48 protein-coding genes (2 of these 48 cut by a window edge) are annotated in these 57671 nt (G+C 51.7%); 37 read left to right on the top strand and 11 right to left on the bottom strand.

From position 1 onward, the window contains the following. The 3 genes from HH215_RS17565 to HH215_RS17555 all read left to right on the top strand — a co-directional run. Window positions 1-5375, top strand: the 3' portion of a protein-coding gene (locus HH215_RS17565) for an S-layer homology domain-containing protein (RefSeq protein WP_169281094.1). It extends 514 nt beyond the left edge of the window; the window shows 5375 of its 5889 coding nt (coding positions 515-5889); its start codon lies beyond the left edge, outside the window; it ends in the stop codon at window positions 5373-5375. A gap of 459 nt (window positions 5376-5834) precedes the next feature. Then, window positions 5835-6044, top strand: coding sequence for a chemotaxis protein CheW (locus HH215_RS17560; protein WP_169281093.1), 210 nt, complete (start codon window positions 5835-5837; stop codon window positions 6042-6044). A gap of 89 nt (window positions 6045-6133) precedes the next feature. Then, a complete protein-coding gene (locus HH215_RS17555; protein WP_169281092.1) occupies window positions 6134-7153 on the top strand; it encodes a globin-coupled sensor protein in 1020 nt (339 codons plus the stop codon). Window positions 7154-7212: 59 nt separating this feature from the next. Here HH215_RS17555 and HH215_RS17550 read toward each other — a convergent pair whose 3' ends face one another. Next, entirely contained in the window at window positions 7213-7824 is a 612-nt protein-coding gene (locus HH215_RS17550; RefSeq protein WP_169281091.1) for a superoxide dismutase, read from the bottom strand. Window positions 7825-8185: 361 nt separating this feature from the next. Between HH215_RS17550 and HH215_RS17545 the strand changes: the two genes are divergently transcribed. The 7 genes from HH215_RS17545 to folE all read left to right on the top strand — a co-directional run bounded on the left by HH215_RS17545 (window position 8186) and on the right by folE (window position 13465). After that, window positions 8186-8608, top strand: a complete 423-nt coding sequence (locus HH215_RS17545; protein WP_169281090.1) for a GNAT family N-acetyltransferase — start codon at window positions 8186-8188, stop codon at window positions 8606-8608. A 187-nt stretch (window positions 8609-8795) separates the two neighbouring features. Then, window positions 8796-9305 (top strand): DUF402 domain-containing protein, encoded by a 510-nt coding sequence (locus HH215_RS17540; protein ID WP_254450520.1) that lies wholly within the window; start codon window positions 8796-8798, stop codon window positions 9303-9305. After that, window positions 9302-9940 carry a signal peptidase I gene (gene lepB / locus HH215_RS17535; protein ID WP_169281088.1) on the top strand — a complete coding sequence of 213 codons (639 nt, stop codon included), beginning with the start codon at window positions 9302-9304 and terminating at the stop codon, window positions 9938-9940. Before HH215_RS17540 ends, lepB begins: the two co-directional genes overlap by 4 nt. Before the next feature lie 8 nt (window positions 9941-9948). Further along, complete coding sequence (queG, locus tag HH215_RS17530; RefSeq protein WP_169284445.1) at window positions 9949-11115, top strand: tRNA epoxyqueuosine(34) reductase QueG; 1167 nt, start codon at window positions 9949-9951, stop codon at window positions 11113-11115. A 299-nt stretch (window positions 11116-11414) separates the two neighbouring features. After that, window positions 11415-12437 (top strand): HD-GYP domain-containing protein, encoded by a 1023-nt coding sequence (locus HH215_RS17525; RefSeq protein ID WP_169281087.1) that lies wholly within the window; start codon window positions 11415-11417, stop codon window positions 12435-12437. Between the two features lie 132 nt (window positions 12438-12569). Continuing rightward, complete coding sequence (locus tag HH215_RS17520; protein WP_169281086.1) at window positions 12570-12836, top strand: YneF family protein; 267 nt, start codon at window positions 12570-12572, stop codon at window positions 12834-12836. A 35-nt stretch (window positions 12837-12871) separates the two neighbouring features. Continuing rightward, complete coding sequence (gene folE, locus HH215_RS17515) at window positions 12872-13465, top strand: GTP cyclohydrolase I FolE (RefSeq protein WP_169281085.1); 594 nt, start codon at window positions 12872-12874, stop codon at window positions 13463-13465. A 365-nt stretch (window positions 13466-13830) separates the two neighbouring features. On the opposite strand, the gene HH215_RS17510 is transcribed toward folE, so the two are convergent. Further along, window positions 13831-14817 carry a tyrosine-type recombinase/integrase gene (locus tag HH215_RS17510; protein ID WP_169281084.1) on the bottom strand — a complete coding sequence of 329 codons (987 nt, stop codon included), beginning with the start codon at window positions 14815-14817 and terminating at the stop codon, window positions 13831-13833. A gap of 121 nt (window positions 14818-14938) precedes the next feature. Between HH215_RS17510 and HH215_RS17505 the strand changes: the two genes are divergently transcribed. From HH215_RS17505 to HH215_RS17480, 7 genes are all read left to right on the top strand, one after another. Next, window positions 14939-15571: an HD-GYP domain-containing protein gene (locus HH215_RS17505; RefSeq protein WP_254450519.1), complete on the top strand. Its 633-nt coding sequence runs from the start codon at window positions 14939-14941 to the stop codon at window positions 15569-15571. A gap of 44 nt (window positions 15572-15615) precedes the next feature. Further along, entirely contained in the window at window positions 15616-16104 is a 489-nt protein-coding gene (locus tag HH215_RS17500) for a chemotaxis protein CheW (RefSeq protein WP_254450518.1), read from the top strand. Continuing rightward, a complete protein-coding gene (locus HH215_RS17495) occupies window positions 16055-18088 on the top strand; it encodes a chemotaxis protein CheA (RefSeq protein ID WP_169281083.1) in 2034 nt (677 codons plus the stop codon). The genes HH215_RS17500 and HH215_RS17495 overlap by 50 nt, the downstream gene beginning before the upstream one ends. Window positions 18089-18112: 24 nt before the next feature. Then, complete coding sequence (locus HH215_RS17490; RefSeq protein ID WP_310735607.1) at window positions 18113-19714, top strand: methyl-accepting chemotaxis protein; 1602 nt, start codon at window positions 18113-18115, stop codon at window positions 19712-19714. A gap of 122 nt (window positions 19715-19836) precedes the next feature. Further along, window positions 19837-20379 carry a Gfo/Idh/MocA family protein gene (locus HH215_RS36885; RefSeq protein ID WP_310735606.1) on the top strand — a complete coding sequence of 181 codons (543 nt, stop codon included), beginning with the start codon at window positions 19837-19839 and terminating at the stop codon, window positions 20377-20379. Continuing rightward, complete coding sequence (locus HH215_RS36880) at window positions 20340-20912, top strand: Gfo/Idh/MocA family protein (protein WP_310735605.1); 573 nt, start codon at window positions 20340-20342, stop codon at window positions 20910-20912. The genes HH215_RS36885 and HH215_RS36880 overlap by 40 nt, the downstream gene beginning before the upstream one ends. Window positions 20913-20997: 85 nt before the next feature. After that, window positions 20998-21192, top strand: coding sequence for a beta-lactamase family protein (locus HH215_RS17480; RefSeq protein WP_254450517.1), 195 nt, complete (start codon window positions 20998-21000; stop codon window positions 21190-21192). Window positions 21193-21277: 85 nt separating this feature from the next. On the opposite strand, the gene HH215_RS17475 is transcribed toward HH215_RS17480, so the two are convergent. Together HH215_RS17475 and HH215_RS17470 are read right to left on the bottom strand one after the other, a co-directional pair. Beyond that, entirely contained in the window at window positions 21278-22513 is a 1236-nt protein-coding gene (locus HH215_RS17475) for a Fe-Mn family superoxide dismutase (RefSeq protein WP_169281082.1), read from the bottom strand. A gap of 84 nt (window positions 22514-22597) precedes the next feature. After that, window positions 22598-23632, bottom strand: coding sequence for an alpha/beta hydrolase (locus tag HH215_RS17470; RefSeq protein WP_375140527.1), 1035 nt, complete (start codon window positions 23630-23632; stop codon window positions 22598-22600). 226 nt (window positions 23633-23858) lie between these two features. On the opposite strand from HH215_RS17470, the gene HH215_RS17465 reads away from it, so the two are divergent. Further along, the gene (locus HH215_RS17465; RefSeq protein WP_169281080.1) at window positions 23859-24602 is read left to right on the top strand and encodes an IclR family transcriptional regulator; all 744 of its coding nucleotides are present in this window, start codon (window positions 23859-23861) and stop codon (window positions 24600-24602) included. Between the two features lie 164 nt (window positions 24603-24766). Here the strand turns inward: HH215_RS17465 and HH215_RS17460 are convergent, their stop codons facing one another. Both HH215_RS17460 and acnA read right to left on the bottom strand, forming a co-directional pair. After that, on the bottom strand, window positions 24767-25813 hold the full coding sequence (locus HH215_RS17460) for a YlbL family protein (RefSeq protein ID WP_169281079.1): 1047 nt from the start codon (window positions 25811-25813) through the stop codon (window positions 24767-24769). Window positions 25814-25964: 151 nt separating this feature from the next. Continuing rightward, the gene (acnA, locus tag HH215_RS17455; protein WP_169281078.1) at window positions 25965-28712 is read right to left on the bottom strand and encodes an aconitate hydratase AcnA; all 2748 of its coding nucleotides are present in this window, start codon (window positions 28710-28712) and stop codon (window positions 25965-25967) included. A gap of 381 nt (window positions 28713-29093) precedes the next feature. Between acnA and HH215_RS17450 the strand changes: the two genes are divergently transcribed. The 3 genes from HH215_RS17450 (at window position 29094) to HH215_RS17440 (ending at window position 32102) form a co-directional block, all read left to right on the top strand. Then, window positions 29094-30179 (top strand): amidase domain-containing protein, encoded by a 1086-nt coding sequence (locus HH215_RS17450; protein ID WP_169281077.1) that lies wholly within the window; start codon window positions 29094-29096, stop codon window positions 30177-30179. 90 nt (window positions 30180-30269) lie between these two features. Beyond that, window positions 30270-31418 (top strand): D-alanine--D-alanine ligase, encoded by a 1149-nt coding sequence (locus tag HH215_RS17445; protein WP_169281076.1) that lies wholly within the window; start codon window positions 30270-30272, stop codon window positions 31416-31418. Between the two features lie 81 nt (window positions 31419-31499). Beyond that, window positions 31500-32102: a hypothetical protein gene (locus HH215_RS17440; protein ID WP_169281075.1), complete on the top strand. Its 603-nt coding sequence runs from the start codon at window positions 31500-31502 to the stop codon at window positions 32100-32102. On the opposite strand, the gene HH215_RS17435 is transcribed toward HH215_RS17440, so the two are convergent. After that, a complete protein-coding gene (locus HH215_RS17435; protein WP_169281074.1) occupies window positions 32084-32734 on the bottom strand; it encodes a DNA-binding response regulator in 651 nt (216 codons plus the stop codon). The two genes, HH215_RS17440 and HH215_RS17435, sit on opposite strands and share 19 nt — an antisense overlap. A gap of 717 nt (window positions 32735-33451) precedes the next feature. On the opposite strand from HH215_RS17435, the gene HH215_RS17430 reads away from it, so the two are divergent. The 5 genes from HH215_RS17430 to HH215_RS17410 all read left to right on the top strand — a co-directional run bounded on the left by HH215_RS17430 (window position 33452) and on the right by HH215_RS17410 (window position 37171). Continuing rightward, window positions 33452-33769, top strand: coding sequence for a hypothetical protein (locus HH215_RS17430; RefSeq protein ID WP_169284440.1), 318 nt, complete (start codon window positions 33452-33454; stop codon window positions 33767-33769). 36 nt (window positions 33770-33805) lie between these two features. Then, window positions 33806-34819, top strand: a complete 1014-nt coding sequence (gene uvsE, locus HH215_RS17425; RefSeq protein ID WP_169281073.1) for a UV DNA damage repair endonuclease UvsE — start codon at window positions 33806-33808, stop codon at window positions 34817-34819. Between the two features lie 255 nt (window positions 34820-35074). After that, on the top strand, window positions 35075-35842 hold the full coding sequence (gene fabI, locus HH215_RS17420) for an enoyl-ACP reductase FabI (RefSeq protein ID WP_169281072.1): 768 nt from the start codon (window positions 35075-35077) through the stop codon (window positions 35840-35842). Window positions 35843-36013: 171 nt separating this feature from the next. Then, complete coding sequence (locus HH215_RS17415) at window positions 36014-36865, top strand: inositol monophosphatase family protein (protein ID WP_169281071.1); 852 nt, start codon at window positions 36014-36016, stop codon at window positions 36863-36865. Window positions 36866-36910: 45 nt separating this feature from the next. Further along, entirely contained in the window at window positions 36911-37171 is a 261-nt protein-coding gene (locus HH215_RS17410) for a hypothetical protein (RefSeq protein WP_169281070.1), read from the top strand. Between the two features lie 37 nt (window positions 37172-37208). On the opposite strand, the gene HH215_RS17405 is transcribed toward HH215_RS17410, so the two are convergent. Further along, complete coding sequence (locus tag HH215_RS17405) at window positions 37209-38288, bottom strand: sulfate ABC transporter substrate-binding protein (RefSeq protein ID WP_169281069.1); 1080 nt, start codon at window positions 38286-38288, stop codon at window positions 37209-37211. A gap of 295 nt (window positions 38289-38583) precedes the next feature. Here HH215_RS17405 and HH215_RS17400 point away from each other — a divergent pair, with 295 nt between their 5' ends. The 3 genes from HH215_RS17400 (at window position 38584) to HH215_RS17390 (ending at window position 42543) form a co-directional block, all read left to right on the top strand. Continuing rightward, complete coding sequence (locus HH215_RS17400) at window positions 38584-39609, top strand: sulfate ABC transporter substrate-binding protein (protein WP_169281068.1); 1026 nt, start codon at window positions 38584-38586, stop codon at window positions 39607-39609. A gap of 33 nt (window positions 39610-39642) precedes the next feature. Next, window positions 39643-41073, top strand: a complete 1431-nt coding sequence (locus tag HH215_RS17395) for a WG repeat-containing protein (protein ID WP_169281067.1) — start codon at window positions 39643-39645, stop codon at window positions 41071-41073. 201 nt (window positions 41074-41274) lie between these two features. Further along, the gene (locus HH215_RS17390; RefSeq protein WP_169281066.1) at window positions 41275-42543 is read left to right on the top strand and encodes a GTP-binding protein; all 1269 of its coding nucleotides are present in this window, start codon (window positions 41275-41277) and stop codon (window positions 42541-42543) included. Between the two features lie 98 nt (window positions 42544-42641). Here the strand turns inward: HH215_RS17390 and HH215_RS17385 are convergent, their stop codons facing one another. Both HH215_RS17385 and HH215_RS17380 read right to left on the bottom strand, forming a co-directional pair. After that, entirely contained in the window at window positions 42642-43958 is a 1317-nt protein-coding gene (locus HH215_RS17385; RefSeq protein WP_169281065.1) for a glutamate-1-semialdehyde 2,1-aminomutase, read from the bottom strand. 63 nt (window positions 43959-44021) lie between these two features. After that, window positions 44022-45044, bottom strand: a complete 1023-nt coding sequence (locus HH215_RS17380) for an LCP family protein (RefSeq protein ID WP_169281064.1) — start codon at window positions 45042-45044, stop codon at window positions 44022-44024. A 130-nt stretch (window positions 45045-45174) separates the two neighbouring features. On the opposite strand from HH215_RS17380, the gene HH215_RS17375 reads away from it, so the two are divergent. From HH215_RS17375 to HH215_RS17365, 3 genes are read left to right on the top strand one after another with little or no spacing between them, the layout of a single operon-like run. Continuing rightward, entirely contained in the window at window positions 45175-46272 is a 1098-nt protein-coding gene (locus tag HH215_RS17375; protein WP_169281063.1) for an ABC transporter ATP-binding protein, read from the top strand. Further along, window positions 46269-47063 carry an ABC transporter permease gene (locus tag HH215_RS17370; protein WP_169281062.1) on the top strand — a complete coding sequence of 265 codons (795 nt, stop codon included), beginning with the start codon at window positions 46269-46271 and terminating at the stop codon, window positions 47061-47063. Before HH215_RS17375 ends, HH215_RS17370 begins: the two co-directional genes overlap by 4 nt. Window positions 47064-47067: 4 nt before the next feature. After that, window positions 47068-47865, top strand: coding sequence for an ABC transporter permease (locus HH215_RS17365; RefSeq protein ID WP_169281061.1), 798 nt, complete (start codon window positions 47068-47070; stop codon window positions 47863-47865). A gap of 695 nt (window positions 47866-48560) precedes the next feature. On the opposite strand, the gene HH215_RS17360 is transcribed toward HH215_RS17365, so the two are convergent. Further along, window positions 48561-49229: a DNA-binding response regulator gene (locus HH215_RS17360; RefSeq protein ID WP_169281060.1), complete on the bottom strand. Its 669-nt coding sequence runs from the start codon at window positions 49227-49229 to the stop codon at window positions 48561-48563. 201 nt (window positions 49230-49430) lie between these two features. Here HH215_RS17360 and bcp point away from each other — a divergent pair, with 201 nt between their 5' ends. The 5 genes from bcp to HH215_RS17335 form a co-directional block, all read left to right on the top strand. Next, complete coding sequence (bcp, locus tag HH215_RS17355; RefSeq protein WP_169281059.1) at window positions 49431-49907, top strand: thioredoxin-dependent thiol peroxidase; 477 nt, start codon at window positions 49431-49433, stop codon at window positions 49905-49907. A 75-nt stretch (window positions 49908-49982) separates the two neighbouring features. After that, window positions 49983-50690 carry a FadR/GntR family transcriptional regulator gene (locus HH215_RS17350; protein WP_169281058.1) on the top strand — a complete coding sequence of 236 codons (708 nt, stop codon included), beginning with the start codon at window positions 49983-49985 and terminating at the stop codon, window positions 50688-50690. Between the two features lie 216 nt (window positions 50691-50906). Further along, window positions 50907-52121 (top strand): MFS transporter, encoded by a 1215-nt coding sequence (locus HH215_RS17345; RefSeq protein ID WP_169281057.1) that lies wholly within the window; start codon window positions 50907-50909, stop codon window positions 52119-52121. A 200-nt stretch (window positions 52122-52321) separates the two neighbouring features. Next, window positions 52322-53842, top strand: a complete 1521-nt coding sequence (guaA, locus tag HH215_RS17340; RefSeq protein WP_169284439.1) for a glutamine-hydrolyzing GMP synthase — start codon at window positions 52322-52324, stop codon at window positions 53840-53842. Window positions 53843-54052: 210 nt separating this feature from the next. Next, window positions 54053-57671 carry the 5' portion of an S-layer homology domain-containing protein gene (locus tag HH215_RS17335; protein ID WP_169281056.1) on the top strand. It continues 542 nt past the right edge of the window, so only the first 3619 of its 4161 coding nucleotides appear in the window; its start codon is at window positions 54053-54055; its stop codon lies beyond the right edge, outside the window.

Raw genomic sequence — 57671 nt, 5'->3', positions numbered from 1 at the left:
CCGAATCCGGAAAATTCGCGGATGCGAAGAGCATTGCGAGTTGGAGCCGAGGCGCCGTTAGCGCCGTCGTAAAGGCCGGGATTATGAAGGGGTATGCCGGGAATGTGTTCAAAGCCAGGCAACCGCTGACGCGAGCCGAGGCGGTCGTCATCTTGGATCGTGTCCGCAAGATAGGCGATGTTCAGACGATTCCTTCGACGCTCGCATCCTCGATCGTTAAAGCCGGAACATACGGTCCGACATCCGGTACGGAAACGATTGCCGGCGATCTGTCGATTAACGTGCCGAATGTCGTGTTGAGGAACGTAACGATTAAAGGGAATTTACTGCTGGGAGAGGGGATCGGAGAAGGCGACGTCACGCTCGACCGCGTCGTCGTCGAAGGCACGACGACGATCAAAGGCGGGGGTATAAACAGCGTGCACATTATGGATTCGACGCTGACCCGGGTATTCATTACGAAGGTCGACGGTCAAGTCAGGGTCGTTATCGAAGGCTCTACGGCCGTCGAACAAGTAACGGTCAGCTCGGGCGCTACGCTGCAAGTCGCGAGCGGAAGCGGGGCCAGTTACGGTACCGTAAGGGTTTCGACGAACGGTGAAGTGACGCTGGACGGAGACTTTCCGAACGTCGTACTCGTTGCGCCTGCACAATTGACTGTGACAAACGGCAAAGTCGGTAATTTGACTTTAACGGATCAAGCGGCGGGCGCCGACGTCACTTTGCAGAAAAATTCGCAGGTAGGTACCATGAACGTGGGCGCTGCTGCGACGATTAAGGGGGACGGGAAAATCGATACGGCCTCGGTTACGGCGGCGGGCGTAACGATTGTGCAAAAGCCGACCCAGACGGTCGTCGCGGACGGCATTTCCGCCAATGTCGGAGGAACGGTGACGCAAGGATCGGGAACGAGCGGATCGGGGTCAAGCGGATCTGGATCAGGCGGCGGATCGACGGTTACCAGAGTTGCGGTTACGGTCAGCAATCCATCGGCTGGCGGATTCGACCTAAGCCTGGCACCCGCGGTTCCGAATATGACGATCATGAACCTCATTATGGTGAATGCCGATGGGATGCCCGCGCTAGTGTCGAAGCTTCGGAGTACGGATCAACTTGGCTCAAGCTATAGAGCGGATGGCTTCCTGACGGGCGGGGAGTCGTATACGTTATCGCTTGCAATGCCGGGGTATACGTTCGGCGCGAGTACGACGGTGACGATTCCCGACGTGCCTGCGGTTACCGGCGCCTTGGTGAGTCCCGAGTTGACGAAGCTCACGCTGCTATTCAGCAAACCGCTGGCAAGCTTACCCGAATTACCCGCGGGTTTCACGATTACGAACTCCGGCGCATCGGTTGCGATTACGGGCGCGACGCTGTCGACTTCGGCCACGAGACTGGAACTTGCCCTCGGTACGCCCGTCAATCCGAATACGCTGGAGCTGAAATATGTTCCGGGTACGATTCGTTCCACGGATAACAAGGCGCTTCCCGCTTTATCCTGGCGGTCATTTACAGACGGCAGTACACCAGGCGGCAGAGCGGCGTACAATCGTATGCTAGGGAAAACCGCCGAGCAGACGGCGGATGACTTGAAGAACAACGCAAGCGTGGATGCGAGCGTTGCCGCCAAGGCGTTAATCGAAGGCGGCTACAATACGAACGCGCTCATCAAAGCGTTGAATGTCGTATACGGGATCACCAACGAAAACATGCCCGGACTGCTCTTGCCGCAAGGCATTAGCGTCTATCATCTTCTGATCGGTATGAAAGAAGCGGGCATCCTGAACATACAGAATCTGGGCAAAAACTTTAGTCATTATATGGACGGTAATTCCGACGATTGGGTAAGGGCGCTTAATCAGACGGGCTATACCGACGAACAGGTTGTGATCAACAGTTGGTTTTTCCCGAACGTGAAGCTGGCTGCGTCGATGCGTGCCTATTATGGTACGAATAATGAACGCGCTGCGAAATTGTTTGCAATGCGTAATTACAATGGCTTCAGCAACGATGTCGGGCGCGTTCTGAAGGAAGTTTACGGGAACGACGACTGGCAAGCCGTCTCGGCGCTGAAAGCCGCAAGTATTAATGCGAGCAAGGCGGGCCAGATGCTTAAAGATATGTACACAGCAAGCCCGGCACGCGCCGCTGATTTGCTTAAAGAGTACGGATACGCCAAGGAGGATATCGGGGCGATGTTGCTGCAGGATTACGGCGTGACGCCTCAGGATACGGTAAAAGCGATGAGCGGTGCCGGATTTACGATCGGCGAAATCTTGGTAAGTCTCGGTTACGCGAGTAACCCTGTCGCCGCATTGAGAGGATCGTTTACGGCGGAGGAGGTTTATAATTCCCTATATTCTCTTGACCACCGGATCGATACCGTTGTTTCCTCTATGAAACATGGCGGCTTCTCGGCTGTCGAGACGGCAGGCGCGCTGATAGCGACGAACCCGGATATCCGCACGAAGGCGGATCTAATGGTGCAATTGATGCAGACGGATTCTTCGTCTCTAGCCACCTATCGCTATGATGCAGTTGAATCCGCGGGCGCGGCCCGCAAGAAGTTTGGCGGCAGCCTTGCGGAAATCGCAGCTTTGCTGACCCAGTTTGGAGCGGTCACGATCACGACGATGCGGCCGAACCAGGTGACGATTGTCGCCGGCCTTGCCCAAGCGGGGTTTAACTCGGGCGATATTGTGCAGTGGCTTGCACCTTCGAATACGCTCACACAGGCGCAAGCGAGCAACGTTATATTCGAGCTGCGCAATGCGGGCTTTCCGCTCAACAGCCTGGGTAATGTCATGCAGACGTTGTCGGTTAAAGTGTTTTCCACTCGCTCGTACACCCCCAATTGGATTAGATTGCTTGCGGCGAGCGGCCTTAACACGTCGACAAGCGAGCCGATTCCGGGGTATTCCGCGACGGACATCTCTAGGTTTCTAGTCGGTGCGGGTCTTGCGAACTACGATACGATCGCTGTGGATTTGCAGCTCGTATTCAACGATAAAATCGAAACGGCGCGCGCAATCGCGGAATCGAGCGGTTTTTCGATGGTTGACATGCTCTATTTCTTGGGCCCAAGTCGATCCCGAATGTTCCAGGGCGCTACCGACGTCCCGTTCTTGGGGCAGGTGCTCAAGGATATATATGGACTGTCTTCAGACGAAGCCATTCGTGCTTTAAAGGGCTCGAACGTTTCCATCATGAACGATTTCTTTACAATAAAGGAAATTTTGCGGCAAACCTACAACCATACGGATACGACGACGCTCATCAGGGATTTTGCGGCCGGCGGATTCACGATGAATCAGATCGGCGACGGGTTGGTCCTGAACGGAGACGCCTTCAAAGCCGCAGGCTACAGCTCGACGGAAGCGGCCACGTATTTGTTATACAAGCGGACTCCGATGACCGATATGGCGCTGGCGCTGCACAACCTCGGCTATAATCTGAATGAAGTCACGACGGCGCTTTACAACTTGTATACTGGAGTTCAGGATCAGGTCGTTACGCAAGTGACGAATTGGTTGAGCGATCCGCGCTTGGGCTATCGTTCCGAAGACGTAACGGCTTCAGTGACCGCTGTATTCAACATCAATCCGTTCTCTGCGATGGCCCAGTCGCTGTTCCGGGGCAACTACTCGGCAACGCAGGCGGCCGTAACGCTCAAGATGACGTTCACCGGCACGGATTCCGTCGCGATGGCGCAAGGGCTCGCGGCTGCCGGGTATTCGCGGGATAACGTGCTGGTTGCGATATTCCAGGCGTATTGCGACGGTTACATTTATAAAGAAGGCGCACTGTCGACGATGGAAAACGTCATGGCCATCGTGTATCCGGAAGTGACGAACCGGCTGGACGCCACACTGAAGGCATCGGATGTCCGTACCGCGAAATATGCGATTAGCGTCATGAAGTCGCTCGGCAAATCGTTCGAAGAAACGATAGGCGTGCTCGAGCGCGTGTATGGGCTGGACTCTTCTGCCGTGTTGGACGTCATGATGGCTAATCGTCTCTTCGGCTTGGACGAGCCGGGGATTGCGGTTAAAGTAGGCGCTTATTACGGACTTGATCCGGTTGTGCTCCACATCTCCTGGATGGCGGCCCACCGATACAAAGCTTATGACGTGCTGGGTGTCGTGCAGCAAACCTACCGTAATCTCGATGGGATAACGATCGCCCGATTGCTGAATCAAGCCGGTTATACGAAAGAGAGCATCCTATTTGCGTATGACTATAACTTTCACGGCGACTACGTCAATGAAATGGCGCTTATTATGGTGCAATTGTTCGGCAACAGCGATGTGCAGGGGGTCGCGTCGGAACTGCTGCAGTGGGGCTACAGGGGACTGCTTGTTTATCCGGCGCTCAAGGGGGCATTTCCGAACAAATCGCCAAGCGATATTCTCGTTGCGATGAAGCAAGCGGGTTTCACCGATCTGGTGGAAACCATGCGTTACATGGACAAAGGAGTTGCGCCGCCGATCATGCAGTTCCGCAATCTCGGCGTTAATTTGTCCGATGCCCATGGGTTGTTGGAGTTTTCCTGGAATTACAACCTGCGTGACACGATCCGTTATCTGATCGAGGCGGGTTATCCGCTATCCGATATCGGCCGGCAGTTGAATCGGCCCGATGAGCTTGTCAAGCATTTGCGCGCCATGAATTATCCGCTGGAGACGGTCGCCACGATCGTGTATGCGGCGGACCCGCGCCCGAGCATGCTGGTCAAATATTTGTACGATAACGGATATACGAATCTCGACGACTTGGTCAAGGCGCTTAAGGTGGCGAATTGCAATCCATACGACTACGCCATTAGCTTGTGGTTCGGCCCGCACGGCCCATGGACTTTGGCGACGATCGCTCAAGCGATCGCGAGAAACTCGACGCTGACGCTCGAACAACTGGGCAAATCCTTGATGCAGTCGTATAACAATCGCAGATACTTTACGAATATGCAAGTTTACGAGGCGCTCAAATCGGTCGCCAATATCGGCGTGAGCTTTATCCAAGCGGATCTGGACAGCGCCATAAGCGCGATGCTGACCGATCTTTCCGAAGGGATCCCGTTTGCGATTATGCGCGAAGCGGGCCTCAGCTCCAATGACGCCGCCCGTGTCATGAGGAAACTCGGCTGGGACTGGATCCCGGCTTGCATCCAACTGGTGCAGGCGGGATACGGCGCCGGCGATACGTGGGACGCGCTGTGGGACGTGTACCATAACGAGCTCGGTTTCCAAATTTTGAACATCATGTCCGCAGTCGCTCCGCTCGCATCGCTTGGCTTGGCCGACAATCTGACCACCTTGCAGTCCGTCACGAGGGCGGCTTTAAGAAAGGCGATGATGAACTACTTCTTGAGTCAGTAAGAAAGAATGCCGGAACAACCAGAGCAGAAGCCGTGACGGTGCTGCTGAAAATGTTGGCGCAAAAAAGCAAGTAAAGCATCAACGCAAGGCAGGGAGAGGATTGATTCTCTCCCTGCCTTTTGTGCGCTTGGCAGCGCATCGACTAAAGAGTGGAAGTCTCCAGCATACCGCGAGGTGGCGGAAGTGCATAGCTGACAGGCAGTGCGTAGTCCAAGAGGATGCGTGCGGAGGGCTTGAAGGCAAACCCCGGAACAGACGGCAAAACCAAATTGGCTGGCGAGATTGGATAACCCTGCAAAAGAAGGGAACGTCCAATATCACCGTTGATCTGAATATATTGGACTGCATCATTTGTCTCCGGGTGAGTGCGAACGGCAAGAACGCTTGATGACAACTCATAGATAACAAGGGAGAGCTATTGATGAAAATGAACATTCGTACGAAATTGTTAGGCGGGTCATGAACGCGGGAGGCAACAATATCGGGCTTCTTGTGGATTCGGTGACGGAAGTGTTCAATATGCCCGAAGATCAAGTCGAGAGAACCCCGGAGGCTATTAAGAACGTGGCTTCCGAGTTTATTCGGGGAATATTCAAGCGGGATGAAGAACTAACGGTTTTACTTCGAACGGACAAGCTTCTGGCGGCGAACGGCTTCAAACTAGGGTGATTTCTGACGATAATCATCTAAGGGGCTTGACGTAAGCTTGGATTCAAGCGAATCTTAAGTGACAGCAGCTTAGATTAGGGGGAAGTAAAATGATACGAGTAGACCAAGCGAGAGCGAAACAGCTGAATTACATCGGAATAACGGAAAAAGATTTGGCTTTTCTGAAGACGAAGCAAGATCTGTTCAAGGAGATCACGAACGAAGTCGTTAACGAATTGTACGCGCGAATTACGGAACAACCGGAATTGTTGCGGCTTATTCAGTCCCACAGCTCTATCGAAAGGCTTAAAGAGACGCAAAGATGGTATTTTCAATCTTTGACCGAAGGCGCGATCGACGACGAATTTTTCGACAAACGTCTCTATATCGGCAAGGTTCATTCCAAGATCGGACTCACGACGCAATGGTATTTGGGTACATACATTCTTTATCTCGATATCGCGACGTCGACGCTCAAGCGAGTGGCGCCGGAGGATTGGCTAGCGATTACTCATTCCTTGAGCAAAATGTTTAATTTGGACTCGCAAATCGTGCTGGAAGCTTACGAGAAAGACGAGAAAGCCAAAGTCGAGCGGTTGGTCGAGAATCGCCAATATATGCTGACGAAAGTAAGCTCCGTCGTGCAGGACCTCTCTTCGATGATGGTAGAGCTTAGCGCCAGCAGCAACCTTGTCGCGACTAGCGCTTCCCATACGGCAAGCGTGCAGGAGAACTCGCATGCGAAGGTCGGGGAACTGTCGAGCAGCATCGACGAAATCAATCAGCTCGGTTCCGCGATGCGCGAAATCTCCGATCAGACGCATTTGATTGGATTGAACGCAGCGCTTGAAGCCGCGAGAGCGGGCGAAGCGGGACTGGGCTTCGAGGTCGTGGCCAACGAAATTCGTAAGCTGGCTACGCATTCTAAGCAATCGTTGGTCGCGATTCAAAGCAAGCTGAAAGAAATCCGCTCGGCGCTTGACGAAGTGAAGCATGGCAGCGAAGAGACGGTACGCTTCTCCAGGGAGCAGGCGGCCAGCTCGCAGGAACTGTCGTCGTTCGTGCAGATGATCGATACGGTCGCCGCCGAATTGAACGAGCTATTGGACGTGGATGTCGTTACGCACTAAAAAATAAAAGTCCGCAACCGGATGAACCGGTTTGCGGACTTTATTCGTTAACGCATGTATTATTTCGCAGCGTCGTAGATTGCGCCGACTGCGTTCCAGTCCACTACGTTCCAGAAAGCGGCGATGTAGTCGGGACGTTTGTTTTGGTATTTCAGGTAGTAAGCGTGCTCCCATACGTCAAGGCCGAGTAGCGGAGTTTCGCCTTCCATGATCGGGCTATCTTGGTTCGGCAAGCTGTATACTTTCAAATTGCCGTCTTTGCTAAGTGCAAGCCAAGCCCATCCGGAACCGAAGCGAGTAGCGCCGGCAGCCGCGAACGTTTCTTTGAATTTCTCGAATCCGCCAAGCTCGCTATCGATAGCCGCAGCCAGTGCGCCGGATGGTTGTCCGCCGCCGCTTGGGCTAATCGTTTTCCAGAAAAAGCTGTGGTTCGCATGTCCGCCGCCGTTGTTGCGAACGGCTGTACGGATGCTTTCCGGTACTGCGTTAAGATCAGCGATCAGATCTTCGACGCTTTTGCTTTCCAACTCGGGAGCGGATTTCAATGCATTATTCAGGTTCGTTACATAAGCGTTGTGGTGACGGCCATGATGGATTTCCATCGTCGCCGTGTCGATATGCGGCTCGAGAGCGTCGGTTGCGTAAGGAAGAGCTGGTAATTCGTGTGCCATGGGTAAAAACCTCCTATTAATGATAGTTCGATATGTAGCATATGTTGCTTACGTTTATTATTATCCCTTATCGCTTCGATTAAATCAACATAAATGTATAAAAAGTCAAATTCCTTCTTAGCTTCTCCAATTCGCCCCCGATTATCCCGCAAAAAAATCCGAATATCGCGATTAAATCCGATTAGGGTAGATAAATCCACGGAAATCGCCTTGTTTAAAGCGTTTTCATCTCGTTTTCTAGCGTTTTTACGAAAAAATTTATGTTTTTTTAAGAAAAGAACTAGAAATTTCGCTAAATTGTCGTAAAATTAAGAGATCGTTAACTGGATGTAAAACTTAATGCCCGGGGGAATTGTACAGCATGCAGATTCGTTCTTTCCAATTGTCAGACTACAGGTCGGTTGCCGAGCTTCTGGAAGAAGTATTATCGGAGGAATGCTGCGAAGAGACGATGGGTGCTTTCGCCCGCCAGTTGTCTTGGGACAGCGAATTGGTGCTAGTCGCGGAATCGGCAGGCAGCATCGCCGGAGTATTGATTGGAACGATAGATCATCATAAGGGTTATGTGTACAGAATAGCCGTTCGACAAGAATTCAGGCTTCAAGGCGTCGGACGAGCTCTGGTGTCCAACATGAACAACCGGTTCCGTCAGCGCAACGTGCTGAAGGTTCTCGTTGCGGAGGACAAGCATAACGAACTTTTGCGGCCATTTTACGATTCGCTCGGTTTAAGACCGGTCGATTTCGTTCAGTTAACTCAGCCGCTATCGATTGTAGCCGGTTGATTCGATTGCGGACGGCTCATGGAAGCATATCTTTTGCGCCATTGCATTTGGCGGAGAGATATGCTTTTCTTATAATATCGCGCGTGCGTGAGAGAAGCAGGGAGGCATGCCCGTCGTGAACGGCGAGAATGGATCATATCGGAAATGCGTGATAAAGAGCTTCAAGCATAATGGGGCATTACATCGCATGTGGCTAGAAAATTGGCAAGTGCCGGATGACCGGATTCACCCGCTTCATGCCTCCGCTGCGGTTTGGGTCATGTTGAACGAGAATACGACGATCATAGAGGCAGACGGGAAAGAGTGGATTAGCAGAGTGCCTGCGGTGTCCTTCTTCATTCCCGAGCAATGGTTTAACATCGTTGCGTTAATCGAAGAATCCGGAATCAGATATTACTGCAACGTAGCTTCCCCCCCTTATCGATACGGGGATGTGCTTACTTATATTGACTATGATCTGGATGTGGTCGTCCTGCCGAACGGAGAGGTACACGAGCTCGATCACGATGAGTTTCGGCTCCATAGAGAGGAATACCGGTATGGAGAAACCGTGGTAGCTCAAGTGGAAGCGGGGCTTCAAGAGCTGTTATCCAGAATTTCGAATAAAGAATGGCCGTTCGACGATGCCGAAATTTACCGCTACTACGAACAATGGAAACAACAGAAGAACGCTGAAGGAGCGATCAATTTCCCATGACCCAACAAGAGGAGCCCGTGATTATCGGCGATAGAAGGCGTTCGCAGCAGAAGCCGCCAAAAGCGGAGAAGACGCCGAAGGTACGGAAGGATAATAAACCCGCATTAAGCGGATGGCGTAAGGAGTTATGGGATTGGACCAAAGCGCTTGTCGTGGCGCTTATTATCGTGCTTTTGCTTAAACATTACGTCTTTCAACTGTCAACCGTGAAAAAAGTTTCAATGGAGCCAACGCTTCATGAGAATGAATGGTTGTTCGTGAATAAAATCGCCTTGGAGATCGGAAGTCTCGAGCGAGGAGACGTCGTCATCCTGAAGGATCCGAGCGAAGGGACGGACCGTAAGGAGTTTCTGGTTAAGCGTATCGTCGGAATGCCGGGAGACACGCTGGAGATCCGTGCCGGGGAGCTCTATATTAACGGTGATCTGAAGGTTGAACCGTATACGGACGTAAAGATCGAAGACGGAGATTTCGGTCCTGCGACGGTAAGCCCAGGCCACTATTTCGTGATGGGCGATAATCGCCACAAGAGCGCCAGCAAAGATAGCCGAGCTTTCAAGGAAATTCCGGAAAATCTCATTCAGGGACGAGCCGATCTGATCGTCTGGCCGATCAGTCGCTGGACGAAGCTGTGACTCGACTGATGGAGCAAAAGGAGACCGTTTTCTGGACGCAATTGAAGGAGGACATGATCGCTGCGGCTTCAAGTCTCGGAATCGATAAGCTCAGGGTGACGACTGCGGATACGTTCACCGAACTGAAGGAACGGCTCATCCGTCATCGCGAGCTGGGACATGAATCGGGCTTCGAAGAGCCGGATCTGGATTTAAGAACGGAACCGAAGCGGCTAATGCCCGAAGCGCGGTCTCTTATCGCCATCGCGGTCGCCTATCCTTCGAGGCTCATAGACCCGCCCGTATCGGAACCGGGCAAACGCAGAGGCATTCTGTCGCGATCCGCATGGGGGGAAGATTACCATCAGGCTTTGCGTAGGAGACTAGCCAAGCTTAGCGAATGGATTCTGGAGAGAGTGCCGGAAGCGAAGCTGATGTCGATGGTAGACACGGGCGCTCTATCCGATAGGGCCGTTGCCGAACGGGCAGGCATCGGGTGGAGCGGCAAAAATTGCTCGATCATTACTCCCGAATGGGGTTCTTGGGTGTATTTGGGGGAGATGCTCACCGATCTTCCGCTTCCGCCGGATCGATCCGTGCTGGATAGTTGCGGGGATTGCACATTATGCATCGACGCTTGTCCGACCGGCGCGCTCGTTGGTCCAGGACAGCTGAATTCGCAACGATGCATTTCTTTCATCACTCAAACCAAAGGCATCGTGGAAGACGAGATGATGGTGAAGATCGGTAATCGCTTGTACGGTTGCGATACTTGTCAAATCGTCTGTCCCGTGAACCGGAAAATCGATACGAGACACCATCCGGAGTTGCTCCCCGATCCGGAGGTTGCCAAGCCGTTGCTCCGTCCTCTGCTTACGATGGGTAATCGCGAATTTCGCGAGAAGTTCGGAATGGGCTCCGCGTCATGGAGAGGTCGAAAACCGATTCAGCGCAACGCGCTTATCGCGCTTGGCAATTTCCGAGATGTCGAATCCGTCCCCGACGTTGCGGCCGTGCTGCGGGATGATCCTCGTCCGGTTCTTCGCGCGACCGCCGCATGGGCGCTCGGGAGGATTGGTTCGCCGGATGCGAAAGAGAATTTGCGGAATGCGCAATCCACGGAAAAGGATGACGAGGTGTTATTGGCGATTGAGCGCGCATTGTCGGCTCCGGAGACGGGGCGTAAGCGAAAATAACGCGCTATTTCCGGGGAAATACGACGAATAATGGCGTTAAAGACAAGAACGGGAGACGACAATTGGGAACGAGTCGATCTTGAACTCCTTCGCTTCCTTGATCGAGAGGAACGGGGAGTTTTTTTTAATGCTCACTCGAAAATCGACAGGAATTTACAAGATATTCGCCGAATTAAGTAAATTCGACTGCGTTGATCTATCAATACTTTGCAAGTAGCATTCAATTCGAGGGCCGTATTACCGAAATATAGTTTAAGACATCGAGAATGAACAGAGAGTAAAGGCAGGAGAGCTAACCGATGAAATTAGTGGATATCGAAACCGTCGAACCGGGCCAGATGCTGGGAAAAACCATATTCTCCTCCAACGGAACCGTGTTGCTTTCCACGGGAGTACAGTTAACCGTATATATGATTAGCACGTTAAAGAGAATAGGCGTTACGACGATTTACATCGACGATCCGATGTTTCGCGATATTACGAAGGAAGAATTGCTTTCGGAAGACACGAAACGTGCGGTTATCCATCAGATGTCAGAGATGTTCGAGACGTTACGCTCCGGGAAAACCTTCAGTTCGAAAGCGATCGGGCAAACCGTGGACGATCTGTTGGACGACGTCTTGAAAAACCAGAACATTCTCATTCATCTATCGGATATCCGTACGGCGGATAATGCGATGTTCCTTCATGCGATGAATGTCTGCATGATGTCGTCTTTACTCGGTTTAAACATGGGCTTGAACATGATTCAGCTGAAGGAATTGGCTATCGGGGCTTTGCTGCACGATATAGGCAAGCTTGGCGCGCCGGAAGTGCAAGAAGGCAGAATGCATCATGCATGGCGCGGGTTCGATCTATTGAAGAACAAACGCGAATACAGCTTGTTAATCGCTCATGTCGCCTTTCAGCATCACGAATCGGTCGATGGCAGCGGGGCTCCCCGCGGGTTAACGGGGGACGATATTCATCTGTATGCTAAGATTGCGGCCGTCGCCAACACGTACGATAATCTGATTTATCCGATCAACGACGACAGTCCGATGATGCCGCATGAAGCTTGCGAAGTATTAAACGCGTTATCGGGGACGCAACTGGATCATGAAGTATTGGTTCATTTCATGAGGATCGTATCGATCTATCCGAACGGAATTTCAGTGAAGTTATCCAACCGCCAGACGGGAGTCGTCGTCGGTCAGCATCGGGGCTTGCCGGGCAGGCCGATCGTGCGGGTGATCGATAAGGAAGGCGACGAAGCGGTTGGGTACAATGAAATCGATTTGGCTCAACATCCGACGCTTTTTATCGAAACCGTGCTCTCTTAGTTGGAAGAACGGGATGCAATTTTTTTGCGTTTGCGCGTGAAGTTCGACCATGCTATCATAGTACGACGGCCCTGCTCTGACGCATTGCGGCGTACGCGGGGTTTTATTATGAAATTGTGGAGGCGCTCGATTATGTGGTCCTATATTATTCCGATTCTGACGCTGATCGTCGGATTGATCCTTGGATTTATCGTTGGGGTATTTTATTTGCGCAACCAAATGACGAAGATGCAGAGCAATCCGGAAATGCTTCAGAAGATGGCTAAGCAAATGGGTTATAACATGAATAGCCAGCAGTTGGCGAAAGCTCAACAGATGATGAAAAATCAAAACGGCGGCGGAAATCCGAACCCGGGTCCGAGCCAAAACAACAGAAACAATCCTAAGTTTCGCAGATAGTACGAGTTCAAACAGAGATAGTAGGGGGAATGGTCGTGGCTGGAGCCAAAGATTACTCCAATAAGCAAGTAAGCGACAATCGCGAACAAGTAGAGCACCATGTCCGGGAAATTCTTAAGCTCATCGGCGAGAACGTCGAACGGGAAGGCTTGCTTGACACGCCTGCTCGCGTTACGCGGATGTATGAAGAAATTTTCTCCGGTTATGCGGTCGATCCGAGGGATGTTCTAGGCGTTACGTTCGACGAACAGCATGAGGAGCTCGTGATCGTAAAAGATATCGTCTATTATAGCCAATGCGAGCATCATATGGCGCCTTTCTTCGGGGTGGCTCATATTGGATATATTCCGAGCGGCAAGATTGCCGGCTTAAGCAAGCTCGCCCGTCTTGTAGACGCGGTATCCCGTCGTCTGCAGGTGCAGGAGCGGATTACTTCGCAGATCGCGGACATTCTGGAAGAAGTACTGAAGCCCCACGGGGTTATGGTCGTCGTCGAAGGGGAGCATCTATGCATGTGCGCCCGCGGCGTGAAGAAACCGGGAAGCAAAACCGTAACTTCCGCCGTCAGAGGACAATTCCGTCAAAGCTCCGCGCTCCGTTCGGAGTTTCTGGAGCTGCTCAAGAGATAGCGGGAGTTGCCGTCGACAGAGTAGTAACGTCTGCGAGTATTCGCAGGCGTTTTTTTTGCGTTTATTGATATTCTTACAATAAAAAAAGGCCATTCTCGGACAAACCTTGGGTTTGTTCAAGAATGGCTGTTTAATTTATACGCTTATCTGTTAATCATTAGAGTAAATGGAAAATAAACATTTGAGCTCCATTGGACACGATTGTATGCTGAATGCGATGTCGGACAATTACTGTTGTACGACATTTGTCCTATGTTTGAAGCGCTGGCTGTGTCTTAATTTGTCATTTACTCTTAAAATATTAGGCTAAATAGCCTGAATATACAACTATTATTTCTATCCCAAAGCTGCCCCGATGACGATTATTATCGCACCATAAAATCCATTAAAGACTCTTCTACGAAGTCGGGAGCAGCCTTCCCGATCTGATCGACGGTATGTAAATATCGCTGCGTCGTATTAATATGCGTATGTCCAAGCGTCTCTTGAACTTGCTGAAGCGAAGCTCCCTTAAGCAACGCCAACGTTGCGTTGGTATGACGAAGCCAGTGCGGCGTCGGAAGTTTGGTCATAATGCCGTTCCTGCCGGCATCTAGAATAATGCGTTCAATCTGCCTGGTGGATATTGAAAATACTAGCGATGACGGAACGGGAACTTTAGGAGCTTTGGCCTCCGACTGCGCTCTATAGTCTTGAAATACTTCCCACAAGCTTTTGGGAATTTTCACTTCCCGGCTCTTTCCTCCTTTTCCCCGAGATATCGTCAACCACATGGAGCTTCCGATCGGGTCCGTATGGAAATCCTCCCACATGATGTTAGCCAATTCCGAAACCCGAAGACCGAGCGTAACTAACGCCAAACCGATCAAATAATTACGGAGGTTTTTCCGTTTAAGCTGGTTCAGCAAGCAACCCACTTCTTTTTTAGTTAAATAATGCTTACGGCTGGTAATCATAACCTGAGGCAAGCGGATGGAACTCATCGGATTCCTCTCGAAAAATCCGATATTGGCGTCGCTCCCCCATTTATAGAACGATTTCAACGGAGCAATAAGCGCGGCTACGCTAGCAGGAGCAAGAGGTTTACCGGAAAAGCCCGCTACCCCTTTGATTAAACCGATTTTATAAGCTTCGACTTCCCTCCACGTTACTTCCCTTAAGGAAAGATGGGGGACAAACGATCTGAATAATTTAATCGCTCGTTGATAATTCCGGAGAGTATGTTCAGAATGTACGACTACGGTGAGGAACATATCGACGATCTGATCATCACTGTACCCGTTCCCCTCAGAGATGGAAATTTCATCACCAAGCGGGGTTAAGAGATGCGATTCCAACATTCTAGTGTTCATTATCTGTTCCTCCTCTATGATGTCGTATAACAGTAATTGTCCGACAACACATGATATCGGCTGGCTATGGGATTCAATGAATGAAATGGATGCATGTTAATTCGGGAAGCAGGTGCTAAACGTGATAGGAGCTTTGCAAGCAACCGGTCATTTACCCCTTAATTTCGAACACCATTCCGATATTTCACTGAGAATGGGGCTTATGCAAAGGAAGCATGTGGACACTTACCGACATTGCGTTCGCGTGGCCTGGCTGAGCGAGAAATTAGCCGAGGCCATGCGAATGGATTCGGCAAGCGTTTCGAAGTTGGTAAGAGGCTGCTTCATTCATGACCTAGGCAAGCTAATGATTCCGAACGAAGTTCTGGATAACGATCGGCCATTGACGAACGAGCAATGGGATTTGATCAAGCAACATCCGGAGCTCGGTTCGGAGATGTTAAGGGACAAGTCCGAGATTTGTCCTGAAATCATTCAACTTGTCCTGCATCACCATGAGAGATGGGACGGCACTGGTTATCCGCATCGACTTCGGGGCGAGAAGATTCCTTTTCTGGCGAGGATTTGTTCCGTCGTCGACGCGTTCGATAGCATGCTGTCTCCCAGACCGTACCGGCGGAGAAAAACGATAGAAGAGGGAATGGCGGAACTGGTGAGGAATGCCGGAACGCAATTCGATCCTCATATCGTCGAACGGTTTATTCCGCTTGCGAAAGAATTGGGCAGAATCTATCTTTCCGATCTACAAACATGACGGCTTTGCAAAAACGACTGCTTACCATGCAGGGGGAATGGAACGTGGAGCGCGCGAGTCACGATCAGTATGTTGAATTTAGCGTAGGCGATGAAAACTACGCCATTCTGATCTCCGAAATTCATGAAATCATTAGAATGTTGGACATTACCGTAATACCGAACAGTCCTTCCTATTTGCAAGGCGTAATTAATTTACGCGGGAAAATCGTGCCGGTTATCAGCATAAGAAACCTCTTCGGCATGGAAGGGAATGAGTTGTCGAAATCCACTCGTATCGTCGTCGTTAACCATCAAGAGGAGTCCGTCGGCATTATCGTGGACAGAGTGAACAAAGTGACCACGTTCACGGATATTCAGTCTCCGCCGGATAGGATCGGAGGGGTGAATGGATCTTACTTCATAGGAATCGGCATCATTCAAGATGAACTCGTCGGAATACTAAAGCTTGACTCAGTGCTGTGGGAATATAGGGGGACAGACAATGCTGGATATGACGGAATATCAAACTCTCTATATGGAAGAATTAGATGAACAGCTTCAACTGATGGAAGAGGAAGTTTTACGCTTCGAGCAAGACGGGGAAACCATGGAGGGGATCCAGCGTCTATTTCGGGCTGCTCATACGTTAAAAGGATCCTCTGCTGCGATGGGCTACGAGCGAATGAAACGTTTGACGCACAACATGGAACATATTTTGGAGAAAGTAAGAAACCGCGAGTGTACGGTTACGCCGGATATGGCGACGTTATTTTTATGCTGCTTGGACAGGATGAAGCAATTGAGATCGGAAATCGCTTCAGGTCATACGGAAGTTTCGGATATCGAGGATTTGGTGGAGGATCTTAAGAAAGTTAATGTCATTCATTCGGCTCTTGACGCTGCGATATTGAATACGAAGATTTCTGCGGATATTCAATTATCGGAGGAGATTGGCCTGGCATCGATCCGTTTGCTCGAGAGCGGGCAATACGCCTTCTGGGTTCGGATTCAGTTGACCGATCACTGCGAGATGAGGGCGGCTAGATTTCATGTTCTTCAGACGCTGATTTCCGAAACATCGGTCGTCCTTTGGTCCGAAGCGGCGTCCTTATCCGAAGCCGGCAAGGATTCGGATCAATCATCCTTAAGGTGGCTGATCGTATCTAGGGAACCGCAAGACATGCTGGAAGCCAGCATTCTGGCGTGGGTCGACGTGGAACAGGTTCAAATGAAACAGGTGAACGTCGCCGAGCTGGAAGCTTTAACGGTCACATCGGTCTCCGATCTATCGGAGACTAAGAAAGACCAACTGGGCATGACTTCGGTGATGGTTAACCCGGAAAGGACTCGAGTTCAATCCATAAGGGTTAACGTTGATCGGCTGGAGCAATTAATGAATCTGGTCGGGGAATTGGTCATCGATCAAACTCGTATCAAGCAGATCGAGAAGTCGATGGACACGAAATTCGGCAAGGATGAATTGGTACAGGATTTGGGCCAAATGTCGGATCATTTTTCCCGAATCATAGGCGAACTGCAGGAAAGCGTCATGAAAGTAAGGATGCTCCCGATCGAGCAGCTATTTAATCGATTTCCTAGGTTGATTCGCGATTTATCGCAATCGCTCGGCAAAGAGATCGAGTTGATTCTGGAAGGTAAAGAAACGGAATTGGACCGCACGCTCATCGAGGAGATCGGGGATCCGCTTATCCATATTTTGCGCAATTCCGTCGATCACGGTATTGAAGCCTCGGCAATTCGAAGAGAACGGGGCAAGCCCGCCAAAGGCCGGATATTGCTTCGCGCCTCGCACGAGGATAACCAGGTTCTGATCGTCGTGAAGGACGATGGCGGAGGCATCGATTCCGGGAAGCTGCTGCAGAAAGCGATAAGCACGAACTTGATAACCGCTGCTGAAGCGGAACAATTTTCGGATAAAGAGGCTATCGATTTGATCTTCCATCCAGGCCTCTCAACGGCTTCGCAAGTGAGCGACATATCCGGAAGGGGAGTGGGAATGGATATCGTTCGGGCCGGTATCGAGAAAATCAACGGTCGATTGGATATCGAGACGGTTAAAGGACAAGGCACGGAGTTCAAAATCAGGCTTCCGCTTACGCTAGCTATAATTACAGGGTTACTGGTAACCGTCAACGAGAGTACTTATATCATTCCAATGAGCAACGTGGCGGAGATCGTCCGGTTGTCCCTCGAAGAAATACAAAATATCCGAAGCGTGCCGATGGTCACGATCAGGGATCAAGTCATTCCGATCGTATGGCTGCATGATTGCTTGGGATATCCGAAGCGTATTCGGCAAGGAATGCGTATCCCGGTAGTTATTATCGGCCGGGCGGAGAAAAGGTACGCCTTGGCCGTGGACGAGTTGCTAGGCAACCAGGAAATCGTTATTAAGTCGCTTGGCGATTTTGTCGGACAGATCGAAGGCATTGCCGGAGCAACGATACTAGGCAATGGGAAGGTAGCGTTAATTCTTGAAATTGGCGGCCTTATCCGAATGATGAGCAGAGCTTGAACCAAACAACATGAAGAGGTGAAGATGATGAAATGGTTCTATGATTTGAAAACAGGCGTTAAACTGATTTCCTCCTTCTTGATTATCGCGGTTATTATGGCTTTCGTCGGCATCTTTGGTTTGAACAATCTTGGAAAGCTTAATAGCAGCTTGGACGATATGTATGACAATCAATTAGTAGCGATTAATTCCCTTCAGCAAGCCCAGGTTGGTTTTAATGAAATGAGAGTAAATCTTCGCAAGCTGTACATGGTGGACGATCTGCAGGTTATCGCAACGACCAAATCCACTTATAAGTCGCAAATTACATTGATCGAAGAAGCAATGAATAAGTTCAAGAATACGAGACTGTCGGATAATTCCCGACAAGCGCTTCTGCCCTATGATCAAAGTTGGAACGAATATCTGGATGTTTATGAATCGACGGTAAGTCTTAAAGATTCAAAAAATCTGGATGAGATGGAAAAAACAATCGACAACGAATATCAGACGATCACCAATAAGGTCAAGGATATTCTTAATAAGCTCATCGAAATCAATCTGGTCGAAGCCAGTCAATCCCGGGACGATGGAGCCCAGCTCTATGACACATCTCGTAATATAACAATCGTTGTTCTTATTGCGGCCGTTATTTTAAGTATCGCTTTCGGCTACTTTATCTCCCAGATCATCGCGAAGCCTCTTAGCAGGGTCGTCGCTCTTGTCAGCAAGGTTGCGGACGGGGATCTAAGAGATACGGTAAATATTCAGACCAAAGACGAGATCGGAGCGCTAGGTAAAGCCATCGACACGATGGTGAGCAATTTGCGTCGTATCGTCGGCAACATTCTGTCTAGCTCCCAGAGCCTTGCGGCGGCTTCGCAGCAAATATCGGCGAGCAGCGAGGAGATCGCGAGCAGCAACGCGAACCAAGCGGACGCCGCCCAAACGATCAGCGAGCTCTTCAAGGAACTGTCCAGCGCGATTCATTCCGTTGCCCAGAACACCGAGCTTGCGTCGGAGCTATCCGATACTGCCATCGGGGTAGCCAAGGATGGAGGAGAAGTCATCCGATCCTCAATGGAAAGCATGAACGAGGTTAGCGGAAAAATGTCGAGGCTGGAGAACGATTCCCAGAAGATCGGAGATATCATTGAAGTTATCGAAGATATCGCGGATCAGACGAACCTGTTGGCGCTTAACGCCGCGATTGAAGCCGCAAGGGCGGGAGAGCAGGGACGCGGGTTTGCGGTCGTCGCGGACGAGGTTCGCAAGCTGGCGGAACGCAGCAGCGAAGCGACCAAGCAGATTACCGGTATTATTAAAGGCATGCAGGAGAATACCAAGTTAAGCGTAGCCGCGGTACAAGAGAGCGCCTCGTTCTCGCAGAAAACGGGAGAAGCGTTTAAGCATATCGCTTCGATGGTTAACGATGCGGGGAACAAGGTGACGGAAATCGCGGCGGCGAGCGAAGAGCAGGCTGCTCAAGCATCTACCGTGCAAGAAGCGGTAGAGAACATCTCCGCCGCTACGGAGGAGGCGGCCGCCGCCAGCGAGGAGACCGCGACGACGGCACAGTCTCTGGCTATTATGGCTGAGGATCTCCAGCAGGCGGTATCGATCTTCAGAATCGGCGATCATCGTTAAGCGTTCCAACCAAATGAACATAAGAAGTAAGCTAAATCGGTCATCTATGTTGGAACGGTTTCTGGATTATGATGTTGGTAAGCTCATAATACAGCGCACTATCATTGGAGGAATCTAAGATCATGTCCAGTCCGTCCAAGATTCGCATCGGGTTGATCGGTGCAGGGAATATCGGAAACGTACATTTACAGGAATTCGGCAAGCTTAAAGAAGAATGCGAATTCGTGGCGATCACGGACGCCTACCTTCCTCTAGCGGAGCAAAGAGCGCTACAATACGGCATTCCCGTCGTATCCGCGACTCCGGAAGAGTTGATCCGCCGCGAAGACGTCGATGCGGTTATCGTAGCGGTACCGAACCAGGCGCACGCGCCGTTGACGATTCTTGCTCTGGAGCACGGCAAGCACGTTCTGGTCGAGAAGCCGATGGGTCTTGATTCCGAGGCAGCCAAGGAGATCGTAAGAGCTCAGAGGCGAACCGGGAAAACGGTCATGGTCGCCCACCAGATGCGTTGGGAGCCGCTGTCCCTTAAAGTGAAAGAGCAGATCGACCGCGGAGAGCTGGGCCGGATTTATACGGCGAAGACCGGCTGGTACCGTCGGAAAGGGATTCCGGGATGGGGAACATGGTTCACCCAACACGCGCAGTCCGGCGGGGGCCGTTAATCGATATCGGCGTTCACATGCTTGATCTCGCGTTCTTCCTGATGGGCGAGCCTAAGCCGGTAGCGGTATACGGTTCCACTTACGCCGAATTCGGTCCTCGGAAAAAAGGGATCGGAAGCTGGGGCAAGCCGGATTGGAACGGGATTTACGACGTCGAGGATTTGGCGACGGCGATCATTAAGATGGAGGATGGGACTTCTCTGACGTTAGAAGTCAGCTGGGCGGTGCATATGGATACCGATAGCTCTCCTTTCCTGCACTTGATGGGTTCCGACGGCGGTGCCGTGTTACGCGGCAACCAAGGCAAGTTCCTGACCGAGCGCTTCGATCAGACGGTGGACGTGCCGTTAGTCGCTCCCGAGGAGGATGAAGGCGCGCGCGTTCGCTTGAGCCGTCATTTCCTGGATTGCGTCCGCACGGGCAAAGAGCCGTGGACTTCCGCGGAAACCGGACTCCGCAGCAACCTGATCATCGACGCGATCTACGAATCCTCCCGCAAGGGCGGCGAAGTGAAGCTCGATTGGAGTCTGTAAACACCGTTAATAACTTAGTCCGTTACAGAGAACGGAAAATCGCCTTTTCTTCGGGGAAGGAAACAGTTGGGGATTCGGTATCGGCGTGACGATACGCCGCGAAAGCTGGTTCGTCCCCGGGAGCTTTGGCTGGGACGGCGGTACGGGGACGACCGCGTATACGGATCCCGCTAACGAATTGATAGGCATCCTGTTGACGCAACGGATAATGGATACTCCGGAGCCTCCGCCTATTTTCCAAGATTTCTGGACCTCGATTTATCAAGCGATAGGAGATTAAACTTAATCGATTTTACCGGCAGATTTACGCTTAAACACCGAAAGCAGTCCCCGCTAACGCAGCCGGGACTGCTTTCGTACGTTTCTTAAAAAGGTACCCACTGAATCGTCTTCGCCTTGGCGTATCTTTCCGCTACGTAAGGCCAGTTCACCACGTTCCACCAGTCCTTGGTATAAGCGGCGCGGTCGTTCTGATGCTTAAGGTAATAAGCGTGCTCCCAGACGTCGAGCGGGAGCAGCGGGATTACGTCCCATTGCGATAGGTTCTGGTGTTTCTCCGCGGTCAGGATTTCCAGCCGGTGGCTTCGGGGACTCCATACGAGAATGGCCCAACCGCCGCCCTCCACCTTGTTCGCCGCCTCCGTAAATTGTTTCTTGAACGCGTCGAAGTTGCCGAAGCTGCGGTTGATTTCGTCGAGCAACGGTCCCGTAGGCTTGCCGCCACCCCGCGGCGACATGACGTCCCAGAACAGGGTGTGCAAATAGTGCCCCGCGCCGTTAAAGGCAAGCTCCCTTTCCCAATGCTTCACAAGGTCGAAATCGCCCGTACGTCTCGCTTCCTCCAGTTTCTTCTCGGCAGCGTTCAATCCGTCTACGTAGCTCTTATGGTGTTTGTCATGATGAATTCGCATCGTCTTCTCGTCGATGTAGGGTTCAAGCGCTTTGTAGGAGTAAGGGAGCGGGGGAAGCTTATGCCCTCCGATGGGGACGGGACTTCCCGTAGACGGCTGCGTTTGCCCCATCGCTCCCGTAGGATCAGACCAACCTGGCCGTTGATTCTCTTCGGCTTGGGAATCGGATGGGGGTACTTTACTTACCGCTAAATCCGCAGGCTCCGGACCGCCGTAACCTTCCGGAGTGTCCTCATTGCCTTGCGATTGCCCCACGCTGATCGCGCCGGATCGTTGCAGCTGTCCCATAATTCCTTCGGAGTATTCCCATTGTCGGCGGATGTACGCAAGCGAAAACTCGGGATTCTGGGTTCGTGCCAAGGCATTGCTATGCTGCGGAAGCAATTGCAATTGCCGGCTGAACTCCCGCGATTGATTCAACGAATCCTCCAATAACCGCGGTACAAGGGTAGCCCATTCCTGCGAAGCGGCGATAGACGGATTTGCTTCGAGCCTTTCTTTGTTCCGCTGCGCAAGCTCCCGGGTGTTGGCGAACAAGTTATCCCATTCCGTCAGCCACTGCGCGTACGGGGGTTCGAGTTCGGGGACGAGGGAGCGCAGGACGGATGTATGTTCTTGCTCTTGCGTTTTCCAGTGGACGATTTCTTCTAATAGTCTGAGGGGCATAATATTACCGTGAGCAATGGACATAAAGAACCTCCCCATGATCGCATTCATACGAAGTAAACTTCGTACCCAGCGTATGCAGAAGGAGGCTTGTTTAATGCCTATTGCTTAAGCTTGCGTAGGTTCGGTTGGCTCCGTCGGCTGAAGTTTGGCTAATACCCCGGAGTGAACGTTATCCAGAAAAGAAGTCGCGCGCCTAATGTATTCTTCGGTATGGGTACGGTAGATCATTTCGTGAATGGCATCCGGAACGATCCACAATTGAGAGAGTGCGTTCGTCTGCGATTTGGCGACATTTTCCGAAAGATAGATCGGGGATTTGTCGTCCGCGGTGCCATGGATCAGCAATATCGGGAAATCGTATGCCGTTGATTGGACTTCGGCGGATGGAATTTCTTCCAACCTCGTACCGCTCATAAGCGGAAAAAACTGCCGGATAAGCGAAATTGTCGGGTATCTAGGGACGTCGACGATATTACGAATGTTGTGATACAAAGTGTTTTCGTCGGGAAGGAACGTGCTGTCCAGGATCATGCCGTCGACGTCCGCCGATTGCAGAGCGGCTTGCAGTGCCGTACCCGCGCCCATGGAGAATCCCCAGACGATCAGTTCATCGCTGCCTTGCGTGCGTGCGAATTGGAGCGCTCCCAGCAATTGCTGCGATTCGATTTTGCCTCCGGTTGCAGGGGTGGCGTGCGTCTTGCTAGCAAATCCGTAATCAAACATAAGGACGTTATATTTCAAACCGTGCAACAAGTCGGCAAGATCGTACATAGGGACCCAGGATTCCTCGCGATTAGCGCCATACCCATGGCTCAATACGACCGTTCTCCGGCTCTCGTCGGCGGGAATCCACCAACCGTCGACAAGCGTTCGTTCGTCGGCGCTTGCGAAGCTAACCTCCGAATAGGCCAAGTTTTTGGCTATCATCGGATTTAATCCGAGGGTAGCGACGGGCGGATGAGAGAGAATCCAAGCTAGATAGGCATGAAAGGAGGCAAATAAGATGACGATTAGACAAAATACGACAATAAACAGGTTGAGCGAGAACCGTCCCAATTTCCGCATCGTGCTGCGTTCGGAGGCTAGGACGGGAGGCGGGAGCGCGGTTCCCGGACCGAGAAGGGGGAGGGGCGTCGACATCGTTGTCATAGGGGATCGCCTCGCTTTGCGTAGTCACTCTGGGACTCTAGTTATATTATCGTAGAACGCAGGAACTATAGCGTCAATGAGCTGGGGAGACTTGTAAAGTTACGTAATCAAATTGTAATAAAGCGCTTCCAACATTTACGTATCTATGCTTTGTGAGTTATACTGTGTGTAACAGGGTTTCATAGGGTGAAACTGGTAATAGCGGAGGGAAACAACCATGGAAGACGAAAAACGAACGGTTCGAGCGGTAGAAAGAGCATTGGATGTTCTCTTATGTTTCGCGTCGGGGCATGAGTGGGGCTTAACGGAAATCGCGGGTCGCGTCGGACTGCACAAGAGTACGGTACACCGATTGCTAGCGACTCTGGAAGATAAAGGATTCTTAACGAGGGACGTTGCTACGGACAAATATCGTCTAGGCTTGAGCGTGCTGGAATTGTCGGCCAACCTGTCGCGTTCGGATGATCCGTCCGTCGTATTGCTGCCCGAGATGGAACAGCTCAGGGATCAATTAAGCGAGACGGTCAGTCTATACGTGAGGGACCGAGCGGAACGGGTAAGAATTCAAGCGGTGCAAAGCATGCAAGCGATCCGCAGGGTCGCGACGGTAGGGGCGAGATTGCCTCTGTCCGTAGGCGCCTCGAGCAAGGTACTGCTAGCTTTCGCCGAGCCTGGCATCCGCGGAATCGTCATGGCCGATCCGTCATGGCCGGTTCAACTGGACAGGAGCGCGTTCGGCAAGCAACTCGATGAGATTGTGGCAGCCGGATACGCCACGAGCTACGAGGAGCGCGAGCCGGGAGCCGCCGCGGTATCGGCGCCCATCTTTAATCGGTCCGGCAAGCTAGTCGCGGCATTGTCCGTATCGGGGCCTTCCAACCGGTTAACGCCGGACCGGATGCATGAATTTGCTCCGGCTATCATAGAGTCGGCTCATCGCATGGGCACCATTTTGGGGTAAATTCCGTTTCGTGCCATAACCATCGGAAGGGATCGGCAGTACGACGTCCGAGCTCATAAAGAATGCCGACGGGTAGGATCATTTCTTTCCGTCGATAGATAAACGGCTACCGCCATCCCTAAGGACGGCGGTAGCCGTTTTATGTTTTCGTGAGGCTCTTATGCTTATGCTTTAGGCTCGAGCTTCTTAAGGAAATCGACCGCTTCTTGCAGCGTAGACACTTTGACGAGCTTCGGCTTCAATTTCAGGTCTTTGACCGTTGTTTCGGCTTGGTTCCAGTTGCTCGGATTTTTCTTGTCGTACGGAACGAGGAAGTAGTCGGCCTTCTCTCTATCCGCGGCCATGAGCTTATAATTAATGCCGCCGATTTGTCCGACGGTGCCGCTGGCGTCAATGGTTCCGGTGCCTGCGACTCTATAGCCCCTTGTGAGATCCTCTCCGGTCAGTTGGGCGACGATCTCGAGCGTCATCATCAATCCCGCAGAGGGACCTCCGGTATCGGCAAAATCGAATTTAACCGGGTCTGGAGGGGTGACCTTCAACACCGTTTCGTTCTGGAACCCGATCCCGGTGCGGTTGCTCGGGGCCATGGCGATCAACGGGACGGTCGCGGTGAATTTTTCTTCGCCTCTCGTTCCGGATACGGTTACCTTTTCTCCGGGTTTCTTCGAGCTGAGATATTCGGAGAGCACCTTAGCGGTTGTAATGGTCTTGTCGTCCGCTTTAGTAATGATGTCCCCTTCTTGCAATCCGTTCTCCCGAGCTTTAGAGTCCGGCAGCAACGCGTAGACGATTACGCCTTGCTCCTTCACGTCGATGGGTTTCTTCATGGCCGCGTATGCGGCAAGCAGCGCATTGGCTTCGGAGCTGTCTCTCATCCAAGCAAGCAGGTTGCGATAGGCTTTCAAATTCGTCGCCCCGCCCGTAGCTGCTTCCTGAGATTTAACCTCCATGCGAGGATTGATGCGGGCATAAATAATCGAGAAAATATTCGGGTTCGAGTAGGTGGATACGGTCGTGAACAATAGCGCACCCTTTTCCTCAAGCTTGTGGCCGGTTTCCACTCTGGGATGTACGGGCTCGGCTGATCCGGCACCGTACAGCATATAAGGCCAAGGCTTCATGTACGCAAATACGAATAGCAGGAAAAGAACCCCGATAAGTACGGGCAGCCAATAGCGGCGTACCCTCTGTTTATACACTCTAGCCATCCGGGCTCGCCTCCAAATTATGCTTAACGTCGCAAAGAGTTGTGGGACTATTATAACTTATGAAGACGGATGGAAACAAAGCACGAGGCGAAGAGGAATGAAAAAGCCCTCCATCCGAGGATGGAGGGCTTAGGCTCAGACAAACTAAACCTTATTGAGCGGCGATCATCTGACGAAGCACGGTTTGCAGAATACCGCTATTGCGGTAATAGTCGACGTCGACCATCGAATCCAGACGAGCGATCGCTTGGAATTCGAACGACGTACCGTCTTCGCGTTTAACGGAAACGGTAACCGATTGTCCCGGAGTCACGTCATTGGACAGACCGCTGATCTCGAAAGTTTCGCGGCCGGTAATTCCGAGCGACTTCCAGCTTTGTCCGGCAGGGAATTGCAATGGAAGAACGCCCATTCCGACAAGGTTGGAGCGGTGAATCCGCTCGAAGCTTTCCGCGATAACCGCTTTTACGCCTAACAGGAACGTACCTTTTGCCGCCCAGTCGCGGGAGCTTCCCGTACCGTATTCTTTACCGGCGATAACGATCAGATTCGTGTTGTTGTTGTTCTGATACTGCATCGAAGCGTCGTAGATGGACATCACTTCGTCCGTCGGAAGATAAGTCGTTACGCCGCCCTCGGTGCCTGGAGCCACTTGGTTCCGGATACGGATATTGGCGAACGTTCCTCTCATCATGACTTCGTGGTGTCCGCGGCGGGAACCGTAAGAGTTGAAGTCTTCTTTTTTCACGCCGTGCTCGAGCAGGTATTTACCGGCCGGGCTGTCTGCTTTGATGTTGCCGGCAGGGGAGATATGGTCCGTCGTAACGGAATCGCCCATGAGAGCAAGCACGCGGGCGCTCTTGATGTTGTTGATGTCGCCTGCTTCTGGAGCAAGATCCTTGAAGAACGGCGGGTTCGCGATATAAGTGGACTTGTCGTCCCACTCGTACAGCTCGCCTTCCGGTACAGGGATTTTGTTCCACTGCTCGTTCTGCGTAAATACGTTCTCGTACTTCGCGCGGAACATAGCCGGCGTAAGAGAGGCGGAAACCGCTTGTTGAATCTCTTCGTTGGTCGGCCAGATGTCTTTCAGGTATACCGGTTGGTTGTCGGCATCGTATCCGATCGGATCGTTCGTCAGGTCGATGTTAACCGTTCCGGCTAGCGCGTATGCGACGACAAGCGGCGGAGATGCCAGGTAGTTCGCTTTAACCTGCGCGTGCACGCGGCCTTCGAAGTTACGGTTACCGGATAGTACCGCCGCAACAGCCAGATCGTTATCCGCGATAGCGGCGCTAACTTCGTCCGGCAACGGACCGGAGTTGCCGATACAAGTCGCGCAGCCGTAACCCGCCACGTAGAAGCCAAGCTTCTCAAGGTATGGCAGGAGGCCTGCGTTCGTCAGATAGTCGGTTACGACGAGGGATCCCGGTGTCAGCGAGCTCTTCACGTATGCCGGTTTTGTTAATCCGCGCTCAACGGCTTTCTTGGCGACGAGGCCTGCGCCGATCATAACGCTTGGGTTGGAAGTGTTCGTACAGCTCGTAATCGCAGCTATGACGACTGCTCCGGTACCGAGCTTGGTTTGAGCTCCGTTCGGATGTTTAACGTCAACCGATTGCTCGATTTGGGCGTCGGTCAAACCGAAACCGCCTTTTTCGATCGGCGTGCGAATGCTTTCGTTAAACGATTGTTTCATAGCGGTCAGCTCTACGCGGTCTTGAGGACGCTTAGGGCCTGCCAAGCTAGGAACGATCGTGGACAAATCCAGTTCCATCACTTCCGTGAAGATTGGATCCGGAGTCGCGTCCGTGCGGAACATATCTTGCGCTTTGTAGTAGGCTTCAACGAGCTCGATCTGGCTTTCTTCGCGGCCAGTCAGTCTCATGTAGTTCAACGTTTCGCTATCGACCGGGAAGAAGCCGATCGTTGCGCCGTATTCAGGAGCCATGTTCGCAACCGTTGCGCGGTCGGCTAAGCTGATGTTGGACAAGCCGGAGCCGAAAAATTCCACGAATTTGCCGACAACGCCTTTTTTCCGAAGGATTTGTGTAACCGTCAACGCAAGATCCGTCGCCGTAGCACCTTCAGCGAGTTTGCCGGTTAATTTGAAGCCAACGACTTCAGGCATTACGAAGTAGAGCGGTTGTCCGAGCATGCCGGCTTCGGCTTCGATACCGCCTACGCCCCATCCGACAACGCCAAGTCCGTTGATCATCGTCGTGTGGGAATCCGTGCCGACGAGGGAATCCGGATAAACTTCGATTACGCCGTCTTTGGATTTCGTTGCGGCAACGGAAGCCAAATACTCCAAGTTAACTTGGTGAACGATACCCGTAGCCGGAGGAACGGCACGGAAGTTGTTGAATGCCGTTTGCGCCCAACGCAGGAAGCGATAGCGCTCTTCGTTACGCTCGAATTCAACGTCCATATTATATTGCAGAGCGTCGGCGGTACCAAATGCGTCAACCATAACGGAGTGGTCGATAACGAGATCGACGGGAACGAGAGGGTTGATTTGCTTCGGATCGCCGCCTGCTTGTTTAACCGTTTCGCGCATGGCAGCCAAGTCGACAACGACCGGAACGCCCGTGAAATCTTGCAGAACGATACGAGCGGGAATGAACGGAATTTCTTTGTCTTCGCGGCCTTGAGTCCAAGTGGCCAATTGTTTAACATGCTCTTCCGTGATGCCGCGTCCGTCGAATTGGCGGATGGCAGCTTCGAGCAATACTTTAATGGAGAACGGAAGCTTGGAAACAGGGCCTAAGCCTTGCTCTTCAAGAGCGGACAAGCGGTAGTAGCGGTACGATTGACCTGATGACTGCAACTGTTCTTGCACTTGATAAGGTAATTTGGACAATGGTGTGGCCTCCTTGATTCGTATCCTTATTCTCATTGGTCTTTCCCTGAATCGCGCTTCATGAAGATTGCCGAGTGCAGAAGTGTAAGTGTAAGTCGCTATGCTCACTCAGTTTCACTGTATGAAACACGATTTCAAAATACTCTATATGCTAAGTATACTCGGTTGTTGCTTCTCCGTAAAGCGTTTTGAGGGAGTTCGGGGGCTGTTTTAAGTCCAATTTAGGATCAATTTGGGTTCGGTTCATGGCGATTTTCGCAAAACTACGTTCCATTAGAATGCCGCATTACCCTTGGTTTTCATCCGGGAGTCGAAGGAGGTTCGACGGTTGGAATGGAACGCGAGTTTCGAACATAGGATGAAGGGGCGCAATCCGGTGTCGACTGGTCGTGAAGTCGTTGGGGGAGGGGATACTCGATGGCCGGAGAAAATACGGAATGGAAACAAGCGTTGTTCGCTTACGTGAGCACGATTAACGAGGCTGCTCTGCATTCGGATGCGCGTAAGCTGAACGACATACCCGACAGGGAACATCGTGAGCGGCTGACCCGGCGGCTTCTCTTGTCCGCGCGCAAGGATTCGGATTGGACCATTAAGCCTATCCGAAGCGAAATGCGAGCAAGAATCGAACGTCATCAGACGATTCGAGGAGAGATTGTCGTTGATATCGCGATTCACGTCGTACGTTCGATGGAGCAACGGAGTCAGATATGGATGGAGGAAAGGGTGGAAAGGGAGCGGATCCGATTCGCCCGCTCGGGTAAAAATTGGCGAGCGATCTCCATTAAGCCATTGGCAACGGAACGGGCCGCGGAGGTTTTCGTCACGGAGGAAGATGCCGTGCACGATCCTTGGGACGGGGAACGCAAAACATTGGCGACGCCTTCGGCTCCATATATGAACCCTCAAGCTTTGTATGGCTTCAAGTCCAGAGTTTACGCTGGTTCCTCGCCGGATAATGAGTATGGCTACGGGAGCGGAATGATCGGCAGAGGAATACCTCACTTAAGGGAAGAGACGGTTGCTTACGCCGAAAGGTGGTGGAACGAGTCGAATCCCGCTTACGAGAAATTCGAGGTGAATTGCACGAATTACGTGTCGCAGTGTCTCTTTGCAGGCGGAGCGCCTATGAATTATACTGGGAGAAGGCCATCGGGCTGGTGGTATAAGGGATACTCGAACCAGGATGAAATGTGGAGCTACAGTTGGGCGGTAGCCAATAGCTTACAGCATTATTTAGGAAATCCGCGCGCATTTGGGCTGCGGGCAGAAGCCGTTTCCAGACCGGAATCGCTTAGGCTTGGAGATGTCATCTGCTATGATTGGGAAGGCAATGGCCGCGTCGGTCATAATACGATCGTAACCGCATTTACGCCGGACGGCATGCCGCTCGTTAACGCGAACACGGTAAGCAGCCGCCATCGGTATTGGGATTACAGGGATTCGTATGCGTGGACGGAGAAAACCCGGTACCATTTTTACCGTGTCGCCGATGAATTTTGAATGAAACGCGAGATTACGATAAGGCGTTACGGTCATTCCGAATGGATTCCGTGAGCGGTAATGTCGACTAAGCCGGAGGTAAATTACGATATGGGAAATAAAATACGCGTCGGGCTCGTGTACGGCGGACGTTCAGGCGAGCATCAAGTATCGCTGCAGACGGCGTTGGCCGTGTTGAAGGCGTTTGATTACGATCGATATGAACTTATTCCTTTTTATATTACGCCTAAGGGTCAATGGAGATCGGGTGCGTTGTTGAGCGCTCCGCCGGCGGCCGTAGCTGAGCTTCAATTCTCGGAATTAGCTGTCACGGAGACCACGTCCGAGAGTGCCGGAGCGGTTTCCGGGAATGCGTTGCTTCCGGTATTACAGGGAATGTCGGAAAAAGTGCTGCAGGAAGGATCGGCTGCAACCGATGGCAAATCCATCGATGTGATGCTGCCTCTTCTGCATGGGACATTCGGCGAAGACGGCACGATTCAAGGGTTGTTCGAGATGGCCGGGCTGCCGTACGTGGGCGCAGGAGTGCTGGCTTCTTCCGTCGGAATGGACAAGGTCGCGATGAAAACGATGTTCGCGCAGGCCGGATTGCCGCAAGTCGGTTATCGCCACTTCATTCGTTTTCAGTGGAACAAGGATCGGGAGTCCGTATTGGCGAACGTGGAAGAGCTGGGTTATCCGTGCTTCGTGAAGCCGGCTAACCTGGGTTCCAGCGTCGGCGTATCCAAAGCGCGCAACCGCGAGGAATTGGTAGCGGCGATCGAAGAAGCGCTGCGTTACGACCGCAAAGTTATCGTCGAGGAATTCGTGGACGCGCGGGAAATCGAAGTCAGCGTGCTCGGCAACGACGATCCTCGGGCATCGGTTCCCGGCGAAATCTGCAGCTCGAACGAATTCTACGATTATAAAGCGAAATATATCGACGGCAAGTCGGTTATGGTCATCCCGGCGGAAGTGTCGCCCGAGATTGCCGAGTCGGTGCGCGCCATGGCCGTTAAAGCGTTCCGCTCGATCGACGGATCGGGATTGTGCCGCGCGGATTTCTTCCTCCGCAGAAGCGACGGCGCGCTGTTCATTAACGAGGTGAACACGCTGCCCGGATTTACGCCTTACAGCATGTACCCGCTGATGTGGAAGGAATCGGGCGTCTCCTACCGCGAGTTGCTGGATACGTTGATCCAGCTCGCCATCGAGCGCCACGAAGAACGCCAGTCGATCGATTACGGCGGCGGGGAGTAACCCAGACGCCTTGGAACCCGGTTGTGAGCACCGTTTAACGAGTGCTTACTGCCGGGTTTTCCTTCTGCCGGAACAACGGTGGTGCTGAGCACCGCTATTTCGCACCATAGCGGAGATTTCGCCGGAACAACGGTGCTGAGCACCGCTATTACGCGCCATAGCGGAGATTTCGCCGGAACAACGGTGCTGAGCACCGCTATTACGCGCTATAGCGGAGTTTTCACCGGAACAACGGTGCTGAGCACCGCTATTACGCGCTATAGCGGAGTTTTCACCGGAACAACGGTGCTGAGCACCGCTATTTTGCACCATAGCGGAGATTTCGCCGGAACAACGGTGCTGAGCACCGCTATTACGCGCTATAGCGGAGTTTTCACCGGAACAACGGTGCTGAGCACCGCTATTACGCGTTGCAACTGGGATTTCTCCGGAACAACGGTGCTGAACACCGCTATTTCGCGCTATAGCGGAGTTTTCACCGGAACAACGGTGCTGAGCACCGCTATTACGCGCCATAGCGGAGTTTTCACCGGAACAACGGTGCTGATCACCGCTATTACGCGCCATAGAGGAGTTTTCACCGGAACAACGGTGCTGATCACCGCTATTACGCGTTGCAACTGGGATTTCACCGGAACAACGGTGCTGAGCACCGCTATTACGCGCTATTTTCTGAGTTTGTAACTTTGAATCCTTTTTTCACCGGAAGCCGCAACTAGTATTCCCTTTTCGACCAAAAGATGTAGCTGTTCTCTGGCAAGTTTCTCATTCCTACCTAAGCAACTACTCACCATCGCAACAGTAATCGGGGTCGCAGAACGGGTAGCTAAACGCACGATTTCCCGCTGATAGAGAGACAAATCCATCATTTCCGAGCTGTCTTCGCCATACCAAACCTCCAGCATCTTTCGGATGTGTTTTTGGCATGCGAGGGGATTTTCCTTTAATTTGTCGATTGAAAAGCGTAAAATGTTCCATTCGGCTAAAACGATCTCGTTCTGACGGTCCAAACCTCGAGAAAATGACCACCGGTCCGCATCTCGCGCATGCGAGCCGAAGCTATCGGATTCTATGCTAGTGGGTTTCGGCTTGCGAAGATATGCATAATCCATGTAGTAATAATTACCGTCAGAATCGATGAATTCATATTCCGGGTACAGATCGTCCAGGCTCCGAATCACGGGGTACAAAGCTTGAACCAACAGAAACTTCTCGCCAAAACCGTGACGCTCCTTCAATCTGCGAAGCCTTTCCCCGCTGCTTTGAGCGATGTGTTTGTTTAACCAGTTGCGATATTCCGTTTCGAAATTGTTCATGAATTCTCTCCCTCTCTTTGGACAAAAAAATAACCGCCCCCGATTCCAAAAATGGAATCAAAGGCGGTGTGCTTCACTCGCGTTAGTACGATAATAACCCAATGCGAGTCCGATGTCACTACTCAGTTACTAGCTTAGTTACTTGCTTGCCCAAATGTCATTCTATGCGACAACTCAGTTGCTAGCTTGCTGAAACTTCATTCCCTTTTTGGCACCTCGCGGCGACTTCGCGCGGGGGGTGTGACGGCAAGTGATGGCTGTCAACCTCATGCCCTACTTTTATGTCACTAGTACGCAAGCAAACTTTATCCTATGAATTAAGTAATCAACAAGGAGTAAGTTTCGTTTAATGATATCCACATGTGGAAAACTCCGTATTTCAATCCAAAAGTCGCTTAAAAACTCAAAATGTGCATAAACCGGTTAGTAACTCAATGGGAATCCACAATTCATGCAGGTATTGGGATAACTTATTCACGAGTGGAGAGTAACTTTCGAACAAAAAACGCCATCTGTGGAAAACTGAACCTCGAAAGAGACCGGTTTAAGATCCCCGAATAAGATCACCTTTTCCTTAGCGGCTTCAAAAGGGTATAATAAATGCCAATATCACAATGGATTTTCGCGCGGTTCGCGTTGGGCCAGGAGTTATGGAATTACGACGTCGCGGCGTTGCCCAGAAAATACATTGTCGATCAGAGTTTGGAGGGATGTTCAATGGGCTTTCAAACGGAGTTCAATTCCGTATGTAAATTCAAATCCGAGCAAGAGTTATACGAGCTTCTTGAATACGGTCGCGGCAAAATGGTCAAAAAACATTTTCGCGTTTTCCCGACGGGTCAGAAAGTGATCGCGTATACGCCTGATAATCAAGCGGTAGCCATCGTTCGAATCGTAGCTTCCATTGCGGAAATCAATTTTCAAGGAGAAGAAGTTACTCAGGTGGAAATGGAGCTCGTGCGCAGGCTGACGGATGAGGAAGCGCGGGTACAAACTTCCCTCGCACATGAAATGTTCTTCGGAGAGCAATCCTAGTTACCTTAGAGCTATTGTTCGGGAGGTTTATTGATTATGATCGTACGTTTCGGATACGTCGCGATGTCTGTCGAACTGGAGAATGCTTCCCCGTCGAAGACGATGACGATGGCCAGCTTCTCCAAGCTGGCGGACCGAGAGGCGGGGATCCACCGTCTTGAACGTATCGCGGAAGAAAATCTGCGCAATACGCTAAGGTTATTGAAGCATAACCGTTACTTGGGCGTGCACGTTTACCGCATGACTTCTAAGTTGATTCCTCTCGCGACTCATCAGGAGCTAGCCGATTGGGATCCTTACCCCGCTTTGGCGAATTCTTTTGCCGAGGTTGGGGCTTTTATTCGCGAACACGATATGCGGGTTTCTTTTCATCCCGACCATTTCACGGTATTAAGTACGCCGCGTCCGGAAGTGTTTAGCAATTCGGTTAATGATCTTAACCATCATGTGCGGATGCTGGAAGCGATGGGCTTGGACGAACGCGCGACCAATAATATCCATGTCGGGGGCAGTTACGGCGACAAGAAAGCTTCGGCGTTAAGGTTTATCGAACAGTTTCGGACCATAGAGCGGAGAATTACGGAGAGGATCACGTTGGAGAACGACGACAAAACGTTCACTGCCGCGGAAACGCTCCGAATCGCTGAAGAAGTGGGAGTTCCTATGGTGTTGGACATTCATCATCATGCGGTAAATCCCGGCGAAGAAAGAATGGCGGATCTATGGCCAAGAATCCAGCGTACTTGGGATCATTTCGCTTGGAACGTCCGTCAGTCCGAGGCTCGATTAAAGCTTCCTCCTAAGCTTCATGTTTCAAGTCCTAAGAGTTTATCCGACCCGAGAGGGCACGCCGATCATATCGAGATCATGCCGTTGTTGACGTTCTTGCGGGAAATCGCACATCTTACCCCGGCCATCGATATTATGATAGAAGCCAAGCGGAAAGACGAGGCTTTGTTGAAACTCATGGATGAGTTTCGAGCGTTAGAGGCGAGCGGCGAACCGGTTCGGGTTATCGACGGTGGAAGCTTGGAGTTTCTCCAAGAATAAGAGAGTATCTCACCCGTTGTATTTTTCCCAATCGTCTACGCCATCAACGTTTCCCCGCCAGACTCCCCGCCATTCCTAGAGGATGGCGAAATTCGGTTTATGCCCGCATGTAAACGCCTACATCTCTAGTCGATAACCGCGACATTGACTGTTGCAATCCCCGTGGAAATGCGTTACGTTGGACAATGAAGGGTGCTGTGTCAGCTTTTGGAGAGCGAGAGCATCTTTAATTGTGACGAGGGGGAAATCCACGAAATGAACGGATTGCTTACTGGAAAGAACATCGTGGTCATGGGCGTTGCCAACGAGCGCAGCATCGCCTGGGCCATTGCCCAATCGCTTGCATCTCAAGGAGCGCGATTGGTTTTTACATACGAGAACGAGCGAGTGGAAGAACGCGTTAAAAAGCTAGCGGATACGATCGAGGGCTCGCTGACGTTACAATGCAACGTTTCCTCCGATGAAGACATAGAAGCACTCGCTGCCCGCTTGAAGGAAGAGGTTGGCGTGCTGCACGGACTTGCGCATTGCATCGCCTTCGCGAAAGCGGAAGAGCTGGACGGCTTGTACGTGGATACGTCGCGTCCGGGTTTTGCATTAGCTCACGATGTGAGCGTATATTCCCTAACGGCCGTAGCGCAAAGACTTCACCCGTTAATGACGGAAGGCGGCAGCATCGTCACGCTGACTTATCTTGGTGCAGAGCGTACGCTTCGCAATTACAACGTTATGGGAGTTGCCAAAGCCGCGCTTGAAGCATCCGTTCGTTATCTCGCAAGCGACTTGGGCCCGCAAGACATTCGCGTCAACGCGATTTCCGCAGGTCCGATTCGCACGCTGGCAGCTAAAGGCATTGCCGGATTTAATACGATCTTGAAGCAAGTAGAGGAGAAAGCTCCTCTTCGTCGCAACACGGAAGCATCCGACGTAGGCGATACCGCTCTATTCTTGATGAGCCCTTGGGCTCGCGGCATTACGGGCGAAGTTCTGCATGTCGACAACGGGTATAATATTGTAGGATAATTCACTTTAGCAATGCAATGCCCGATGCGAACTGATTCTATGGGATCAATCGCATCGGTTTTTTTGTCAATCCCCACCACTAGCGCAACCGCTTTACCGCATTTTCGTATATGATAGAAAAAGGACAACCTTGTCCGAACGTAACGATACCAATGATTAGAGGGATGGATAATGGACGCTAACCAGCCTGAGAGCATTATCGGCGGCAAGAGCTTTACGGCGGTAGCCGTCAACTGCGCTGCCAAAGCCGGAGAATGGATTAAAAGCAAAATGGGAAGCATTACCCAGTTGGATACGAAATACTCGATGCACGATCTCGTGACCGAAGTAGACAAGGGCGCGGAGCGGATGATCCGCAATCTGATCGCGACACATTTTCCTACCCATTCCTTCTTGGGAGAAGAGGGAGTAGAGCCGGGGTCGGAAGCATCCGCGAAAGCGTTGCAGGATGTCAGCGACGCCGAGTATCTATGGATCGTCGATCCCGTGGACGGTACGACCAATTACGTGCATGGATTTCCGTTCTATTCGGTATCCATCGCATTGGCGCATCGCGGACAAGTGATCGTCGGCGTCGTGTACGACCCTTCGAGAGACGAGCTGTTCGTGGCCGAAAGAGGGAAGGGCGCATACGTGCACGGACGTAAAATGCAAGTGTCCCCGGAGAATAAGTTAAGCTTAAGTTTGTTGGCAACCGGATTCCCCGCGGATCAGCATGTGGCTTTACCTGCAAACCTGAAGGGCATTCAAGCGCTGGCTCCCAAGGTCCGCAATATTAGGGTCTCTGGATCGGCGGCGTTGCATCTTGCTTACGTGGCGTCAGGCCGTCTGAGCGGCTTCTGGGAATACAACTTGAGCGCGTGGGATATCGCGGCCGGCTCGTTGTTAGTCGAGGAAGCGGGCGGACGAATGTCGGACTTATCCGGAGAGCCTTATCACCTCGCCGTACGCAACGTAACCGCAACCAATGGACTTATTCAGCAGGAATTGATCGAGGAGCTTCAAGCCGCATCGCATACATGAGATTAGCGGCTTTCGACCATTCTAAGGAGAAGGGGGCGAAGGATCGTGGAGCATAAAGATGCCGAGGAGTTGCTCGCCCGAGCATTAACCGAGGAAACGGCAGAGCCGTCGGGAGAGGAAGTTCAATCCGAAGCGACAAAGCAGCTTCCGCCGCGATGGGAAATACGGGTGCAGGCTAAGTTCGATCCGGTCGTCGAAGAGACGAAAGCATATCGGGCCATGGCTTCGGAAGTAGACGGCAGATATGCAAACGTGAAGCTGGAAAAGCAAGCCGATAGCGAAAAAGACGAAGGGCAATCCCGTTAACGGGATATCCCCTTCGTCTTTTTGTTAATAGTGCGGTTCATGATTTGGCTGGCAATTGACCGAACAAGCCGCCTTCGGAGAAGAGCGCTTGCTGCAGGTCTTCCCAGCCGCTTAAGTTATCGTCTACCGTGAGAAGAGAGACATTCGCGAACACGCCGACGTATTGCTCCGTGATGGAAGCGAATCGCGGTCTGAAATAATGCTTGGCGGCGATCGTCTGCGCTTCTTCCGTGAAGAGGTAGTCTGCGTAAGCATTCGCGACCTCGCGGACGCCATTCGCGTCGGCGTTGCTATCGATAGCCGACACGATCGGTTCTACGGTTAACGTAACGGAGGGCACGATGACCTCGATTTTGCCTTTACCGGTCGAGTTGGCGATCCGAAGGGCATTGCTTTCCGTCGTTATCCATACATCGCCCTGGCTCTTGCCGACGAATATGCTCTCCGCCTCCGTATCGTCTTTAGCAAGCACGCTCACATGCTGATGATAATCGGTGACGAAAGCTTTGGCTGCTTCGGTATCATCGGCCTGCTTATCCAACGAATAAGCCCAGGGAGCCGCATAATACCAACGCGCGTCTGAATCCGTAGTCGGATCGGTCGTTACGATCTGAACTTCGGCTTTAAGGACATCTTCCCATTCCGCGATTCCTTTCGGATTGCCCGATCGGACGACGAAAGCGACGGCCGTCGTAAACGGAGAACTATTATAATCGTAACGCTGTTGCCACCCTTCCCCCACGAGACCTTTAGCCTGAATGGCATCGATGTCGATGCCTACGCCGAGCGTAGTCACGTCCGCCTTTACTTGCCCGCCGATAATGGCATCCTTCTGAACGTTCGAGCTTCCCGCGGATTGTTCGATCGTTACGGTTTGTCCGGTACGTTCTTTCCAGCTGTGGATAAAAGCGTTATCGATCTCCGCGTACAATTCGGCCGTACCCTTCGAAACCGCGTTGATCAAGGACACGGCTTTCGTATAGTCGGATTTCGGAGTCTCTTCAGCGGCTGCCTGTTCCTTGTTGCCGTTTCCCGAGCAGGCGGAAATCGTTAAAGTCGTAAGCGCGATTAAACCGATAAGAATAGCGCGTGTGCTCATGCTTTTGCGCGTGTGCATGGAGGTACCCCTTTTCAAAAAAATATTAATTCCAATAGAAATAATTGGATTTATTGAAGCGATTGTAGCAACAGAACAAACTTGTTGTCAACGATTAATTCATAGTTGACAACTGGGAATAGTGTGGAATATGATGGGATTATTCAAATGGATCGTGCCATCGCGCCGACCGGTAAACCGGAGGCCTCGACTTCACATCCGCACAGCCGCAGTTATTGCGCTATGCGTATGTCCGAAATCGGGGCCTTTTACGTTTGCTACCTACATTTTCTCAAAACAAAGGAGAGTCATCCGAATGAAGAAATCTTTCCGCCTTATCCTGCTTACCGCATTGGCATTCGTATTATCCACATCGACCGTATTCGGTGCCGTTACCAAGAAATCCGAGAAGAAAAGCGTAAACCTGCTTAATGTCTCCTACGATCCGACTCGCGAATTGTACGTGGAATACAACGCGGCGTTCGCTAAGTATTGGGAGAAGAAAACCGGACAGAAAGTAACGATTAAGCAATCCCATGGAGGCTCGGGAGCACAAGCTCGTTCCGTTATCGACGGTCTGGAAGCGGACGTGGTCACGTTAGCTCTTGAATACGACGTAACCGCCATAGAGGACAAAGGTTTTATCGCCAAGGGCTGGCAGAAACGGCTGGCGAATAACAGCGCTCCATACAAATCCACGATCGTTTTCCTAGTACGTAAAGGCAATCCGAAGAAGATCAAAGACTGGGACGATCTGGTTAAGTCCGATATCAAAATCATTACGCCGAATCCGAAGACGTCGGGCGGAGCTCGTTGGAACTACTTGGCCGCTTGGGGTTACGCATTGAAACATAACGACAACAGCCAAGACAAAGCGAAAGAATTCGTGAAGAAGCTATTCCAGAACGTACCGGTACTCGATACGGGCGCTAGAGGTTCCACGAATACGTTCATCGAGAAGGGCATCGGAGACGTCTTAATCGCTTGGGAGAACGAAGCCTACTTGGCCAAGAAGGAATACGGGGATAAATTCGAGATCGTAACGCCGTCCTTAAGTATCCTTGCGGAGCCTACGGTTGCCGTCGTAACCAAGAACGTGAACAAGCACGATACCCGCCAAGTCGCTACCGCTTATCTGGATTATCTGTACACCGAGGAAGGCCAAAGAATCGCGGCGAAAAACTTCTACCGTCCGATCAATGCCAAAGTCGCGAAAGAGTTCGCGAAAAACTTCCCTACTCTGAATCTGATTACGATTAACGATTTCGGCGGTTGGGAGAAAGCGCAAGCGGAACATTTCGCGGATAAAGGAACCTTCGACCAAATTTACTTGAAAAAATAATCAATATCCCTAATAGATGAGGAGAAATTCTATATGTCTCAATCCCGATTTCTTATTTCTCATACCCGTCCATCGATCCGCAAAGGATTGTTAGTTGCGGCAGCCGCGCTCTTAGCGGTACAAATCTCAAGCTTCGGCCATGCTTCCGCGGTATCCGCCGCAACGGCTAGCGCGACCGTCTCCGTAGACGGAGTCATTCAAACGGGCTGGACGACGGCAACGATCAAGGGTGCCACCTTCCTGCCTGCCAAATCGTTCGCCGCAGCGATCGGAGCGACCGTGAAGTGGGATCAAGCGACCAAGACGACGATATTGACACAAGGCAGTCGCTCGGTGAAACTTGCAGCCAACTCCAACAATGCGATCGTGAACGGTAAAAGCGTCGCGTTGTCGGCGGCAACGCAATGGAAAGACGGAGTTTTGTGGGTTCCGGCTAAAGTAATCGGAGAGCAGTTCGGAGCAAAGGTAACTTGGGACGGTGCTACGTCGACGTTAACGATCGCACCAAGACTCCATCCGTTCGTAAGCAACGGCAAGCAAGGCTACGTGAACGTATTCGGAGAAGTCGCCATTCCGGCGAAATACGATGAAACGAACGGCTTCAGCGAAGGGCTGGCTATCGTAACGAAATACGGCAACAGCGGTTATATCAACGCATCGGGCAAATCCGTTATCCCTGTTCAGTATACTCAGGCTTACGATTTCTCCGACGGTCTCGCGCTAGTCGAGAAGAACGGTAAAGCCGCTTATATCAACGCGCGCGGGGAGACGGTACTGACTCCGGCTTACGATGAAGCGTTCGATTTCTCCGGCGGGCTAGCGCTCGTTCGAACGGGCGACAAATTCGGTTACATCGATCATTCCGGCAAAGAAGTCATTCCGTTGCAGTTCGAGGATGCGTTTTATTTCTCCGGGGGACTCGCTGCCGTGCAAATCGAAGGGAAATACGGTTACATCGATACGACGGGCAAAGTGGTTATTCCGGCCGTCTACCAGCACGCGTTCGATTTCAGCGAAGGTCTCGGACTCGTACAGGCGGAAGGCGCGGACGGCGAAGGTTCCTTCGGTTACGTGAATGCCAAGGGAGAGTTGGCAATACCGGCCAGTTATGCACAAGGCTTCGTTTTCAGCGAAGGCGTTGCCGCCGTCGCGAACGAAGGAGTATTCAGTTACGTGAACCGCAAAGGAGAGACGGTACTTAGCACGAAATACGCGGATGTCGGCGACTTTCATGACGGTTTGGCTTACTTCGAGGAAGACGGCAAATATGGCTTTATCAATAAAAAGGGCGATGTCGCCATTAAAGCCCAATACGATTCCGTTGAACCGTTCGATAATGGACTGGCGCGCGTGATTAACGGCACAGAAGCGAAGCTGATCGACGTTCAAGGGAAAGTCGTGGCAGACGCGGCGGCACCGGCTATCGAAGTTCCGGCTCCCGCTGAAGCGCAAGCCGCGAAATAAGCAGAGTCGATTAAGGGAGCCCTTCATCCGTACCGGATGGGGGGCTTCCTTTGTTGACAGATGAGATGACTGCCTGTATTATTAATCGTAATTATTACGATTAAATTCAGAGGCCGAGATGATAACCGATGCAACTCGGTTTTCTATTTCACACATTATCGTAATGATTACGATTAAATGAATGGAGAAGTGAGACATTTAATGAACAAAGCTACCGAACCGACTAAAGCTACCGTGCCGAATAATGATCCGAACAAGCCCAATAAACTCCCTGTCACCGTATTAAGCGGATATTTAGGCGCAGGCAAAACAACGATCCTTAATCACGTCTTGAACAATCGGCAAGGCTTGAAAGTTGCCGTCATCGTTAACGATCTAGGAGACGTTAACATTGACGCGGCTTTGATTAAAGACGGAGGAGGCTTGTCGCGAACGGACGAGAAGCTCGTAGAGATGTCTAACGGCTGTATCTGTTGCACGCTAAGGGAAGATTTGTTGCATGAAGTGGAGAGATTGGCTTGCGAGAATCGATTCGACTACATCTTGATCGAATCGACCGGCGTAGGGGAACCGATCCCCGTTGCGCAGACGTTCTCTTATATCGACGAGGAGCATGGCATCGATTTGACGAAATTTTGCCGCCTCGATTGCATGGTGACGGTCGTCGATGCGTACCGGTTCTGGAGCGATTTCTCGTCCGGGGAGCGGCTCATGGACCGCAAGCAGGAAATCGGAGAGAACGATACCCGCGAAGTCGTCGATCTGCTGATCGATCAGATCGAGTTCTGCGACGTGCTTATATTGAATAAATGCGACAGGGTAGGCGACAAGGAGCTTGCGGAACTGGAAACGGTTCTCCGAAGTCTTCAGCCGCGCGCGAAAATCATCCGTTCCGAATTCGGACGAGTGGAAGCTTCCGATATTCTGAACACGGGATTGTTCGATTTCGACGAAGCGAGCCGTTCGGCGGGTTGGATGCAGGAAATGGCGAAGGAGCATCACGTTCCCGAGACGGAGGAATACGGAATTTCCTCCTTCGTATATGAACGAATTCGTCCGTTTCACCCTGAGCGCCTTATGCGATGGATGAGCGAATGGCCTGCCGAAGTCGTCCGCGCCAAAGGCATCATTTGGCTAGCTACGCGTAATAACATGGCGCAAAATTTCAGCCAAGCCGGACCTTCGATACAGTTCGGACCGGCAGGATATTGGGTCGCTTCGCTTCCGCAGCATGAAATGGAGGACATCGTTCGCGAAGATCCCGACATATCGAAATACTGGGACCCGGTTTACGGCGATAGAGTTAACAAAATCGTCTTCATCGGACTGGAGATGGACCGTCAAGGACTCGTCGCGGAACTGGACGATTGCTTGCTGACGGACGAGGAGATTGGCATGGAGTGGAGTGCGTTTCCCGATGATTTTCCGAATCAGTCGAGCGTTCCTTTCGAGGAGCAACTACAGTCTTGAGCCGTTACTCCAAAGATCAACCGACCTTCCTGATCGGATGGGATAACGGCAAATCCACAAGCAGGGATGCCCTCTCTAGGAGGACATCCCTGCTTGTCTTAACGGCCTGCGGCCATTTCTTGGAATGACGCATCCGCGGCGGCCACCGTTTCTTCGATATCCGCATCCGTGTGAGCGGTTGTAAGAAACCACGCTTCATATTTAGAAGGAGCCAGATAGATGCCGCGATCTAACATAAGCCGGAAGAAATGGGCGAATTGCTCGCCGTCGGAGCCCTGCGCCTCTTCGTAATTCGTGACGGGATGATCGCAGAAATGAGTCGAGAACGCCCCCACGATCCGGTTGATCGTCAGCGGTATGCCATGCTTGTCGGCCGATGCCTGCAAGCCCTCGCATAACCGAGTCGCCATCGCTTCCATGCGCGTATATACGCCCGGTTCTCGCAGAACTTCCAAGCATGCAAGTCCCGCAAGCACGGAAGCCGGATTGCCAGCCATCGTGCCAGCTTGATAGGCGGGACCCAGCGGCGCGATCATCGCCATCAGGTCGGCGCGACCGCCGTAGGCTCCGATAGGCAGTCCGCCGCCGATGATCTTGCCAAGCGCGGTCAAGTCGGGGCGGATCGCGTCTTGATCGGGAAAAGCGGAGAACGTCTGGCTTGACCCGTAATGGAAGCGAAACGCGCTAATGACCTCGTCATAGATAACCAGAGCTCCGGCTTCCCTCGTCATCTTGCATAAAGCTTCCAGAAATCCGGGTTTCGGCATGACCATGCCGAAATTACCGACGATCGGCTCGACCATAACGGCCGCGACTTGGTCTCCCCAGCGTTCCAGAGCGAGCCGCAATCCGTCCAACTCGTTGAACGGCACCGTAATGACTTCGCTTGCGATGCTCGGCGGAATTCCGGCGCTGTCGGGAATTCCGAGCGTCGACGGCCCGGAGCCGGCGGCGACAAGGACGAGATCGGCGTGTCCGTGGTAACAGCCGGCGAACTTGATGATCTTGTTGCGGCCCGTAAAAGCCCGCGCAACCCGGATCGTCGTCATGACGGCTTCGGTGCCGGAATTGACGAACCGTACCTTGTCCATGGAAGGGATAGCCGCCTTCAATTGTTCCGCTAACCGAATCTCATGCTCCGTAGCGGTACCGTATAATGTGCCGTCATGCGCGGCCCGAACGATCGCTTCGGTAATTTTCGGATGGGCGTGCCCGGTAATGATCGGTCCGAAAGCGGCCAAGTAGTCGATATATTGATTATCGTCGACATCCCAGAAGCGCGCGCCTTGCCCTTTTTTCATGAACACCGGCGCTCCGCCTCCCACGGCTTTGAAAGAGCGGGAAGGGCTGTTGACTCCGCCGACGATATGCTGCTGCGCTTCTTCATATAATTGCGCCGAACGAATTCTCTGCATGTGCAATTAAGCCTCCAAGATATGTGTCGATTCGATCTGTTTTTATTTCGTCGTAGTCATCGTTTATTGCTTAGCGTTAGTCGCCGACGAAGCCGCGCCCGAAGAAGATGGGGAAGGACTAGGCGTCGCCAGACTCTCGTCCTTGTTCAACACTTCTTGCACGTACCCTTTCAGGGCATCGAGGCTTCGAACGCCAAGTACGGCCGAACCGTTTACCTTCTCATCCGTAACTAACTCCATCGGAGGAATTTGCGCGGAACCGGCTTGATGGGAGTTGTAGCCGAGAGTTCCCAGCTTCAACATATCGTTAACGGTCATGTTCGTTTCGACGTATGGAATGACTTCCCCCAGAATATCCGGAAGCTTGATCAGGTTCCAGCCGGATTTCACCTTGGCGGCGACGGCTTTAAGGAACTCCCGCTGACGCTCGGTACGGGTGAAGTCGGACAACTTATCATGCCTAAATCTCACGTACTGCAACGCCTTATCTCCGTCCAGATGCTGCTGGCCCTTCTTCAGGTCGATGTCGAACTTATGGTCGTCGGCGGAATCGGTATATTTCATATCCTTTTCCACGTAGAAGTCCACCCCGCCGAGAGCATCGACCAATTTAATGAATCCCTGGAAATCAACATAAACATAATACTGAATATCGAGTCCGGTTAGGTTGCCGATCGTCTTCATCGTAAGCTCCGGACCGCCGAGCGTAATGGCCGCGTTCACCCGATTGTCCTTATAGCCGGGAATTTCCACATGAGTGTCGCGAAGAACGGAAAATAAATGAATGCTTTTCGATACGGGATCGAAGGAAGCGACCAGCATAGTATCGGACCGGGCGACCTCGCCCTCTCTAAGACCTCTTTCGTCACCGCCCATCAGCAGCACGTTAACGCGTTCGGAACCTTCCCATTCGGGAGGTTTGTACTCGGGCTTTTCTTCGAATTGACCGAACCGGGATTCCTCCTTCGTTTTCTTGGCATTGGATAACTCGTTGTAATTGGAGATAGCCCACCACCCGACGAAACAAAGGAAAATAAATGCCAAGCTTAGTATCGTAAAAAGCGTGATCTTCCATTTTTTGCGCATGAATGTATGTCCTTTCGAGGTTGCTGTGTGATAAAATTATAAAGTTTCGGCTATGAAATAAGCAAGTTCGGCGATTTTTGCGCGTGATTATCGCGTACTCATGAACTCGACTTGAATACAGGAGGTTCATATGTTAGCCATAGACGTACACCAATTGCGCAAGCAATTCAAGGTTCAGAAAAACCGCGAGGGTCTCAAGGGAGCGCTTAAAGATCTATTCAAGCGGGAGCATACGGAAGTCGCCGCGGTGAAGGATATTAGCTTTCAGATTCCTCAAGGAGAAATATGCGGCTATATCGGGGAGAACGGCGCCGGCAAATCGACGACGATCAAGATGCTGACCGGCATCTTGGTGCCGACTTCGGGCAAGCTTGTCGTTAACGGCTATATTCCCTATAAAGATCGCGAAAAATTCGTGCACGGGATCGGCGTCGTATTCGGGCAACGGAGTCAATTATGGTGGGACATCGGGGTGATCGAGTCGTTCCGGTTGTTGCGCAAGGTGTATCGCGTAAGCGAGACCGACTTCCGCCGCAGGCTGGACGAGCTCGTGGAAACGATGCAACTCCAGGAATTGCTTAACCGTCCCGTTCGCAAGCTGAGTCTCGGGCAACGGATGCGCTGCGAGCTCGTGGCGGCATTGCTGCATAATCCGTCGATTCTATTTTTGGATGAACCGACGATCGGGCTCGATATCGTGGTGAAAACGGAAATTCGGGAATTTCTGAAACGGTTGAACCGGGAGCAAGGCACAACGATCCTGCTGACTACGCATGATCTGCAAGATATCGAGGCGTTATGCTCGCGCGTGATCATGCTCGACGACGGCCGAATTATCTATGACGGCGGATTAGACGAGTTGAAATCCCGTTGGGGCAAAGGCCGCGAAGTACAGTTCCAATTCACCGACGCCGTGTCGCTCCAAGCGGTGGCGGCGATGACCGGAGAGCTTGCCGTTCGCTGGTCGCTAGAGAACGACGTAACCGCCAAAGTATGGATTCCCCGCGAAATGAACGTGTCCGAGGTGCTTTCGCGCGTCGTTGGTCAGCGAGATATTAGCGACATTAAGATTTTCGAGACGAACACCGACGAGATCGTGCGCGAGATTTATCAATCGGGAAGTGCCGAAGCGCCAAGGGATCTGTCCGCTTTGACTGACGATTTAGAGGCGACGGATCAGAAAGAGCCGGCTAAGGTAGGTTCAGGTTCGGGAGCGGGACAACCATGACGAGCGCGTATTTGGATTTCGTTCGCATCCGTTTTCTCATGATGCTCGCTTACAGGGTTAATTATTATAGCGGCATTATCATTTACGCCATTAATATCGGAGCGTATTACTTCCTATGGAAGGCGATATACGGCGAGGCCGAGACGCTTCAAGGCTTTACGGTTATCCAGATGTCCACTTACGTGGCCGTATCTTGGATGGCCCGAGCGTTCTATTTCAACAATCTGGACCGCGAAATCTCGAACGAGATCGTGGACGGCAGCGTGGCGATTCAGATTATCCGGCCCTATTCGTATTTGATCGTGAAAATGATGCAAGGATTCGGGGAAGGCTTGTTCCGGCTGTTGCTGTTCATGATTCCGGGGATGATTATCGTTTCGTTTATTTTTCCGATTACGTTGCCTACCGACCCTGTGCAATGGATCGTGTTCTTCGTCATGATCTGGTTCAGCTTTCTCATCAATACGCAGCTTAATATTTTGACGGGTCTGGGCGCTTTTTTCTTCGAAAACAATCAAGGCATCATGTCGATGAAGCGAATCTTGGTGGATCTGCTGTCGGGCGTCGTCGTTCCGATCGCGTTCTTCCCGGGCTGGGCGATCTCGGTTATGAATTGGCTTCCGTTCCAAGCGATCACGTATTTGCCGGGATCCGTATTCACCGGGCGAATTCAAGGCGCCGACGTATGGAACGCGTTGTTGGTGCAGGTCATATGGACGGTCGTGTTGATCGTTCCGATTATGCTCGTATGGCGGGCGGCGCGTCGTCGTCTGTTCGTTCAGGGAGGTTGAGCGAATGAGCCGTTATGCTTTTATGCTGGGGTTGTATCGGGATTATTTTGCGAATTATATGAAAACAAAACTAAGTTACCGGGCGGATTTCTGGATCGAGGTTTTGTCGGATTTGATGTTTAACGGATTGAATCTGGTGTTTATCTTCATCGTGTTCATGCACACTCCGTCTTTAGGGAATTGGAGCGAGGCGGAAGTCGTCTTCGTATATGGTTATTTCATGATCGCCTCGGGGCTGTTCTCGACGTTCTTCAGCGCCTGGAATTTCAGCGAGCGGTATATCGTTAAAGGAGAGATGGACCGGGTGTTGACCCGGCCGGCTCATTCGCTGCTGCAAGTTATGCTGGAGAACATGGATCCTCCCGCGATCGTCGGATCGATCGTCGGTTTGGTTATCATGATTAGTTCGTGGACGACGCTTGGGCTGCCGTTTCATTGGTACGATCCGTTCGTGCTGATCATTATGGTGCTGGGCTCGTGTTTCATCTATATGGGCATCTACACGGCGTTGTCCGCGATCTCCTTCTACTCGGATGCGCCGACCGGTATCGGTCCGTTGATCTACAACATTCAGAACTACGGCAGATATCCCGTCGAGATCTACAACAAAACGATCAAGTTTCTGCTGACGTGGATACTTCCTTTTGCTTTCGTCGGCGTGTATCCGGCATCGTTCTTCCTCGGTCGCCTGGATGAATGGTGGATGGCGTGGCTTACCCCGGTCGTCGGAGTCGTCGTGCTCTCGCTCGGCCTCTGGTTCTGGAACTACGGCGTTCGCCGTTATCGCGGCGCGGGTAGCTGATTCGGCGGTTTGAGTAACTAACGAGGATCGTAGTAACGCCAATTGACGAATAAGTAACTAAGTAATTGCGCATTATCGCCAACAGACGAATGAGTAAACAACGTTGCAATATCGCCAAAGACGAAAAAGTAACAACCAAGTGTCATGCATCACTATGCACAAAGAAACCAATGAGCGCCGTAGTAACGCCAACAGATGGAATGAGTAGCTAACAAACGCCACACATCACCATGCACAAAGAATCCATTGAGCGCCGTAGTAACGCCAACAGACGAAAGAGAACCAACATTACCGCCAAAGACGAAAAAGTAACCAACAAGCGCCACAGCATCACTATCGACATAGAAACCAATGAGCGCCGTAGTAACGCCAACCGACGAATGAGTAACCAAACAAGCTCCGCAGCTTCACCATAGACAAAGAAACCAATGAATGCCGCGGTAACGCCAACAGACGAATGGGAAACCAACAAGCGCCTAAGTAACGCCAGAGAGAGTAACATCTGCCAGTCTTTAACGGAAGAGAGTTCCGTTATTCCAAGGGGTGCCTCCATTGCTTCACATGATAACGGAACTGTTTTCCGCTAAATCTCATGAAACAAAGTATATGATAGATATTTCTTGAAATAACGGAAGCGATTTCCGTTAAGCAGAGAAAAACTCGACTGAACCGTAGGATAACGGAAGAGCGTTCCGTTATCCCAAATAAAGATTTCTACTGCGAGGCGTGGCGCGATAAGCACGAATACGTTGGGAGCCGCTAACACCTTCCAATAATTCCATCCTGACGAGTTCATGCAATAAATCACGTGCGTGACGGTCGCTAATCCTTAACCGAAGACTTACTTCAGTCGGGTTAAGCGGTTGTTGCGAGCGAACGGCAAGACGCATAATTTCCCTTTGTTTTACTGATAATTCTGGCGTTTCCGTATAAACACCGCCATACAACTTACCTAACACCTGAAGAATGAGTTGCCGGCATTGCAGGGGACGCTCCTTGATGGCATCCAGGGAAAACCTGTAAATCTGCCAGCCGTCCAGCATGAGTTGGTTTTGCCGGTCTTTCTCGTAGTCGAAACCTCTTCGGGTGATATTTTTCGCATGCGAGCTGAAATCGTCGATTTCCCAGTTGATGAGATGGGGAGTCCTGATGTAAGCATAATCGAGATAATAGGAACTATTTCGGGAATGAGGGACTTCGAATTCGGCATGAAGAAAATCAAAATTACCGAATAGAGGCCACCACAGCTCCTGAGCGAACAGCTTCTCCGACTGTCCATGATCTTCGGTTAATTTACGCAGAGGCTCGCCTTTCCGCGACTTCCGTTGATTCGCCAACCATTGCTCATACTGAACTTCGAACATGTTATTTTCTCCTCCTCGAGGCGAATGAAAACGACAAAAACCGCGCTCTCCCCAACCGGGGAAAAACGCGGCGTGCTTCGCTCGCTCCTATTAAATTGCTATAATACAAATATAAGCTTGAATCCCGAGTTTGTCACGATAGTTAATCTGCAAAGTATCGCCGTTAATTTCTAGCCCGACAATGCCAAAGGAGTTTTACCCATGATGCAATCTCAGCAGCTTCAAATCGGTCTTCCCGTCCCGGACTTCGAGCTTCCCGCCACGAACGGCAAGACGGTACGGTTAAGCGATTATCGCGGGCGTAAGGTGATCCTCTACTTTTACCCGAAGGATATGACTCCGGCGTGCACGCAGCAATCGTGCGATTTCCGCGATGCCAGTCCGACGTTCAAAAAGACAAAGGCGGTTGTTCTCGGCGTCAGCACCGATGAGCTCAAGCGTCATTATAAATTCATAGAGAAGTACGAGCTTCCGTTTCTGCTGTTGGCGGATCCCGAGCACCGGGTATGCGAACTGTTCGGAGTATGGCAGGAAAAGAAGCTGTACGGCAAAACCTACATGGGAATCGTGCGCTCCACGTTCCTAATCGACGAGCAAGGCCTCCTAAGTCAAGAATGGCGGAACATTAAAGTCAAAGGGCATGTCGATAACGTAAAGAAAGCTCTCCTCGCAAAATGAGGGGTTCTTTTTGATTTTTAGGGATTTTCAACGGTCGACGGATATGTTAATATGCTTTAAACAGGAGATGATCTGATGAATTCCGGCTCAAAGGTTTCCTTCCAAGCGCTTAACCGAACGAAGCTTGTCGACGACGTGGTCATTCAACTTCAGAAGACGATTTCGGGTGGCGAACTTAAGCATGGCGATAAAATTCCGACCGAACCCGAGCTGATGGAGCAGTTCGGCGTAGGCCGTTCCACGATACGCGAAGCGGTCAGAGTCCTCGTGCACGCGGGGCTGCTGGAGAAGAAACAAGGCTTCGGAACTTTCCTTGCTTCGACGCCGGTCATTCAAGAGCCGCTAGAGCATAGGCTAAGAAGGGCCGAGATCGTAGAAGTATATGAAGTCCGTAAAATGCTGGAGTTGGAAATCTCGAGGCTCGCAGCCGAAAGACGCGAAGATCAGGATCTGGAGCACATGCGCCGCCATCTCGACCAGCGGTCCGAAGCTTTGGATAAGGGAGACACGAACGGTTACTTAAATTCGGATATCGAATTTCATATTGCCATTGCCGTGGCGAGCAAAAACCATGTCGTCGTCGATCTTTACCGAACGTTCTCTTCCGCGTTGCGCGAAGCGCTCTACAAGCTGGCCAAGGAACAGGAGGGACACGACCCGAACACCGAGATACACGAGAAAATATACGAAGCGATCAAAGCCAAGGACGTTTCGGCCGCCGAGCATTGGACGCTCCGGAATCTGGATGGCACGGTTGGACAGCTTAGAGACAGGATGAGATAGGATATCCGCGATAAGCCGTTGGGGAACCGTCCCACGCTATTAAACGTCAGATGATAAGATGAAGCAAAATTAAATTGCGACAAAAGATAATCGCAATGCCAGCGGGATTGGTGGGTTCAGCGCAACAAGAGTAAGCCCGCAAGAAAGCCCGCAAGACTAAAGAAACAATAAACTCCCACTACAAACATCAGATGATAAGACGAAAGGATGTTCGGCATGAGCACCAAACAAGCTGCCACTATGGCAAACGTACAGATGAACACGGTCTATTCTATATTGTTCTCCATCAGTCTCGTTCATTTGCTGAACGATTCCATTCAATCCGTAATTCCCGCCATCTTTCCGATTCTTCAAGAGTCAATGCAGCTTACGTTCGCGCAGATCGGATGGATTGCCTTCACGCTTAACGTAACGGCTTCCTTGCTGCAGCCGATGATCGGTTTATATACCGATTCCAAGCCCAAGCCGTTCTTGCTTCCCGCGGGAGTGCTGTTCTCGCTACTCGGCATGGTCGTGTTGGCCTTTGCCGATAGTTATTGGCAGATCATTGTGTCGGTCGTTCTGATCGGATTCGGTTCCGCCGTCCTCCATCCGGAGGCATCCCGGGTCGCTCATATGGCAGCGGGGGCTCGCAAAGGCTTAGCGCAATCGATCTTCCAAACCGGCGGTAACATCGGGCAAGCATTGGCTCCTGTTTTTACGGCTCTCATCTTCGTTCCGTTCGGTCAATTCGGAATCATCTGGTTTACGATCGCAGCCGCGGCCGCTTTCGTCGTTCAGATTTACGTGGCGAGGTGGTACAAGGCTTACATCGGCAGACAAACCGCGAAGAAGAAGGAAGTCGTCAAGAGAGAACCGCTTCCTACGAAAACGATCGCTTACGCGATGACGATTCTTATCATGCTCCTATTCTCGAAATTCGTGTACGTCGCTAGCATGACGGGTTTCTTCTCGTTTTACTTGATCGATCATCACCATATCTCAACGGAATACGCGCAAGTGTTCATCTTCGCATTGCTAGCCGCGGGAGCCGTTGGCACTTTCATGGGCGGACCGTTGGCCGACAGATTCGGCAGAAGAAATATGATTTGGTTCTCTATATTAGGTACCGCTCCGTTCTCGTTGCTGCTTCCGTATGCGAATCTTTTCTGGTCGGTCGTGCTGCTTATCTTCATCGGGTTTATTCTGCTTTCCGGGTTTTCGGTCATTATCGTATATGCTCAAGAGCTTCTGCCTGGAAAAGTAGGCATGGTATCCGGCTTGTTCTTCGGATTGGCTTTCGGACTCGGGGGAATCGGATCCGTTGTTCTCGGGACGCTGGCCGACGCGACAAGCATATCTTTCGTGATCAAGCTATGCGCGTTCTTGCCGCTCATCGGATTATTGGCCGTCTTCCTGCCGACGGATCGCAAATTAAGACTAGCCCAATGACGCATGTAGGGATATTTTCATGATTACTGGACTCGGGAATCAATCCTGGCCGAGCCTCTCGCCTTGACGCTGTCGAAGCCGCAAAGCTATAATAACTTCAATTGATTTTACCCCGCGGAACGGATAGGACCGTCAGTAATGGCGATTTAAGGTTTACGCTTAGGAGGCTCGGTTTACTAGTGACTACTCATCAGCACGAAATGATCGTCGTAATGGATTTCGGCGGCCAATACAACCAATTGATCGCCCGCCGCATTCGCGACTTGGGCGTGTACAGCGAACTTCTTCCGTTCAACACGACGGCGGACAAGCTTCGCGAGCTCGCGCCTAAAGGGATCGTATTTTCCGGAGGACCGGCAAGCGTGTATGCGGACGGAGCGCCGAAAGTCGATCCGGCCATCTATGAGCTCGGAATTCCGATTCTAGGCATTTGTTACGGCATGCAATTGATCACTCACCAGCTGGGCGGCAAGGTCGAAGCGGCCCACAAACGCGAATACGGCAAATCGGATGTGGATTTCGTTGCTGGCTCTCCCCTAGTTCAAGGACTAGACAGCCGTCAAACGGTTTGGATGAGCCATGGAGACCACGTTACGGAATTGCCGGCGGGATTCCGCGTCGACGCAAGCACGGAGCATGCTCCGGTAGCGGCCATGAGCGATCCGGATCGTAACTTCTTCGCCGTTCAATTCCATCCCGAAGTTCGTCACTCCGTGCACGGCAACGAGCTGATTCGCAACTTCCTGTTCGGCGTATGCGAATGCAAAGGCGACTGGACGATGGGCTCGTTCATCGACGACATGATCGCGGACATCCGTAAGGAAGTCGGGGACAAGAAGGTGCTTTGCGCATTGTCGGGCGGCGTGGATTCCTCCGTCGTCGCGATTCTGATCCATAAGGCGATCGGGGATCAGCTGACTTGTATGTTTATCGACCACGGACTTCTTCGTAAAGGCGAAGCGGAAAGCGTCATGGAGACGTTCGTCGGCAAGTTCGGCATGAACGTCGTCAAGATCGACGCGAGCGAACGGTTCCTTGGGAATCTGAAAGGCGTCGACGATCCGGAGAAAAAACGCAAAATCATTGGCACCGACTTCATTCGGGTGTTCGAGGAAGAGTCCGCGAAATTCGACGATTTCACGTTCCTCGCGCAAGGCACGCTGTATACCGATATCGTTGAAAGCGGCACCGCTACGGCGCAGACGATCAAGTCTCACCATAACGTCGGCGGCTTGCCGGAAGACATGAAATTCAAATTAATCGAACCGTTGAAGACGCTGTTCAAGGACGAGGTGCGCAAAGTCGGCGCGGAATGCGGCTTGCCGGAAGCGATCGTCATGCGCCAACCGTTCCCTGGTCCGGGTCTGGCGATCCGCGTGCTTGGCGAAGTGACGGCGGAGAAGCTCGAGATCGTTCGCGAGTCCGATGCGATCCTTCGCGACGAGATCGCCAAAGCGGGTCTCGACCGCGAAATCTGGCAATACTTCACGGCGTTGCCGGGCATGAAGAGCGTCGGCGTCATGGGCGATGGCCGCACGTATTCGTACGCCGTAGGCATTCGCGCCGTGACGTCTATCGACGGAATGACCGCCGACTGGGCAAGAATTCCGTTCGACGTCTTGGAGAAGATTTCTAACCGCATCGTCAACGAAGTACAGAACGTTAACCGCATCGTATACGATATTACTTCCAAACCCCCGGCTACGATCGAGTGGGAATAATAGAACCGTCGCATTAACCTTAAGAAGCCTGGCGAGATTTTACTCTCGCAAGGCTTCTTTTTGCATGATTAACAATTAAACCGGACTGTCAGAAGTATTTTTGTAGTTAACATAGGGCTTATCTTACGGTTACATTAGCGGGCTAGCATGGTAAATAGTGGCCTAAAATCCATAGAAGTCAACAAGAAAGTCAGAGGAGAGTGAAGGATCGTGAGTTTTTATCATCCTTTTATAAGGAAAATGGTGTTTGGAATGCTGGCATTGGCGGTATTCATCCCGTTTATTCCACCCGCAATTTCCGCGACGCCAACCGCTTTTGCGGATTCGGGCACTCCAAGCGGAGTCGTCATGCTGGAGGATTTCGAAACAGACGGATTAAGCAAGGTTAGACTGGAGAAAAAACGGGTGTTCGACGGCAGCTTAACGCTGGAATCGAATCCGAAATACGTTCGCAACGGTGCCCACTCGGCACGGCTCGATTACGATATGATCGGAATCGAAGACAATCCGTCGCAGATTTCCATCGGCGCCGTTCCTTACACGATGCCGATTCAAGGCTATCCGAAGAAAATCGGAATGTGGGTGTACGGCAACAACGACGGTCACCTGCTGACGACGAAATTTCGCGATTCTAGGGACAGTTCGTTCACGATGAACCACTACGCGGATGAAAACGTCGGAATCGACTGGACGGGATGGCGTTACCTCGAGGTCGATATCGAACAGGGCAGACCCGCTCCGATCGTACTGGAGCTTTTCTTGCAAATGAAGCAATCTGATATGAGCAAGAAAAATAAAGGTTCGCTATGGGTGGACGACATTCGGCTCATCTACGATCCGATTGACGAAGACACGAGCGTCCCCGTCTTGACGCCTTCTTATCCGGCGCCGAATCAGACGATAAACGGTCCGTTGTCCCAGATTATTTTGTCGGCGGACGATATCGGGTCGGGTATCGATCCGAATTCTATTTCTTTTAAGTTGGATGGCCAATCCGTTAGTTCGATCACTTACGATCTCGGGAGCAAAGTGATTGCCTATTCCCCGGCGACTCCTATAGGAGGAGGTTACCATGAGGTAATCGCGGAAGCGCGAGATCTGGCCGGCAATCCCGCGACAGCCGAGTATTCGTTTAACGTCGAACAAGGTACGCGGCTTGCCATGATGGCTCCGGAGGAAGCGATAAGCAACGAGATTTATCGTCTGCAGCTTCAGGCCAAGGACGTTAGCGTAGCGGAGAGCGTGTATGCCAAGCTTAAATTCGACCCTGCAATCTTGCAGGTGACGAACGTCTCTGGACGCCCGGGCTTAGTTGACGTGCAGACCGCTATCGACAACGTAGGAGGATATGCGGAATTCCGTGCTTCCGGTTTGAACGGAGACTCGGAGACGCCTCTAGCGAACATAGATTTCGAAGTGAGCCGCAACGCGAAAATGGAACGTGGAGAAGCATATAAACAAATTCGCATGGTCGAAGGCGGATTCGGCTATGCAGGTGGGATTTCAACCGCATCCTTCGCGGCTCCGCAGCATTATAGGATCGGTTTTCCCTATAAATTAAACATTATGGGAACGTCGCTGCTAACCGAGAGCCTCCTAACCGTTACGAGTCATTCCGGCGTACCCGTGGAAGGGGCGGAGATCGAATTTACCGATGCCAACGGGCCTCAGACTTACGTGACCGTAATAGCGGCGAGTTCGAAAGTTTACGCGAGCGCAAGTGCTTCCTCTGCTGAGTTGCTGACCGTTAGGCAGGGACAGCAACTGTTCGCGACAATCGGAAGCACGTCCGGATACGTGAACGTTTATTTGCCCGACGGTACTAAGAAAGGCTGGATATCCGTCGCGGACGTTCAGCAAAACAATCTCAAACAAGGTCTGGGCATGACCGATAGCAAAGGCGAAATCCGTACTTCGCTCGCTACTCTCGCGATAGGCGTTTGGTCCGTGCAGGCGGTCAAAGACGGCGGAATCAGCGAACGGATGAAATGGACGATCGTTCCCCAGTTCGGATCGGACAACCCTGAGCATGTACAAACTTACGTGAACGAGGATATGGCAACGATGATGAGCGTGGCTTGGCAGACGGCGCCGCGCATTCAACAAACGCAAATTCAATACGTCAAGGATAGCGAGTTGCCGAACGGAGACTTGACCCTCGCGGCAGGGAAAGCGACCAGCAAGAACGCGAACTCGGATTTGCAATTGCTTAGCATGACCGAGAACGGAGCGAAAGGCGAGATTCGTTTCCATAAGGCGCTAGTAACAGGACTTACTCCGGGCACGAAGTATCATTACCGGGTAGGTTACGAAGGCCATTGGAGCGATTGGAACGCTTATAAGACGGCGAATTCTACGGCGTACAAGCCGGTGTCGTTCGTGTTCGTAACCGATTCGCATACTAAGGAAGACAACGGGTTGGAGATTTATCAGAAGCTTATGGGCGACGCCTTCAAGAACTATCCGGAAACGCAGTTCGTCATGCACGGCGGCGATTTGGTCGATAACGGCGGAGCTTTGAACGAATGGAACCAGTTTTGGAAAGCTTCGTCCATTTACGGGGCTTCGATTCCTACGGCTATGGCCATCGGAAACCATGACGTTAAGAGCGAAGGCAAGGACGTTTTCACCAAAGGGTCGGGACTTCCCGACAACGGACCGGAGACTCAGAAGAAATACGCGTATTCGTACGACTCCGGTGACGTTCATTTTATCGTGCTGAATTCCGAGGCAAGCGAAGAGAACATGGTCAAGCAGGCGGAGTGGCTGCGCGAAGATATTCTCAAGAGCAAGAAGAAGTGGAAGGTAGCGATGTTCCATAGACCGGCGTATCACACGGAAGCGGGCCGGGAGACGTTGGTCGAATATACTCAAACGTATTTCGCGCCTATCCTGGAAGGGTTGGGAGTGGATCTCGTCCTTGTCGGGCACGATCATGTCTATGCGCATACTTATCCGATGAAACAAGGCAAGCCATTAAAGAACGGCGAGCGCGGGACGGTTTATTTGGACGGCGGAGCCGCGGGATGGAAGTTCTACGACGGGATTAAATACGATTATTTAGATTTCGTTTACGACGATGATATAGCGGTTTATTCGGCGATTCAGATTGCGTACGACAAAATCACGATTCAAGCCCGCACGGAAAACGGCGACATCGTCGACAATTACGCGATCGAGAAAAAGGATACAAGCACCGTTACGCCTCCTTCTTCGGGAGCCGGACCTTCCGGAGCCGGCGGAGAAACGGAGAAGGAACCGAATCCAAACGTACGTACGGTTTCGAAAACGGAATGGGAGACGGCGGCGAAAGAAGGCAAACTGGTCGTCGGACTCGGAAGCGAGGGCGGAGAGTTGCGATTGCCGACGAACGCGGCGGACGTGCTTAAGTCAGGAGGACTGACGGTCACGTTCGGATCTTCGATGATCGTATCGTTCAGCCCTTCCCAGTTGCGGAATGCGGCGGCAGGTTTGGGGGCCAATGAATTGTTGGCGTTGGAAGTAAAGGTCGAGAACGTGTCGGCGACAGCCGAGTTGTTGCGTAAAGCGCAACAGAAGGAAAAAGCTTCGCTAAGCGCGTCCGGAACGGCATTCCTAATCACGGTTTCTTCCGTGAACGAAGAGGGTAAGCGGCAGGCCATAGGCGCTTCGGCGTCCGGCATGACGTTCGCGCTGCCTTCGGGTGCCGGGAACAAACTCACGGGTCTGTACGAAATGATGCCGGATGGATCTGCCATATACGTTAAAGGCACGAATTCGGCAGGAAAGAGGGAAGTCCAGCTCGTCGCGGGACATACGTACATGTTGCTCGACTATAAAATGAACTACG

The sequence above is a fragment of the Cohnella herbarum genome, from assembly GCF_012849095.1.
GTDB lineage: Bacteria > Bacillota > Bacilli > Paenibacillales > Paenibacillaceae > Cohnella > Cohnella herbarum.
Note: the sequence above shows the minus strand (reverse complement) of the source record. Positions and strands in the feature narration are given on the sequence as shown.

Excerpts from the sequence above, each read along its gene's own strand:
- HH215_RS17560 (WP_169281093.1), top strand. The coding sequence starts at position 5,835 with ATGAACGCGGGAGGCAACAATATCGGGCTTCTTGTGGATTCGGTGACG.
- HH215_RS17555 (WP_169281092.1), top strand. The coding sequence starts at position 6,134 with ATGATACGAGTAGACCAAGCGAGAGCGAAACAGCTGAATTACATCGGA.
- HH215_RS17550 (WP_169281091.1), bottom strand. The coding sequence starts at position 7,824 with ATGGCACACGAATTACCAGCTCTTCCTTACGCAACCGACGCTCTCGAG.
- HH215_RS17545 (WP_169281090.1), top strand. The coding sequence starts at position 8,186 with ATGCAGATTCGTTCTTTCCAATTGTCAGACTACAGGTCGGTTGCCGAG.
- HH215_RS17540 (WP_254450520.1), top strand. The coding sequence starts at position 8,796 with ATGTGGCTAGAAAATTGGCAAGTGCCGGATGACCGGATTCACCCGCTT.
- lepB (WP_169281088.1), top strand. The coding sequence starts at position 9,302 with ATGACCCAACAAGAGGAGCCCGTGATTATCGGCGATAGAAGGCGTTCG.
- queG (WP_169284445.1), top strand. The coding sequence starts at position 9,949 with ATGGAGCAAAAGGAGACCGTTTTCTGGACGCAATTGAAGGAGGACATG.
- HH215_RS17525 (WP_169281087.1), top strand. The coding sequence starts at position 11,415 with ATGAAATTAGTGGATATCGAAACCGTCGAACCGGGCCAGATGCTGGGA.
- HH215_RS17520 (WP_169281086.1), top strand. The coding sequence starts at position 12,570 with ATGTGGTCCTATATTATTCCGATTCTGACGCTGATCGTCGGATTGATC.
- HH215_RS17510 (WP_169281084.1), bottom strand. The coding sequence starts at position 14,817 with ATGAACACTAGAATGTTGGAATCGCATCTCTTAACCCCGCTTGGTGAT.
- HH215_RS17495 (WP_169281083.1), top strand. The coding sequence starts at position 16,055 with ATGCTGGATATGACGGAATATCAAACTCTCTATATGGAAGAATTAGAT.
- HH215_RS17490 (WP_310735607.1), top strand. The coding sequence starts at position 18,113 with ATGATGAAATGGTTCTATGATTTGAAAACAGGCGTTAAACTGATTTCC.
- HH215_RS36885 (WP_310735606.1), top strand. The coding sequence starts at position 19,837 with ATGTCCAGTCCGTCCAAGATTCGCATCGGGTTGATCGGTGCAGGGAAT.
- HH215_RS36880 (WP_310735605.1), top strand. The coding sequence starts at position 20,340 with ATGGTTCACCCAACACGCGCAGTCCGGCGGGGGCCGTTAATCGATATC.
- HH215_RS17475 (WP_169281082.1), bottom strand. The coding sequence starts at position 22,513 with ATGTCCATTGCTCACGGTAATATTATGCCCCTCAGACTATTAGAAGAA.
- HH215_RS17470 (WP_375140527.1), bottom strand. The coding sequence starts at position 23,632 with ATGTCGACGCCCCTCCCCCTTCTCGGTCCGGGAACCGCGCTCCCGCCT.
- HH215_RS17465 (WP_169281080.1), top strand. The coding sequence starts at position 23,859 with ATGGAAGACGAAAAACGAACGGTTCGAGCGGTAGAAAGAGCATTGGAT.
- HH215_RS17460 (WP_169281079.1), bottom strand. The coding sequence starts at position 25,813 with ATGGCTAGAGTGTATAAACAGAGGGTACGCCGCTATTGGCTGCCCGTA.
- acnA (WP_169281078.1), bottom strand. The coding sequence starts at position 28,712 with ATGAGAATAAGGATACGAATCAAGGAGGCCACACCATTGTCCAAATTA.
- HH215_RS17450 (WP_169281077.1), top strand. The coding sequence starts at position 29,094 with ATGGCCGGAGAAAATACGGAATGGAAACAAGCGTTGTTCGCTTACGTG.
- HH215_RS17445 (WP_169281076.1), top strand. The coding sequence starts at position 30,270 with ATGGGAAATAAAATACGCGTCGGGCTCGTGTACGGCGGACGTTCAGGC.
- HH215_RS17435 (WP_169281074.1), bottom strand. The coding sequence starts at position 32,734 with ATGAACAATTTCGAAACGGAATATCGCAACTGGTTAAACAAACACATC.
- HH215_RS17430 (WP_169284440.1), top strand. The coding sequence starts at position 33,452 with ATGGGCTTTCAAACGGAGTTCAATTCCGTATGTAAATTCAAATCCGAG.
- uvsE (WP_169281073.1), top strand. The coding sequence starts at position 33,806 with ATGATCGTACGTTTCGGATACGTCGCGATGTCTGTCGAACTGGAGAAT.
- fabI (WP_169281072.1), top strand. The coding sequence starts at position 35,075 with ATGAACGGATTGCTTACTGGAAAGAACATCGTGGTCATGGGCGTTGCC.
- HH215_RS17415 (WP_169281071.1), top strand. The coding sequence starts at position 36,014 with ATGGACGCTAACCAGCCTGAGAGCATTATCGGCGGCAAGAGCTTTACG.
- HH215_RS17405 (WP_169281069.1), bottom strand. The coding sequence starts at position 38,288 with ATGCACACGCGCAAAAGCATGAGCACACGCGCTATTCTTATCGGTTTA.
- HH215_RS17400 (WP_169281068.1), top strand. The coding sequence starts at position 38,584 with ATGAAGAAATCTTTCCGCCTTATCCTGCTTACCGCATTGGCATTCGTA.
- HH215_RS17395 (WP_169281067.1), top strand. The coding sequence starts at position 39,643 with ATGTCTCAATCCCGATTTCTTATTTCTCATACCCGTCCATCGATCCGC.
- HH215_RS17390 (WP_169281066.1), top strand. The coding sequence starts at position 41,275 with ATGAACAAAGCTACCGAACCGACTAAAGCTACCGTGCCGAATAATGAT.
- HH215_RS17385 (WP_169281065.1), bottom strand. The coding sequence starts at position 43,958 with ATGCAGAGAATTCGTTCGGCGCAATTATATGAAGAAGCGCAGCAGCAT.
- HH215_RS17380 (WP_169281064.1), bottom strand. The coding sequence starts at position 45,044 with ATGCGCAAAAAATGGAAGATCACGCTTTTTACGATACTAAGCTTGGCA.
- HH215_RS17375 (WP_169281063.1), top strand. The coding sequence starts at position 45,175 with ATGTTAGCCATAGACGTACACCAATTGCGCAAGCAATTCAAGGTTCAG.
- HH215_RS17370 (WP_169281062.1), top strand. The coding sequence starts at position 46,269 with ATGACGAGCGCGTATTTGGATTTCGTTCGCATCCGTTTTCTCATGATG.
- HH215_RS17365 (WP_169281061.1), top strand. The coding sequence starts at position 47,068 with ATGAGCCGTTATGCTTTTATGCTGGGGTTGTATCGGGATTATTTTGCG.
- HH215_RS17360 (WP_169281060.1), bottom strand. The coding sequence starts at position 49,229 with ATGTTCGAAGTTCAGTATGAGCAATGGTTGGCGAATCAACGGAAGTCG.
- bcp (WP_169281059.1), top strand. The coding sequence starts at position 49,431 with ATGATGCAATCTCAGCAGCTTCAAATCGGTCTTCCCGTCCCGGACTTC.
- HH215_RS17350 (WP_169281058.1), top strand. The coding sequence starts at position 49,983 with ATGAATTCCGGCTCAAAGGTTTCCTTCCAAGCGCTTAACCGAACGAAG.
- HH215_RS17345 (WP_169281057.1), top strand. The coding sequence starts at position 50,907 with ATGAGCACCAAACAAGCTGCCACTATGGCAAACGTACAGATGAACACG.
- guaA (WP_169284439.1), top strand. The coding sequence starts at position 52,322 with ATGATCGTCGTAATGGATTTCGGCGGCCAATACAACCAATTGATCGCC.